At 63.4% G+C, this 57671-nt stretch carries 45 protein-coding genes (2 of these 45 only partly in view); 28 read left to right on the top strand and 17 right to left on the bottom strand.

Going from position 1 to position 57671, the window contains the following annotated elements; translation table 11 throughout:
- Nucleotides 1-1913, top strand: partial view of a TonB-dependent receptor gene (locus tag G473_RS0108370; protein WP_029012731.1) — the 3' portion only. The gene continues 376 nt to the left of window position 1, outside the view; only the last 1913 of its 2289 coding nucleotides appear in the window; its start codon lies beyond the left edge, outside the window; it ends in the stop codon at nucleotides 1911-1913.
- 167 nt (nucleotides 1914-2080) lie between these two features.
- On the top strand, nucleotides 2081-2761 hold the full coding sequence (locus G473_RS0108375; RefSeq protein ID WP_029012732.1) for a Fe2+-dependent dioxygenase: 681 nt from the start codon (nucleotides 2081-2083) through the stop codon (nucleotides 2759-2761).
- 67 nt (nucleotides 2762-2828) lie between these two features.
- Here G473_RS0108375 and G473_RS0108380 read toward each other — a convergent pair whose 3' ends face one another.
- Nucleotides 2829-4946: a TonB-dependent receptor gene (locus G473_RS0108380; protein ID WP_029012733.1), complete on the bottom strand. Its 2118-nt coding sequence runs from the start codon at nucleotides 4944-4946 to the stop codon at nucleotides 2829-2831.
- A 316-nt stretch (nucleotides 4947-5262) separates the two neighbouring features.
- Here G473_RS0108380 and G473_RS30250 point away from each other — a divergent pair, with 316 nt between their 5' ends.
- The 3 genes from G473_RS30250 to G473_RS29145 all read left to right on the top strand — a co-directional run bounded on the left by G473_RS30250 (nucleotide 5263) and on the right by G473_RS29145 (nucleotide 8952).
- Complete coding sequence (locus G473_RS30250; protein WP_154667319.1) at nucleotides 5263-5880, top strand: hypothetical protein; 618 nt, start codon at nucleotides 5263-5265, stop codon at nucleotides 5878-5880.
- Nucleotides 5881-6037: 157 nt separating this feature from the next.
- The gene (locus G473_RS25835) at nucleotides 6038-8251 is read left to right on the top strand and encodes a S9 family peptidase (RefSeq protein WP_035706058.1); all 2214 of its coding nucleotides are present in this window, start codon (nucleotides 6038-6040) and stop codon (nucleotides 8249-8251) included.
- Between the two features lie 23 nt (nucleotides 8252-8274).
- Complete coding sequence (locus tag G473_RS29145) at nucleotides 8275-8952, top strand: META domain-containing protein (RefSeq protein WP_051330036.1); 678 nt, start codon at nucleotides 8275-8277, stop codon at nucleotides 8950-8952.
- Between the two features lie 169 nt (nucleotides 8953-9121).
- On the opposite strand, the gene G473_RS29150 is transcribed toward G473_RS29145, so the two are convergent.
- The 4 genes from G473_RS29150 to G473_RS0108415 form a co-directional block, all read right to left on the bottom strand.
- Nucleotides 9122-9565 carry a YbjN domain-containing protein gene (locus G473_RS29150; protein ID WP_029012734.1) on the bottom strand — a complete coding sequence of 148 codons (444 nt, stop codon included), beginning with the start codon at nucleotides 9563-9565 and terminating at the stop codon, nucleotides 9122-9124.
- Between the two features lie 95 nt (nucleotides 9566-9660).
- A complete protein-coding gene (locus G473_RS0108405) occupies nucleotides 9661-10956 on the bottom strand; it encodes an aminotransferase class V-fold PLP-dependent enzyme (RefSeq protein ID WP_084437782.1) in 1296 nt (431 codons plus the stop codon).
- Nucleotides 10956-13364, bottom strand: coding sequence for a TonB-dependent receptor plug domain-containing protein (locus G473_RS0108410; protein WP_029012736.1), 2409 nt, complete (start codon nucleotides 13362-13364; stop codon nucleotides 10956-10958). The genes G473_RS0108405 and G473_RS0108410 overlap by 1 nt, the downstream gene beginning before the upstream one ends.
- A gap of 292 nt (nucleotides 13365-13656) precedes the next feature.
- Nucleotides 13657-14577, bottom strand: coding sequence for a Gfo/Idh/MocA family protein (locus G473_RS0108415; RefSeq protein ID WP_029012737.1), 921 nt, complete (start codon nucleotides 14575-14577; stop codon nucleotides 13657-13659).
- A 328-nt stretch (nucleotides 14578-14905) separates the two neighbouring features.
- Here G473_RS0108415 and G473_RS0108420 point away from each other — a divergent pair, with 328 nt between their 5' ends.
- Nucleotides 14906-15730: an enoyl-CoA hydratase/isomerase family protein gene (locus tag G473_RS0108420; protein WP_029012738.1), complete on the top strand. Its 825-nt coding sequence runs from the start codon at nucleotides 14906-14908 to the stop codon at nucleotides 15728-15730.
- A gap of 191 nt (nucleotides 15731-15921) precedes the next feature.
- Here the strand turns inward: G473_RS0108420 and G473_RS0108425 are convergent, their stop codons facing one another.
- The gene (locus tag G473_RS0108425; RefSeq protein ID WP_029012739.1) at nucleotides 15922-16695 is read right to left on the bottom strand and encodes a ferredoxin--NADP reductase; all 774 of its coding nucleotides are present in this window, start codon (nucleotides 16693-16695) and stop codon (nucleotides 15922-15924) included.
- A gap of 347 nt (nucleotides 16696-17042) precedes the next feature.
- On the opposite strand from G473_RS0108425, the gene cysG reads away from it, so the two are divergent.
- The 10 genes from cysG (at nucleotide 17043) to G473_RS0108480 (ending at nucleotide 27577) form a co-directional block, all read left to right on the top strand.
- On the top strand, nucleotides 17043-18449 hold the full coding sequence (gene cysG / locus G473_RS25850) for a siroheme synthase CysG (RefSeq protein ID WP_035706061.1): 1407 nt from the start codon (nucleotides 17043-17045) through the stop codon (nucleotides 18447-18449).
- Between the two features lie 29 nt (nucleotides 18450-18478).
- On the top strand, nucleotides 18479-18805 hold the full coding sequence (locus G473_RS0108440) for a DUF2849 domain-containing protein (RefSeq protein ID WP_029012741.1): 327 nt from the start codon (nucleotides 18479-18481) through the stop codon (nucleotides 18803-18805).
- 32 nt (nucleotides 18806-18837) lie between these two features.
- Nucleotides 18838-20553: a nitrite/sulfite reductase gene (locus G473_RS0108445; RefSeq protein ID WP_051330037.1), complete on the top strand. Its 1716-nt coding sequence runs from the start codon at nucleotides 18838-18840 to the stop codon at nucleotides 20551-20553.
- Complete coding sequence (locus G473_RS0108450; RefSeq protein ID WP_029012743.1) at nucleotides 20540-21049, top strand: DUF934 domain-containing protein; 510 nt, start codon at nucleotides 20540-20542, stop codon at nucleotides 21047-21049. Before G473_RS0108445 ends, G473_RS0108450 begins: the two co-directional genes overlap by 14 nt.
- Complete coding sequence (locus tag G473_RS25855; RefSeq protein ID WP_035706064.1) at nucleotides 21046-21759, top strand: phosphoadenylyl-sulfate reductase; 714 nt, start codon at nucleotides 21046-21048, stop codon at nucleotides 21757-21759. Before G473_RS0108450 ends, G473_RS25855 begins: the two co-directional genes overlap by 4 nt.
- A gap of 17 nt (nucleotides 21760-21776) precedes the next feature.
- A complete protein-coding gene (gene cysD, locus G473_RS0108460) occupies nucleotides 21777-22595 on the top strand; it encodes a sulfate adenylyltransferase subunit CysD (RefSeq protein WP_029012744.1) in 819 nt (272 codons plus the stop codon).
- 24 nt (nucleotides 22596-22619) lie between these two features.
- Entirely contained in the window at nucleotides 22620-24545 is a 1926-nt protein-coding gene (cysC, locus tag G473_RS25860; protein WP_035706067.1) for an adenylyl-sulfate kinase, read from the top strand.
- A 121-nt stretch (nucleotides 24546-24666) separates the two neighbouring features.
- Nucleotides 24667-25620: an AAA family ATPase gene (locus tag G473_RS25865; RefSeq protein WP_051330038.1), complete on the top strand. Its 954-nt coding sequence runs from the start codon at nucleotides 24667-24669 to the stop codon at nucleotides 25618-25620.
- Nucleotides 25610-26485 carry a ParB/RepB/Spo0J family partition protein gene (locus G473_RS25870; RefSeq protein WP_051330039.1) on the top strand — a complete coding sequence of 292 codons (876 nt, stop codon included), beginning with the start codon at nucleotides 25610-25612 and terminating at the stop codon, nucleotides 26483-26485. The genes G473_RS25865 and G473_RS25870 overlap by 11 nt, the downstream gene beginning before the upstream one ends.
- A 90-nt stretch (nucleotides 26486-26575) precedes the next feature.
- The gene (locus G473_RS0108480; protein WP_161630959.1) at nucleotides 26576-27577 is read left to right on the top strand and encodes a serine hydrolase domain-containing protein; all 1002 of its coding nucleotides are present in this window, start codon (nucleotides 26576-26578) and stop codon (nucleotides 27575-27577) included.
- Here G473_RS0108480 and G473_RS29860 read toward each other — a convergent pair.
- A complete protein-coding gene (locus G473_RS29860; protein ID WP_084437786.1) occupies nucleotides 27474-28451 on the bottom strand; it encodes a LysR family transcriptional regulator in 978 nt (325 codons plus the stop codon). The genes G473_RS0108480 and G473_RS29860 overlap by 104 nt on opposite strands.
- A gap of 97 nt (nucleotides 28452-28548) precedes the next feature.
- Between G473_RS29860 and G473_RS0108500 the strand changes: the two genes are divergently transcribed.
- The 6 genes from G473_RS0108500 to G473_RS25880 all read left to right on the top strand — a co-directional run bounded on the left by G473_RS0108500 (nucleotide 28549) and on the right by G473_RS25880 (nucleotide 38231).
- The gene (locus G473_RS0108500) at nucleotides 28549-29301 is read left to right on the top strand and encodes a sulfite exporter TauE/SafE family protein (protein ID WP_245580013.1); all 753 of its coding nucleotides are present in this window, start codon (nucleotides 28549-28551) and stop codon (nucleotides 29299-29301) included.
- A 170-nt stretch (nucleotides 29302-29471) separates the two neighbouring features.
- Nucleotides 29472-30623, top strand: a complete 1152-nt coding sequence (locus G473_RS25875; RefSeq protein ID WP_051330040.1) for a pyridoxal phosphate-dependent aminotransferase — start codon at nucleotides 29472-29474, stop codon at nucleotides 30621-30623.
- A 210-nt stretch (nucleotides 30624-30833) separates the two neighbouring features.
- Nucleotides 30834-33818 carry a TonB-dependent receptor domain-containing protein gene (locus tag G473_RS0108510; protein WP_029012749.1) on the top strand — a complete coding sequence of 995 codons (2985 nt, stop codon included), beginning with the start codon at nucleotides 30834-30836 and terminating at the stop codon, nucleotides 33816-33818.
- A gap of 46 nt (nucleotides 33819-33864) precedes the next feature.
- Nucleotides 33865-35145, top strand: coding sequence for an aminotransferase class V-fold PLP-dependent enzyme (locus G473_RS0108515; RefSeq protein ID WP_084437790.1), 1281 nt, complete (start codon nucleotides 33865-33867; stop codon nucleotides 35143-35145).
- A gap of 3 nt (nucleotides 35146-35148) precedes the next feature.
- Nucleotides 35149-36114: an ornithine cyclodeaminase family protein gene (locus G473_RS0108520; RefSeq protein ID WP_029012751.1), complete on the top strand. Its 966-nt coding sequence runs from the start codon at nucleotides 35149-35151 to the stop codon at nucleotides 36112-36114.
- Nucleotides 36111-38231 (top strand): amidohydrolase family protein, encoded by a 2121-nt coding sequence (locus tag G473_RS25880; protein WP_051330041.1) that lies wholly within the window; start codon nucleotides 36111-36113, stop codon nucleotides 38229-38231. The genes G473_RS0108520 and G473_RS25880 overlap by 4 nt, the downstream gene beginning before the upstream one ends.
- Before the next feature lie 27 nt (nucleotides 38232-38258).
- Here the strand turns inward: G473_RS25880 and G473_RS0108530 are convergent, their stop codons facing one another.
- Nucleotides 38259-39155, bottom strand: a complete 897-nt coding sequence (locus G473_RS0108530) for a LysR family transcriptional regulator ArgP (RefSeq protein WP_029012752.1) — start codon at nucleotides 39153-39155, stop codon at nucleotides 38259-38261.
- 74 nt (nucleotides 39156-39229) lie between these two features.
- Here G473_RS0108530 and G473_RS0108535 point away from each other — a divergent pair, with 74 nt between their 5' ends.
- A complete protein-coding gene (locus G473_RS0108535; protein ID WP_210163256.1) occupies nucleotides 39230-39865 on the top strand; it encodes a LysE/ArgO family amino acid transporter in 636 nt (211 codons plus the stop codon).
- A gap of 167 nt (nucleotides 39866-40032) precedes the next feature.
- Here G473_RS0108535 and G473_RS0108540 read toward each other — a convergent pair whose 3' ends face one another.
- Nucleotides 40033-41370, bottom strand: a complete 1338-nt coding sequence (locus tag G473_RS0108540; protein ID WP_029012754.1) for an APC family permease — start codon at nucleotides 41368-41370, stop codon at nucleotides 40033-40035.
- Nucleotides 41367-42851, bottom strand: coding sequence for a S10 family peptidase (locus tag G473_RS0108545; protein WP_210163257.1), 1485 nt, complete (start codon nucleotides 42849-42851; stop codon nucleotides 41367-41369). Before G473_RS0108545 ends, G473_RS0108540 begins: the two co-directional genes overlap by 4 nt.
- A 187-nt stretch (nucleotides 42852-43038) precedes the next feature.
- Here G473_RS0108545 and G473_RS25885 point away from each other — a divergent pair, with 187 nt between their 5' ends.
- Complete coding sequence (locus G473_RS25885; RefSeq protein ID WP_051330042.1) at nucleotides 43039-44529, top strand: S10 family peptidase; 1491 nt, start codon at nucleotides 43039-43041, stop codon at nucleotides 44527-44529.
- 15 nt (nucleotides 44530-44544) lie between these two features.
- Here the strand turns inward: G473_RS25885 and G473_RS0108555 are convergent, their stop codons facing one another.
- The 3 genes from G473_RS0108555 to G473_RS0108565 are packed head-to-tail and all read right to left on the bottom strand — an operon-like array spanning nucleotide 44545 to nucleotide 46504.
- The gene (locus tag G473_RS0108555; protein WP_029012756.1) at nucleotides 44545-44745 is read right to left on the bottom strand and encodes a YgaP family membrane protein; all 201 of its coding nucleotides are present in this window, start codon (nucleotides 44743-44745) and stop codon (nucleotides 44545-44547) included.
- A gap of 32 nt (nucleotides 44746-44777) precedes the next feature.
- Entirely contained in the window at nucleotides 44778-45233 is a 456-nt protein-coding gene (trxC, locus tag G473_RS0108560; RefSeq protein WP_029012757.1) for a thioredoxin TrxC, read from the bottom strand.
- A complete protein-coding gene (locus G473_RS0108565; protein ID WP_029012758.1) occupies nucleotides 45230-46504 on the bottom strand; it encodes an NAD(P)/FAD-dependent oxidoreductase in 1275 nt (424 codons plus the stop codon). The genes trxC and G473_RS0108565 overlap by 4 nt, the downstream gene beginning before the upstream one ends.
- 210 nt (nucleotides 46505-46714) lie before the next feature.
- Between G473_RS0108565 and G473_RS0108570 the strand changes: the two genes are divergently transcribed.
- From G473_RS0108570 to G473_RS0108585, 4 genes are read left to right on the top strand one after another with little or no spacing between them, the layout of a single operon-like run.
- A complete protein-coding gene (locus G473_RS0108570) occupies nucleotides 46715-47062 on the top strand; it encodes a rhodanese-like domain-containing protein (RefSeq protein WP_035706079.1) in 348 nt (115 codons plus the stop codon).
- Nucleotides 47063-47079: 17 nt separating this feature from the next.
- Nucleotides 47080-48081, top strand: a complete 1002-nt coding sequence (locus G473_RS0108575; RefSeq protein WP_035706082.1) for an efflux RND transporter periplasmic adaptor subunit — start codon at nucleotides 47080-47082, stop codon at nucleotides 48079-48081.
- Nucleotides 48078-51287 (top strand): efflux RND transporter permease subunit, encoded by a 3210-nt coding sequence (locus G473_RS0108580; protein ID WP_029012761.1) that lies wholly within the window; start codon nucleotides 48078-48080, stop codon nucleotides 51285-51287. The genes G473_RS0108575 and G473_RS0108580 overlap by 4 nt, the downstream gene beginning before the upstream one ends.
- 9 nt (nucleotides 51288-51296) lie before the next feature.
- Nucleotides 51297-51680, top strand: a complete 384-nt coding sequence (locus G473_RS0108585) for an ArsR/SmtB family transcription factor (protein WP_245580014.1) — start codon at nucleotides 51297-51299, stop codon at nucleotides 51678-51680.
- Nucleotides 51681-51867: 187 nt separating this feature from the next.
- Here the strand turns inward: G473_RS0108585 and G473_RS0108590 are convergent, their stop codons facing one another.
- From G473_RS0108590 to rfbD, 4 genes are all read right to left on the bottom strand, one after another.
- Complete coding sequence (locus G473_RS0108590) at nucleotides 51868-53586, bottom strand: M61 family metallopeptidase (RefSeq protein ID WP_029012763.1); 1719 nt, start codon at nucleotides 53584-53586, stop codon at nucleotides 51868-51870.
- Between the two features lie 132 nt (nucleotides 53587-53718).
- Nucleotides 53719-55197, bottom strand: a complete 1479-nt coding sequence (gene rfaE1, locus G473_RS0108595; RefSeq protein ID WP_051330043.1) for a D-glycero-beta-D-manno-heptose-7-phosphate kinase — start codon at nucleotides 55195-55197, stop codon at nucleotides 53719-53721.
- Between the two features lie 304 nt (nucleotides 55198-55501).
- Nucleotides 55502-56659 carry an aldose epimerase family protein gene (locus tag G473_RS0108600; RefSeq protein ID WP_035706085.1) on the bottom strand — a complete coding sequence of 386 codons (1158 nt, stop codon included), beginning with the start codon at nucleotides 56657-56659 and terminating at the stop codon, nucleotides 55502-55504.
- A gap of 473 nt (nucleotides 56660-57132) precedes the next feature.
- On the bottom strand, nucleotides 57133-57671 hold the 3' portion of the coding sequence (gene rfbD, locus G473_RS0108605) for a dTDP-4-dehydrorhamnose reductase (protein WP_029012766.1). 328 nt of this gene lie beyond the right edge of the window; only the last 539 of its 867 coding nucleotides appear in the window; its start codon lies beyond the right edge, outside the window; its stop codon occupies nucleotides 57133-57135.

Here is a 57671-nt window from a genome sequence, read left to right on the forward strand (position 1 = left end):
CCGACATCGCCGTCGATGGCATCCGTGACAGCGCGCAATATGTTCGTTCCGATCCGTTCAATCTGGAGCAGCTTGAGGTCACCAACGGCGCGAACTCCGTCTATGCCGGTTCCGGCTCCGTCGGTGGTAGCATCAATCTGGTCAGCAAGACGGCCAAGGATGATGTCTTCACCACCGCCAGCGCCGGTATCGGCACGGACAGCTATTACCGCGCCACGGTCGATACCAACCAGAAGATTGACGATAACACCGCCGTCCGCCTGAACGGGATGTGGCATCGCAATGACGTGCCGGGTCGTGACGTTGAGAAGTATAAGCGCTGGGGTGTTGCGCCGTCGGTGACGCTGGGGCTGGCGACCGACACGCAGTTCACGCTGAGCTACTTCCACCAGGAGGACAAGAACGTCCCCCAATATGGTGTGCCGTACTTCAAGAACGCTTTCCATGACGGCATGCTGCCGGGTGTTGATAGCGAGAATTATTACGGCTACGCCAACGTGGACAAGCAGGACAGCGAAGCCGATATGGTCACGGCCAAGCTGGTGCATGCCTTTACCGACCGCCTGTCGGTAGAGAACATGACCCGCTGGCAGCGTGTCACCCAGTTCGCGGTGGTGAACCCGCCGCAGGGCACCTGGTGTCTGGCTGATGGCACCAACGCTTCCACCGGCGCTGCCTGCGCCGCCCGTGGCACCTATACCCCCAGCGGCCCGCGCGGCAATACGCGCGATACCCGCAACACGATGCTGTTCAATCAGACCGACGTGAAGGCGAAGCTGGATACCGGCAGCATCAGCCATAACATCACGTTGGGCGCGGCCGTGTTCAGCGAGAAATTCCACCTGGATACCGGCAATTCGCTGCGTAATCCCGGTGGCGCCACGCCGAACCCGACCCTGCCGGTGATGACGATCGAGAATCCGAACAATACATGGTCGGGCCCGGTCAATTTCATCCGTACCGCGACCCAGGACGGCACCCTGGAAAACCAAGCTGTCTATCTGTTCGACACGATGAACGTGACCGATCAGTTCGACATCAATGCCGGTGTCCGCTGGGAACATAATAAGGGCGATTACACGTCCGGCACCTATAGCGCCCAGGGCGTGTTCCAGTCCCAGACCGAGAAGTTCGAGAACACGGATAGCCTGTTCTCCTACCGCGTTGGCGCTGTTTACAAGCCCCTGCCCAATGGCAGCGTCTATATCGCCTATGGCAACTCCAAGACCCCGTCCAAGAGTGCTGTGAATGGGACCTGCACCACCGGCACCGGTGCGGCGCTGATCAATAATTGTAATGTCGACCCGGAAACGGCGAAGAATTACGAGATCGGCACCAAGTGGGATCTGCTGGACAACCAGCTTTCCGTCACGGCCTCGATCTTCCGTAATGAGCGTACCAATTACAAGGTGCCCTCGGCCGATCCGCTGGTGCCGGAATACCAGTTGGATGGCAAGAGCCGGGTCGATGGCGTCTCGCTGGGCGTTGCCGGTACGGTGACGGAAGAATGGCGGATTTTCGCCAACTACACCTATCTGGACAGCGAAGTGCTGCAGAGCGTTGCCGACGGTCTGGCCACCGATGCCCAGAAGGGCAACCCGCTGACCAGCACGCCCAAACATTCCGGCAGCCTGTGGACCACCTATGACCTGCCCTTCAATGTGCAGCTTGGCTATGGTGCCACCTATACCGGTGCGGCTTACTTCAACAATAGCGGCACCACGCTGTACAAGTCGGACAGCTATTGGGTCCATCGCGCTTCCGCCGCCTATTTCGTGAATGAGGAAGTGGAAGTCCGGTTGAACGTGAACAACCTGTTCGACAAGCTGTACTTTACCCGCGCCCGTAACAATGGCTGGGCGACCCCGGGTGATGCCCGCTCGGCCACGTTGACGGTCAATTACACGTTCTGATCCTGAAATCCCGGCCCGGTGACGGGCTGGGAGGCAGGTTCAGGGCCAGGGAAGGGGGCGGGCCTGTGTCCGCCCCCTTTCGCATCTGGATTGATGCAAATCAGAGTGGCTATCAATATTACATGCGATAGGGTTGCATCTGTCCGGCCCCGTTTTCAGGATATGCGATGCTGATCGAAATTCCCGCGCTTTTGACCAAGGAACAGGTCCATGAATGCCGCGCCCTGCTGGATGGTGCGCAATGGGCCGATGGTAAGGTGACCGCCGGATTCCAGTCCGGCAAGGTCAAGGAAAACAGCCAGTTGCCAGAGGGCCATCCGGTGGCGCGGGAGGTTGGGGATGTGATCCTGCAGGCGCTGTCGCGCAATCTGCTGTTCATGTCGGCGGCCCTGCCGGGTCGGATTTTCCCACCCTTGTTCAATCGCTATGCTGGCGGCCAGCATTTCGGGGCGCATGTCGATAATGCGGTGCGCCAGATTACCGGCACCAACCAGCGCATCCGTACCGACTTGTCCTGTACCGTCTTTTTCAGCGAGCCGGATGAGTATGATGGCGGCGAACTGGTGATCGAGGATCTGTTCGGCACGCATCAGGTGAAACTGCCGGCGGGGCACATGGTGCTGTATCCCAGTTCCAGCCTGCATCAGGTGCGGGCAGTCACACGCGGCGCGCGCGTCTCATCCTTCTTCTGGCTGCAGAGCATGATCCGCGATGATGCGCAGCGCCGCATCCTGTTCGACATGGACATGGCGATTGTCCGGCTGAACCAGGATGTGCCCGACCATCCGGGTGTGCTGTCGCTGACCAACAGCTATCATAATCTCCTGCGCATGTGGGCCGATGTCTGACGGACCTGGGCTGGAGTGAAGGAGTGAAAAAGGCCCCGGTGGTGATCCGCCGGGGCCTTTTTTGACGTTAGAAGCTGTAATCCCAGCCCAGCGTCAAGGTACGTCCCCGCCCGGCATAGAAGCGGAGATTATCCGTCGGCCGCGTGGTGTCGCTGTTGTAGCTGATATAGTCCTTGTCGAAGAGGTTGGTCACCGACAAGGTGATGCCGCCCATGTCGATGGCGTGGCGGATGGTCACGTCCGTCAGGTTATAGCCACCGAAATTGTTGCGGACATCGCCGCCATCGAAATCTCGGGACAGGTAGAACTGGGTCTGCAACCGCGCCGTCACCGGGCCATAGACGTACGCCGCGGCGACATTCACCCGGTCGGGGGAGATGTTGGCGCCATCCAGGTCGATATCGACCTTGCCGTCGCCATTGCTGTCCGTGCGGCCATCCAGATGGGCATAACCGCCGGACAGGGTCAGACCCGGCAGGGGCGTTTCCCAGGCCAGATTCAGCTCCAGCCCTTCGATCTCCACCCGCTGGCGCTGTACCTCATAAACCCCGGCGACCAGAACCAGATTCTGGCCCTTCTTGGAGGTGGACCAGAAATAGGTGGCGCTGGCGGTGATCGGCCCCTTCGTCAGTTCCACCCCCAACTCGCGATTGTCGGAGATGATGGGGTCGATATCCAGGAAATCATCAATCCGCACGCCATCCCGGTTAACGGCACGGGTGATACGGCCGACATCGGGCACGGTATAGCCCTGGGCGTAGGAGCCATAAAGGCGCACACCCTGCCAGGGCTCGGCGACGATACCGGCATTGAACAGCGTGTCGCTGAATTCCGGTGAACCGCCCGTGACGCGGCGGGAACCGGAAGAGGCCAGCGTCGTGTAATCATCCACCTTGATCTGCACATTTTCATGCCGCACGCCGGCGGCAAGGCGCAGCTTCTCGTCCAGCAGGGCAAGGTTGAACTGGGCGAACGGGGCCAGGCTGCGGAAATCCGTGGGCGGCACCCAGGTGCGGTTGGTGACAATCAGGCGCTGTTCGGTCTTGTCGAACAGAGCGTCGAAACCGACCGTCGCCGTCAGATCCTCAAACCCTGGCATGGCGCGTTCGTAGTTGAACTTGCCCCCCAGTTTGCGCGACCGGTTCTGCGACTGGTCGAACAGGGTGCCGATGGGGGCGATGCGGGCATCCTGGAAGCTTTCAACGGGGCTGGGATCGCCGCCGAACGTGTCCCGTGACCGGTTGAAGAAAAGCTGGCTGGTGAAGGCGCCACCGGCCAGATCGTCGGCGGTGAGGGTCAGGGCCGCACTTTCAGTGCGGTTGCGCGCCGGGTCGCCCGGTGTGGTGCCGTGAGTGGCGCTGGTCGGCAGGTTGGTGGCGCGGTTGCCGGCAACAACCACGTAATCGCCATTCCCTTCCAACTGGAAGCGGCTCAGCATCAGGTCCAGGCGAACCCCTTCATCCAGCTCATAGCCGAACCGGCCGAAGGCGGACCAGCTTTCTGAATCCTGGGTTTCGCCCTGGGTGCTGTCCACGCCGATGCGGCGGCCCTTGGCATCATAGAAAGCGCCGCGCGTTTCATAAGTGCCGCCGACCGTGGCATCCCAGCGGCCTTCGCGATAGCCGACCAGCCCGGCGATCTTGCCGCCCCGCCCATCGCCGCTGAAGCCGTCATCGGTGCTGCCCTGCAGCAGCATCCGCCCCGACACGCCATCCTGCTTCGGCGGGCCGACCGTGACCTGATTGACGATGCCGCCCGTGCCGCCAATGCCCTGCAAGGCGTTGGAGCCATAGATCAGTTCCACCCGGTCAACGAAGAACGGGTCGATGGTGAAACCGTCGCGGCTGCCATCACGCAGCGGGGTCGATTGCGGGATGCCATTGATGGCGTAAAGCGGCGACCGGCCACGCAACGTCTCCCCGGCGCCGGACAATTTCTGCCGTGTGGGGGAGAAGGAGGGCACCAGGGTGGAGACGGCATCGATCACCGACCCACCGATGGCGGCCTGCTGGGCCAGGGCGTCGCTGTCGATCACATCCACGGTCAGGGGCAGGGCGTTGGCCGGCAGCTTTGTGCGGGCGGCGCTGACAATGATCTCCTCCACCGCCGCCTGTTGCTGCGCCAACGCGGGCATGGCGGAGAGGCTGGCACCGGCCAGCAGCAGGAAGGTGAGGGAGGAACGCATGAGGGGCCCCTTGGGAGAAAATGGAATGCAAGGGGCAATAGTGAAAATAATTCTCGAAATCAAACCTATTTGCACAGACACATAGATGCTATTCCAAAAACTATCGATACTGGGCCATGGGCTTTATCCACGCACAGCGGATGTTCGCTGTTTGGATATGGTTGTAAATTTAACGCAAATTTGTTATATAAAGTTGCGTAGCCTACGTTCCAGTGACATTGTAGCGGCTAGTTTCCAAAGTTCTCCACCTTTGGCGAAGTGATCGTGCTCGCTTCACTGGTTGAATTTATGAACAAAAACGAGAAAGGTATAATTTATGGAATATGTTGAATTCAAAAAATGTGCAGAAAAATACCTAAATAATAGGTGGGTTGGCATTGAGAAATCATTTATAGAAAAGATGAATTCGAGCATTAATGAATCTATTTTGAATGAAATCGCGGCAAGCTTTATAATATCTAGGCAATTTCCGCGTCGCTCTTCGAGTGATAGAAATTCTGATTTTTCACCTGTAATAGCCCCCCTTTCTCAGGCTATTGATGGTGTAAGCCATATTAATATCATTGCGCGAGTCGAAAAAATGGCTGATGACTTGCGTGCAATTCCAGGCCTTGTAAAACATAACGCTGCAGGAAATCCTGATAGACCTATCAGTGCTTGTTCAAAATTTATATGGTGTGGACGGCCAGATGTTGGTGTCATTTATGACAGGCGAGCGCGTACATTTTTGAGAAAGCTTGGTCACAGTGTCCCGGATGGGGACTATGGGGCTTACGTAAGGGCGTTCCGGGCCGAACTATCCAAAAGGTCTGAGGCAATTTCTGCGGTTTCCAGTACGTATGAGCCGTTACTGGTCGTGTCAGGGCCGTTATCTGCCGCTGACTGGTTTCCATCGAAACTTCTGGACTTGTGGTTGTATTCAAACGGTTCTTGATTTTGTATTCATTGGATCGAGGCGCGCTTCAAACGCCCGGAAAAGCCCAAGAAGAAATAGGGGCCTCTGGCCGATCAACCAGACGCGGGACTGGAAAAGCCGCGCCGGGTGGGGCATTGCTGCGGGTCAACATCCCTTTGCTGGTTGATCCTGCCCCATGCGCCTGCTGCCTTTCGCCCTTGTGTCCCTGCTTCTCACCACCCCCGCCCAGGCGGAAACGCTGACCATCGACCGGCTGGTTGCCAGCCCGTCCCTGTCTGGCGCCGCGCCGCGCGGGGTGCATTTTTCTCCCGATGGGCGGATGGTGGCCTATCTGGAACGGGCGGAAAGCGATGCCAGCCGGCGCGACCTGTGGGCCTATGATCTGGCGACGGGCAAGGCGGTCATGCTGCTGGACAGCGCCGAATTTGCCGCCGCACCGGAAAGCGAGGCCGAGCGCGCCCGGCGGGAGCGTCAGCGCATCGCCGAAACCGGGGTGACGGAATATGTCTGGGATCAGCAGGGCAAGGCCGTGCTGGTGCCGAAATCGGGTGATATCTGGCTGAAGCCGCTGGATGGCCCCGTCCGCCGTATGACCAGCACGGAAGCGCCGGAAACCGATCCGAAATTCTCCCCCGATGGCCGCCGCATCGCCTATGTCCGCGATGGCAATCTCTATGTGATGGATGTTGCCAGCGGCGTGGAAAAGCCCATTACCCGCGATGGCGGCGGCACTGTCCGCAATGGCGAGGCGGAGTTTGTGGCGCAGGAGGAGATGGGCCGCCAGACCGGCTATTGGTGGTCGCGCGATGGAAGCCACATCGCCTTTGCCCGTATTGATGAGCGGGCCGTGCCCCTGGTCAACCGCTATGATTACGGCCCCGACGGGGTGATGGTGGTGCCGCAGCGCTATCCCTTTGCCGGCGGGGCCAATGTGGCGGTGCGGCTGCTGGTGGCAGCCGTGGAAGGCGACAGCGCGCCCGTGGAAATCGACCTGGGTACGGAGCCGGATATCTATCTGGCCCGCGTTGCCTGGAAACCCGATGGCGGGCTGGCCGTGCAGCGGATGAGCCGTGACCAGAAGCGCCTGGACCTGCTGTTCGCCGATGCCACCACGGGCCGGACGCAGGTGGCGTTGAGCGAGACGGCGGCCACCTGGGTCGATCTGCATGATGACCTGCGCTTCCTGAAGGATGGGCGCTTCATCTGGTCGTCGGAGGCCAGCGGCTACCGCCATCTCTATCTGCATGATGCGGATGGCAAGCGGCTTTATCCGCTGACCCGTGGCGAATGGCCGGTGGATGATCTGGCCGGGCTGGACGAGGAAGCTGGCTTCATCCTGTTCAATGGTTTCCGCGAGGGGCCGACGGAACGCCATGTCTATCGCGCCCGGCTGGATGGCAGCGATGCCGCCGCACCAGAACGGATCAGCCGGGAAGAGGGCTGGCACGGGGCCGTGGTGGCGGAGAAGGGCGGGGCGTGGCTGGACAATTTCTCCAGCGCCACCCAGCCGCCGCAGCTTTCCCTGCGCGCCGCCGATGGCGCGCTGCGCCATTGGCTGCAGGAAAACCGGCTGGATAAGGATCACCCTTATTTTCCCTATCTGGCCGACCATATCGCGCCGCAATTCGGCACTTTAAAGGCTGAAGATGGCACCGATCTGCATTGGGCGATGCTGAAGCCGAAGGGTGTGGACGCGGCGCAGAAGGCGCCGGCCATCCTCTACACCTATGGTGGGCCGACGGCGCAGGTGGTGAAAAAACAGTGGGGCGGACGCACCCAGCTTTTCCTCCAGGCGCTGGCCCAGAGCGGCTATGTCGTCTTCATGGTCGATAATCGCGGCACCCCGGCGCGCGGCAAGGCGTTTCTGGACAAGATCCATAATGCCTTCGGCACGGTGGAGAATGACGATCAGGCGGCAGGTGCCGCTTATCTGAAGCGGCTGGATTTTGTGGATGGGGAACGGATCGGCATCTATGGCCATTCCTATGGCGGCTACAACACGCTGATGGCACTGATACGCCATCCGGAAATGTTCGCGGCCGGCGTGTCTGCCGCCCCGGTGACCGATTGGCACCTGTACGACACCCATTATACCGAGCGTTTCATCGGCAAGCCCGATGGGGCCGGGGGTATCTATGAGCGGGCGGACGCGACCAAGCTGGCCGCACGCCTGACACGGCCGCTGCTGCTGATCCATGGCATGGCGGATGATAATGTGTTCCTCGACAATTCCGTTCGCATGGCGGCGGCGTTACAGCATGAGCGTAAATTGTTCGACATGATGTTCTATCCGGGGGAGCGTCACGGTTTTTACGACCCTGATCTGGCCGCCCATTATCTTTTGCAGGCCAAGGACTTTTTCGACCGCACCCTGAAAGGGGGGCGATAAACCGAGATTACAGGAGGATAGCGATGCGCGTCTGGATATCGGGATTGCCGCTTTTGCTGCTGGGGCTGGGCACGGCCCCGTCCATATCGGCGGCTGAGGCCCCGTTGACCGGGGCGCCCACCCTTTTCCAGTGCGGGCCGGATGTGCGGCTGGAAACGCGCTTTGCCCCCGATGTGATGGAAGTGACGCTGCGGGGCGGCATCTTCCGCCTGCAACAGGCCATGTCGGCATCGGGTGCGCGCTATACTGGCACCATTGCCGGCCTGCCGACGGAGTTCTGGAACAAGGGGCAGGAGGCGACGGTTCGCATCGGTCAGGCGGAATTGCCGCACTGTGTGGAGGTGGGCGCATCACCTGCCGCCGCAGCAGCAGCGGGGTTGGAAGGCGGGCGCTGGCGCATCATCGATCTGGCAGGGCAGCAGCCGGCGCCGGATACGATGGATATGCAGTTTGAGGATGGCCGTATCGCCGGTCGTGGCGGCTGCAACCGCTATAGCGGGGCCTACCGGCTGGAAGAGGGGCGGATCATGCTGGAGGACAGCATGATCTCCACCCGCATGGCCTGCCTGGGCCCGCAGATGGAGCAGGAGAACCTGTTCTTCCGCCTGATGCGTGGCGCTGTCGCCTACCGTATCCTGCCGGATGGGCAGTTGGAACTGACGGCGGCCGATGGCAGCCGCCTGCTGGCCCGGCGGGACTGATCCCGACCTGATCTCCGATCCCGCTGAACCGGACGCATCGGGGATCGGGTTCGGCGGCGACTGCCGCCGCGCGGCATGTGCTGCGTAGCCAAGCTGCCTATGGCAGCGATGGCGATTGAGGCCGGTGATCGGTTACGATCACCGGGACTTGGTACAAACCGGGGGCGGGTCAGTTCGGCCCGCTCTCCGGGGCGTGGGCCGCGCGCAGGAAGTTCAGCACTTCCACCACCAGCCGGCCCCACAGTTCCATGCTGGCCAGGATCTGGTCGCCGCTGATACCGACGGCAAGCTGATCCATCTCCATCACCAGAAAACCATCGCGCTGGAACAGGCGCGCGAAACGCTTCTGCCGGTTCCATTCATTCAGGATAACCGGGTCCAGGGGGCGTTCGGCCTGGATCATCAGGTTGAAGCTGTAATCGCCATGGCGGGCGCCATCCTCGGTGCCTTCCATCAGGCCGCCGGGGCGGACATTGAAGGTCAAGCCGCCAATGGCACTGCGCAGGACCGGTGCGCCGGAGGTCAGCGTATCCAACTGTGCCGGCAGGCCCAGCCTCTCCATCGCCATTTCCAGATCGGCGATGGCCACGCCGCGCAACATCTTGTCCAACATTCTCTTCCCATCCTTCGGGTCCATGGCCGGACCATGCACCGCCTGCCCCCGGCGATGCAATGGACAAGGGGGCATGACGGTGGGAATGGGGACTATCAGCCTGCCATATGGCGCAGGGCGGCCAGCAGCTTTTCCACATCCGCTTCCTGGTTGAACAAAGCCGGCGTCACCCGCACGCAGGCGCCCCGCGACAGGCCACTGCGATGGACGGTGAAGATGCCGTAGCGCTCCAGCAGGGTCTGGGCGATGGCGGCATTCTCCTTGTCATCTGTCACGCCCCGGCGGCGGAAACTGGTCAGCCCCCCGGTCAGGCGCGGGTCGGTGGGGGTCAGGATTTCATAGGCCGGGTGGTCGCGCAGCGGCTCCGCCCACAGATCACGCAGATGGCGCAGCCGGGCGGCAATGCGGGCTGTGCCGATGGATTGGTGGAAATCAATCGCATCCGGCACGGCCAGCATGGCCGCCAGATCGCGGGTGCCGGTATGGACGCGGGCGCGGATATTCTCGGGTGCGGCCTCCATCTCCCCCGGACTAGGGTCGATATCGGGCACACGGCCCCGCCTGATATAAAGTACACCGACCCCGACCGGCGCACCGATCCATTTATGCAGATTATAGCCGACGAAATCGGCGCCCAGTGTATCGGCGGTAAAATCAACCAGCCCGATGGAATGGGCGGCATCGACAATCACATCCACGCCCCGCTGCCGCGCCATGGCGGTGATTTCCGCCACCGGCAGGATCAGGCCGGTACGGTGGGTCAGGTGGGTGAGCAGCAGCAGCCTTGTCTTGGGATGGGCTTTCAATGCCTGTTCATAGGCGTCAATCAGGCCCTGATGGCTGGCGGGTTCCGGCAGGTCGATGCGGATGACATCCACGCCCCGGCGCTGGCGCAGCGACACCATGCCGGCCTGCATGGCATCATAATCCAGATCGGAATAGATCACCGTGTCGCCCGGCCGCAGCCGGTTATAGCCGGTGATCAGGGCCAGCAGCGCCTCCGTGGCATTGCGGGTCAGGGTAATCTCATCCAGCCCGCAGCCGATCAGCCCCGCCACCCGCGCCATCACGGCGCGGGCATCCTTGCCAAAGCCGCGCCGGCTGTAGAAGGAGGTTTCGGCATTCACCCGCTGCTGGTGGCGCTGATAGGCCGCCAGCACGGGCCGGGCCATCATCACCCAATTGCCATTTTCAAGCTGGGTGATGTCACGGGTCACGTCATACTGGCCGGCGATGGCCTGCCAATAGGCATTGTCGGTGGGCGCGCCGCCGCCCGTTGCTGCTGCCAGGGTACCGGCCCTGGCGGGCGGGGGTGTCAGCCCCACGCCCGCTGTCAAGGTCAGGCCCAGGCTGCCGGTACGCAGCAGGTGACGGCGCGTCCAGCTTTGCATCAGAAACGAACCTCCACACGGGCGTAATATTGCCCGCCATCGGTATCGTAAGGCGCGTTGCGGGAATAGATCAGCCCGCGATTGGCCTGGTTGGTCGCCTCGTCCGGATAGGTGTCGAAGATATTCTCCGCACCGACCCGCAGCGACACCATGTCAGTCACGTTCCAGGTCGCGGCGAGGTCGACGAAGCTTTCGGCGCCGAAGCGCTGGAAAATATCGCCGGTGGCATTGCCGGAACTGTCAGTCCATTTGCCGTAATAGCGCATTTTGGCCAGCAGGGCGTAATCACCCCAGCGATATTCCGCCGACAGGGCGGCATTATGCTGCGGCTTGCCTTCTTCAAACAGGATGCGCTGGGTGGCGCTGGCTTCCAGGGAGCCGCCGGTCACCTTGGTCTGGTTGTAATTATAGGCGGCGGAGAGGTGCAGGTTGCCTTCACCCATCGGCAGGGCATAGGCCGCCACCAGATCGATACCGCGGGTGCGGGTATCAAAATCATTGGTGAAGAAGCTGACGGAGGTGAAGGTGTTGGCCCCCGGCACGCCAAGCGCGATCAACTGGTTGCGGATGGCCGGTGTAACGGCGAAGCTGGCGGACTGGCTGAACCGGTCGGTCAGCTTGATCTGGTAGACATCGGCGCTGGCGGTGAAGCCGGTGCCGCTCTGATAGGCCATGCCGGCAGACAGGTTGGTCGATTCTTCCGGCTTCAGCGGTTGGGCGCCGAAATATTGCGCCACCGGGTTGGAGGGGGAGAGACGACCAGACGTGAAGGTATTCAGCGTCACCGTATCCAGCCCCTGCGAGGTGCGGGTGCTGTTGGCTTGCCCTGGCGTGGGCGCGCGGAAGCCGGTGGAGGCGGAACCACGCAGCGCGAATTCCGGCGTCACTTCCAGGCGGGTGGAGATTTTACCGTCGGCAGTATGGCCGAATTCGGAGAAATCCTCGTACCGGCCGGCCAGCCCGATGGTCCAGATATCCGTCACCGGCGCTTCGATATCGATATAGCCGGCATAGGAGGTCTGGTCGTAAGAGCCCGCCTGATCCGCCCCATAGCCGGGGAAGCCGTTGGAACCGGTCGCCAGCCCGGCGGCAGCACCGGGGCCGACAGCGTAGGAGGCTTCGTCACCGGCCACGATCTTGTAGGTCTCATTCCGGCGCTCACCACCGAAGGCGACATTGACCGGCTTGTTGAACAGGCCGCTGTGCCAGAGATAGGTGAAGTCCAGATTGATGTTGGTTTCTTCCTGGATCAGGGAACCATCATCGAAGCTGGTCGGGCTTGCCGGGCCGAGGGAAGCGTTGATGCTTTCCTTCATCCGGTAATCAATCCGGTTGCGGCCGTAAGAGGTGGAAAGATCGCCCCGCAGGTCGCTGGTGATGTCCCCGCGAATGCCGCCGACCAGGCTGTAATCCTGATCCTTCTGGCCAAAGCGCGGCGTGAAGCCAGCCGGATAAAGCTGGCTGGCGTTCCAGCCGGGGAAAATGGCGGTGTTTTTATAAACGTTGCTGGTGCTGTCCGGGTTGCGCCAGTTGAAATCGGTCCAGCCCTTGCCTTCGCCATAGGTGCCGAAGAGATAGGCTTCCGCCGTCTCGCTCACCGGCAGGGCGGCATCCAGGGCCAGACGGATGGTTTCCTGGTCCGGCTGGCCCCAGCGCTGAACCGGGTTGGGCACGGACAGGCCCGGATTGGCCTGCTGGAACTGGATTGCGTCGGGGCGCTGGCGGGTGCGCGACGTGGCGTCGGACTTGGCCCATTCCACCGTGCCGGTGATGTGACCGCCCTGGCCGATTTCCCAGGCGCCCTGCGCGCCGGCCTGATATTCAGTGCCATCGCCTTCATAATATTGGGAAACCTGGCTGAAGGCCTGGAAGCCCGGATCATTGTCCAGGATGATGTTGATCACGCCGGCAATGGCATCGGAGCCATATTGCGCCGCCGCACCATCGCGCAGAACCTCAATCCGCTTGATGGCGAAGGAGGGGATCTGGGCCAGATCCACCGCCTGCGCCCCGCGGGAGCCGAGCAGCGCGGAACGATGGCGGCGCTTGCCATTGACCAGCACCAGCGTCTGGTCAGCGGACAGGCCGCGCAGGGTGGCCGGGCGCACGAAAGCCTGACCATCGGCGGCCGGCAGGCGCTGAACGTTGAAGCTGGGGATCGACTGGGCCAGCGCATCCACCAATTCGCTGGAAACCGTGCTGTCCAGCGTGCTGCCGCTGATCACATCAATCGGGGCCAGCGTATCGAAAGCGGTGCGCTGCGTACCGCGCGTACCGGTGACAATGATCTCTTCCAGCACAAGGCTGTCATTGGCGGCCACCTGATCGGGGACGTTCTGCGCCATGGCGGGGGTGAGGCCAGCGGCCAGCATCACCGCGATCATCGCGGTGCCGGTACGCATTTTCATTTTCGCTCTCGCTTCATCAAAGTACGCGCTCTGATGCCGACAGGCGGCGCGCTTGGTGTCAAAGGCGAGGCGGATATAGCGGTAAAGGATGATCGCTGGGTGACGGATAGGTTACGTCTGTATGATAAAATATTGACGGAGATAGATTATATTTTATTTTGTTTTATACAAAATAGATCTTCATCATTTATTTAACGTATTGCCTGGATATATTTTATCCATGCCTTAATATCTGAAGGGCGCTGGAGCCGGTGGAAACCGGTCCAGCATCCCTTTTCGAGCGACACCCAGCTTACCAGTGGAATTCATCCACCAAGACCCGGTGCCCGCGCAGGAAGGCATCTGCCGCCAGCCGCAGCGGGGCGACATCCACATCCAGGGCCCGTGCGGCCACCAGTTCGGCGAAGCGGGCATAGAGGCTGGGATATTCCTCGTTCTTCGGCATGGGCACATTCTCCCCATCCAGCAGCAGGGTGGCGCCGCCATCGCGCAGGGTCAGGGAGCCGGTCTCGGTTTCCACCTCGATATCCCAGGTCTGGGGACCGGTCTGCAGCCAGTCGAAGCTGGCGGTGACCGCTGTGCCAGCGCTATCGAACCGCAGCTCAGCGGCGACGGGGGACTGGCGGTTGGCTGGCACGTTCAGCGTGGCTTCCTGCAGCACCAGGGCACTGGGCAGAATATGGGTGGCGATGGACAAGGCGTTGATACCGGGGTCGAACACGCCCAGCCCGCCCGGTTCCCACACCCAGTCCTGACCCGGATGCCAGCGGCGCACATCTTCCCGCCAATTAATATGGGCGCGGGTGATGCGACGGCTGGAAAGCCACTCGCGCGCCGGCTCCACCGCCACGGCGTGGCGGGAATGCCAGGTGGTCATCAGGGTCAGGCCGCTTGCGCGGGCCAGATCTTCCAGATCATGCACTTCCGTCAGGGTCGCACCCGGCGGCTTTTCCAGCATGACATGGCGACCTGATTCCAGCACATGGCGGGCGATGGCATCGCGCCCCTGCGGCGGGGTGCAGATCGACACCGCCTGGATATCGGGCCGTGCGGCCAGCATGGCGGCCACATCGTGGAAATTATCCACGCCATCGACGCGGGCATTGCGGCTGGCCACGGCCACCAGTTCAAACGCCGGATCGGCGGCGATGGCGGGCAAATGCTGATCGCGGGCGATCTTGCCAACACCGACAAGGCCAAGTTTGATGGTCATAGGCGCTTCCTCAAGCGGTATTTATCACATAATTCAGCCTTATCGGAGCGACCGCCGGGCGTCAATTGGTCGGTTGGCTGAAAGGGGGCGCTTGTCGCTTTTCTTCTCTGGGCAGGTTGAAATTTACCCCTGTCCACCAGGCGGACAGGGGTGGCGATATTTTACGGGTCGCGGCGCGATATATCCGGAAATGGTCCACTCGACGCTAGCACCCCTCCCTATCCATAGTGTTAAGCTTGGATGATCAAGCGGCACCGCCCTGCGGCGGAAGAATCGCAATTCCGGTTTTGCGTATGATGTTTTGCGCATCAGATTGTGGGAGGTGAACATGGGTTCGGATTGCGTGATCTACACCCGTCATCCCGCCGAAGGGGTGGCTGAAATCATCTTCAACCGCCCGGCGGTGATGAACGCCATGAATGTGGATATGGCGACCACCCTGGCCGATATGGCGATGGAAGCAGCCAGTGACCGGAATGTCCGCGTTCTGGTGCTGACCGGCCGGGGCACCAGCTTCATGTCCGGGGGCGATATCCATGCCTTTCACAAGATGCTGTCGGCCCCGGCGGCGGAACGGCGCGATTATTTCACCCGGCTGATGGACAATACCCATCGGGCGGTGACGGCCCTGCGCCGGATGGAAAAGCCGGTGATTGCCGGTATCCATGGCACGGCGGCCGGTCCCGGCTTCGGCATCGCGCTGGCCTGTGATCTGGTGGTGGCGTCTGACAAGGCTGTGTTCCAGATGGCTTATGGCCCGCTGGGGACGACGCCGGATGGCGGCTCCACCCATGCGCTGCCGCGTCTGGTCGGCTCCCGCCGGGCATCGGAACTGGCGCTGCTGGACCGGCGTCTGACGGCGCTGGAAGCGCTGGAACTGGGACTGGTCAACCGCGTCTGCCCGGCCCCGCGTCTGGCGGAGGAAACCCGGTGCACTGCCCGCCAACTGGCCTTCGGTGCGGCCACCGCGTCGGGCCGGACCAAGCGGCTGCTTTATCTATCGCTGGAACATAATTTTGAGCAGCAACTGGCGGCAGAACGGGACACGTTCCTGGCCGCCATCGACAGCGAGGAATTTGCCGAGGGCATCACCGCGTTTGTTGAACGCCGCCGGCCGCAATTCGGCCGCTGCGCCATGCAGGCCTGCGCCTGACCCGTAAAAAGCAAAGGCGCGGAATCGGTGATGGTTCCGCGCCTTATGGCTGCCTGCTGAGAAGCAGACTTATACAAATCTCCCTCAGGCGCCGGGCGGGCGCATCCGCGCCCTTGGCTACGCGCCACGTGGCGCGGGTCGGCGGTCGCCGACCTCCAATCCGCCAAGGGGCAAACCCTCGGCGGATTGGGTTACTTCTCCACAAACGCCTTTTCGATCACATAATCGCCGGGCGTATGGGCGCTGCCTTCCTTGAAGCCGCGCTCCTTCAGCAGTTCCACCGTCTCGGCCAGCACGGCCGGGCCGCCGCAGATCATCACCCGGTCAACTTCCGGGTCCAAGGGCGCGGCCTTGATATCTTCAAACAGCTTGTGATTCCGGATCAGGTCGGTGATGCGGCCCTGGTTGCGGAATTCCTCACGGGTGACCGTGGGATAGTAGGTGAGCTTTTCCTTGAGCTGTTCACCGAAGAACTCGTTCCCCGGCAGCTCATTGGTGATCAGGTCGTGATAGGCCAGCTCCCCCACCTCGCGGCAGGTGTGGGTCAGGATCAGCCGGTCATATTGTTCGTAGAGTTCCGGATCGCGGATCAGGCTCATGAACGGGGCGAGACCGGTGCCGGTGGAGAACATGTAAAGGTTCTTGCCCGGACGCAGGCTGCTGGTGACCAGCGTGCCGACCGACTTGCGGCCATAGATCACCGTGTCACCGACCTGGATATGCTGCAGGCGGCTGGTCAGCGGGCCGTTCGGCACCTTGATCGACAGGAACTCCAGATGTTCCTCATAATTCGGGCTGACGATGGAATAGGCGCGGGTCAGCGGCTTGCCATCGACCATCAGCCCGATCATCACGAAATGACCATTCTCGAACCGGAAGGCCGGGTCGCGCGTACAGGTGAAGCTGAACAGGGTATCCGTCCAATGGTGAACGGAAAGCACCTTGCCTTCGATGAACGCGCTCATGACGACTTCCTTAATCTTTCTGCGTCAGGATGGGTCCGGACAGAGTCCACCCAGCCCCTTGATGCGATGCACTACCAGCTAAAGTACATGAGCCCGGCGTTCAACCGTCTATTTCACATACAAACGTGCAGGGGGTGCATGGCTGCGATGTTGGGTGACGCAAAGCATATTGATGTTGATTTTCGTTCGCAACTATTAATCCTTGATTTTCCTAGGGAATGGGTGAGGATTATAAATCCTATATTTAACGTAGGAATAATGGAGAAATAATATTTCACCTCGACAATGGCGGTTCGGGGTTCCAAACCTCTAGTCATTCCGCAGTTGCGGGCGAATGGGAGCGACCGATGGCGTTGCGCGGTTTTCCGGTGACCCTGCCCTTGGAGGGGCAGAGGGTTTTGGTGGTAGGGGGAGGCGAGCTGGCGCTGCGCAAGGCGCGGCTGGTTGCCAAGTCCCTGTGCCACCTGACCATTGTCGCCGCTGACCCCCTGCCGGCATTGGAAGCGCTGGCAGCCTCTGTCCATCGCCGGGATTTCACACCATCCGATCTGCAGGACCATCGTCTGGTCTTTGCCGCCACTGATATCGAGGCGGTGGATATTTCGGTCGCCGAAGCAGCGCATGCAGCCGGCGTGCTGGTGAATGTGCCGGACAAGCCGCATCTGTGCAGTTTCATCATGCCGGCGATCATTGACCGGGAGCCGATCAGCGTCGCCATCAGCAGCGGCGGGGCCAGCCCTGTACTGGTCCGCCGCCTGCGGGAACGGCTGGAAGCGGCATTGGAGCCGCGCCTGGGCCTGTTCGCCCGGTTCCTGGATGGGTTCCGCGGGGCGGTGAAAGCCACCCGTGGCGACGAGACGGCGCGCCGCCGCTTCTGGGAAGCGGTGATTGACGGGCCGGTGGCCCGTTCCTTCCTGGGCGGGGATGAACGCGCGGCCCGCGACGGGCTGATGCTGGCGCTGAACGATCCCGATCATGGCCAGCAGGGCAGCGGCAGCGTCGCCCTGGTTGGTGCCGGGCCGGGTGATCCTGACCTGCTCACCCTTCGGGCACTGCGCGTACTGCAGAATGCCGATGTCGTGGTGCATGACAAGCTGGTGGACGAGCGGATCATGGATTATGTCCGCCGCGACGCCCGCCGCCATTATGTCGGCAAATCCAAGTCCCACCATACGATGAGCCAGGATGCCATCAACCGCCTGCTGGTGGCAGAAGCCCAGGCTGGCCACCGCGTGGTGCGGCTGAAAGGCGGCGACCCGTTCCTGTTTGGCCGGGGCGGTGAGGAACTGGAAGTCTTGCGGGCCGAAGGCATCCCGGTGGAAGTGGTGCCCGGCATCACGGCGGCGCTTGGTTGCGGCGCCTCCACCACCATTCCCGTCACCCATCGCGATCATGGCGCCGGGGTCACGTTCGTGACCGGTCATGGCAAGGATGGGGAGCCGGATCTGGATTGGGCGGCGCTGGCCCGGCTGGACCATACGCTGGTTTTCTATATGGGCCTGAGCGCTGCGGACAGCATCGCCCGCCGGCTGGTTGAAGCCGGGATGGCACCGGATATGCCGGCCGCCCTGGTGGAAAAGGGAACGCGGCCTGACCAGAAGCTGGTCACGGGCCCCCTTTCCGGTCTGGGTGATCTTGCCCGTGCCCATGGCATGGCCGGTCCCGCCATCATCATTATCGGTCATGTCGTCAGGCTGGCCGATCCCGCCCTTATCACCGAGCTTGTTCCGGCGCATCTGCGCGAAGCTGTCTGACGTCAGAAGAAGAAGGAAGGTCGCCTGGTATGTTGGTTAAAGCCAAAGGTCCGCAGCAATCCGTTACCGCCAACCGTCTGATTGACGGTGTGGGCGTGTGGCTGGGCGCGGGCAATCAGTGGGTGGAACGGGTCGCCGATGCCGCCATCTTCGAAGGTGAAGCCATCGCTGAAGCGCTGGCCTTCGCCAAGGAAGAGGAAAAGCGGCAGCTTGTTGTGGATGTCTATCCGCTGGATGTGGAAGCCACGCCTGAGGGCACCCGTCCGCTGCATATCCGCGAACGTATGAAGGCCATCGGCCCCAGCGTGCGCCGCGACCTGGGCAAGCAGGCCGCCGGCCCCACGCCCGCCCTTTGATCTCTGACCGGTAATTCAAGGCTCATACCCCCATGCCTGACACGACCGTGCCCAACGCGCATTCCAACCAGCCGGCTGACGCCCATGCCGGTGTTTACCGCTATGATGAATTCGACAAGACGTTCATCTTCGAGCGGGTGGAGCAGTTCCGCGCCCAGGTGGAACGCCGCCTCAAGGGCGAGATCACGGAGGAGGAGTTCAAGCCGATCCGGCTGATGAACGGGCTCTACCTTCAGCTTCATGCCTATATGCTGCGCGTCGCCGTGCCCTATGGCATGCTGGACAGCACCAAGATGCGCCGTCTGGCCCGCATCGCGCGGGTTTATGACAAGGGCTATGGCCATTTCACCACCCGGCAGAACATCCAGTTCAACTGGCCGGAACTGAAGGACATTCCCGCCATTCTGCATGAGCTGGCGGAAGTGGACATGCACGCCATCCAGACCAGTGGCAACTGCATCCGCAACGTCACCACCGACCAGTTCTGCGGGGCGGCGGCGGATGAACTGGTGGACCCGCGCGTCTATGCCGAAATCCTGCGGCAATGGTCCACGCTGCACCCGGAATTCACCTATCTGCCGCGTAAGTTCAAGATCGCCATTTCCGGCGCGCCGCATGACCGTGCGGCGGTGCAGATCCATGATGTGGGCCTGATCGCCAAGAAGAATGGGGCGGGTGAGGTTGGCTTTACCGTCTATGTCGGCGGCGGTCTGGGGCGTACCCCTTACCTTGGGACCAAGGCGCGGGACTTCGTGCCGGTGGCCGAGATCATCGGTTATCTGGAAGCGGTGCTGCGCACCTATAACCAGTTGGGCCGGCGCGATAATATCTATAAGGCGCGCATCAAGATCACCGTCAATGAGATGGGGCCGGAAAAGTTTATCGGCCTGATCGAAGAGGAATATGCCCGCCTGCCGCGGCAGAAATACTATATCGATCCCGCCATCGTGGAGGCGATTGAGCAGCATTTTGCCCCGCCGCCCTGGGAAAACCTGCCGGCTGTATCGGCGAAGTTCGAGGCGGCCAAGGCCGCCGATCCCGCCTTTGCCCGCTGGACCCGCAGCAACCTGAGCGCCCATCGCGCACCGGGCTATGCCATCGCCACCATCAGCGTGAAGCCCATCGGCGGTATCCCCGGCGATATCGAGGCCGAGCAGATGGAAGCGGTGGCTGATCTGGCCGAGCGCTACAGCTTTGGCGAGATGCGCGTCACCCACGAGCAGAATCTGGTTCTGGCCCATGTCAAACAGGATGATCTGTATGATCTCTGGCTGGCACTGGACAAGATCGGCCTTGGCACGGCCAATGCCGGCTTGATCTCCGACATCATCGCCTGCCCGGGGCTGGATTATTGCGCCTTGGCCAATACCCGCTCCATCCCCATCGCGCAGCAGATTTCCGAGCGCTTTGCCGATCTGGACCGCCAGCATGATCTGGGTGAGCTGAAGATCAAGATCAGCGGCTGCATTAATGCCTGCGGCCATCACCATGTCGGCCATATCGGCATTCTGGGCGTGGACAAGAAGGGCGAGGAATTTTTCCAGATCCTGCTGGGCGGCGATGCCACCCAGACCGCCGCCCTGGCGGAAATTGTCGGCCCCGGCTTCTCCTATGACGAGATCGTCAATGCCGTGGAAACCGTAGTGACCACCTTCGTTGGCCTGCGCCAGCCGGGCGAACGCTTTATCGACACTTTGGCCCGTACCGGCCACGCCCCGTTCAAGGAGGCCCTCTATGCCCGTGCTTGATCATGGTCGTGAGATCGAAGACCGCTGGACCGATCTGGCCGATGATGCGGCCCTGCCGGCCGAAGGCGGGGTCATCGTATCCCTGGAGCGTTGGCGGGCAGAGCGTGACGCGCTGATCGCCCGTGGACAGCCGGTTGGCGTGCGGTTGAAGTCCAACCAGCTTGCCACCGAACTGGTGGACGATCTGGCCCATCTGGGTGTGGTGGCGCTGGAATTCCCCAAATTCCGCGATGGCCGGGCCTTTTCCGCCGCGCGGGAGCTGCGGGAGCGGTTTGGCTATAAGGGCGAAATCCGCGCCTTCGGCCATATCATCCCCGACCAGTACCAGTTCCTGACCCGGCTGGGCGTGGATACGGTGGTGGTGCCGGCCGATCGTGTCGGCCCCGCCTGGGCCCATGCGCTGAATGAGATTTCCATCGCCTATCAGCCGGCTTTGCAGGATCACGGCACCGTCTCCTTGCTGCGCCGTCATGTGAAAGCGGAGATAAAGGGATGAGCGACAAGGCGCTGGCCGCGAAGGCGCGCGATCTGACCGCAGCCTATGGCCATCTGGAAGGCGAGGCACTGCTGCGCCCGCTGATCGAGGAGGTGTTCAAGGGCAAGCTGGCGCTGGTTTCCTCCTTCGGGACGGAATCGGCGGTGCTGCTGCACCAGATTGCGCAGATCGACCCGTCGCTGCCGGTGCTGTTCGTCAATACCCGCAAGCTGTTCGGGGAAACGCTGCGCTATCGCCGCACCCTGGAACAGCGGTTGGGCCTGACCGGCATCCGTGAATTGTCACCGACCCCGGAAGCAGAGACGGAACATGACAAGGATGGTCTGCTCTGGCGTACCAACAACACGGCCTGCTGCGATTTCCGCAAGGTGAAGGTGCTGGATGCGGGCCTGGCCCCGTTCGATGCCTGGATCACCGGGCGCAAGCGCTATCAGGCCACCACCCGCATCGAACTGCCTTTGTTTGAGGCGGCGGATGGAAGGATCAAGGTGAACCCGCTGGCCGGCTGGGGCCGGTCGGAATTGGAAGCCTACATGGACCGGTACGACCTGCCGCGGCATCCGCTGGAGGAGGATGGTTATCCTTCCATCGGCTGTATGCCCTGTACCGACCGGGTCGCCCCCGGTGAAGACATTCGAGCCGGCCGCTGGCGCGGTCAAGAAAAGACGGAATGCGGAATCCACCTGCCGCTTTCGCCGATTAACAGCTAAGGGGTGGGAGCCTCCAAATGAGCAGCCTCGACCAACAGCATCTCGACCATCTCGACCAACTGGAAGCCCAGAGCATCTATATCCTGCGCGAGGCGCGCGTGCGCCTGAAGCGGCTGGGTCTGCTCTGGTCGCTGGGCAAGGACAGCAATGTCCTGATCTGGCTGTGCCGCAAGGCCTTCTTAGGGGAGCTTCCCTTCCCGGTGGCGCACCTGGATACCGGCCTGGAATTCCCGGAATCGTACGAATTCCGTGACCGGTACACCAAGGAATGGGGCCTGAACCTGATCAAGGATGAGTGCCCGCCGATTGAGATGACGGACCCGACCCTGCCGCCCGGTACCCGTGTCGCCGCGCGCAAGTCGCTGGGTCTGGCCGCTGCGTTGGAAAAGTACCAGTTTGACGGGCTGATCACCGGCATCCGCCGCGATGAACAGGCCACCCGCGCCAAGGAACGCATTTTCAGCCCGCGCGGGCTGGATGGTTCCTGGCAGGCGGCCAATCAGCCGCCGGAATTCTGGGACCAGTTCACCATTGAACGGGCACCCGGCACCCATATGCGCGTGCATCCGCTGCTGGCCTGGACCGAGTTGGACGTTTGGCGCTACATCCAGCGGGAGGAAATCCCCCTGGTGCCGCTCTATTTCGCCAAGGATGGCAAGCGCTTCCGCTCCCTGGGCGAAATCGGCATCACCTTCCCGGTGGACAGCAACGCCAGCACCATCGAGGAAATCATCGAGGAGCTGGAGAATACCCGCACGCCCGAACGCGCCGGCCGGTCCATGGACCATGAGGCCGAAGACGCCTTCGAACGCCTGCGCACCACCGGTTATCTCTAAGCCTTCGCGGAAAAGAGCAAGATCATGGCACCCGCCGCTACCCTGGCCGCCCCGCGCGCCGAAGCCCCGGTCCTGGCCCCTCGCAAGGCTCAGGCCCCCTATCCGATCGTGATTGTCGGCCATGTCGACCATGGCAAATCCACCCTGATCGGTCGCCTGCTGCACGATACGGACAGCCTGCCGGAAGGCCGTCTGGCCGAATTGCAGAAGGTTTCCAGCCAGCGCGGGCTGGAACTGGAATGGTCGTTCCTGCTGGACGCTTTGCAGATCGAACGTGACCAGGGCATCACCCTGGACACCACGCGCATCTGGTTCAAGACGGCCAAGCGCCCCTATGTGATCATTGATGCGCCGGGCCACCGCGAATTCCTGCGCAACATGGTGACCGGCGCCTCGGGCGCTGATGCCGCCGTGCTGGTGACGGATGCCGAGCGCGGCGTGTCGGAACAGACCCGTCGCCATGCTTATCTGCTGTCGCTGCTGGGCGTCACCAAGGTGATCGTCGCCGTCAACAAGATGGACCTGATGGGCCATGCGGAGGCGGCGTGGCAGGCGGTGAAGGATGAGGTTTCAGCCTATCTCGCCAAGCTGGGGATGCAGCCGCTGTACGTCATCCCGCTGTCGGCGCGCCATGGCGACAATATCACCGCGCGCAGCCAGCAGATGGGCTGGTATCAGGGGCCGACCCTGTTGGAAGCGCTGGATCTGCTGACCCCGCCGGCGGGCCGGGCCGATGCCACCTTCCGCATGCCGATCCAGGACGTGTATCGTCGTGGTGATCGCCGCATGGCCGTCGGCCGGATCGAGACGGGCCGCATCCGCCTGGGCGACAAGGTGGAAATCGCCCCCACCGGCCAGCCGGCCACGGTGGCCAGCATCGATACCGGTCGCGGTGACGGCGAACAGTTCGCCCGCGCCGGCCAGTCCGCTGCCATCTCCTTCATTGAAGATGCGGCCCTGGCGCGTGGCCAGATCATTGCACCCGCCGGCCATATGCCGCATCTGGCGCTGGCGCTGCGGGTGCGCGCCTTCTGGCTGGACAGCGAGCCGCTGCTGGTCGGTTCCCGCCTGACCCTGCGCCTGACCACGGCGGAACATGCCGTGGTGGTGGAGAAGTTTGAACGCATCGTCGATGTGGAGAACCTCAACGATGCCGACACCCAGGAACTGGGCCAGGGCGGCATCGCGGAGATTGTGCTGCGCAGCGCCGCCCCCATCGCCTTCGATCCCCATACCGATCTGCCGATCACCGGTCGCGCCGGTCTGGCCCGTGGCACCCGCATCGTCGGTGGTGCCGTGGTGCTGGGGGCGGCGGAGAATGCCGCCAGCGTCAAGGGCCCGGTGACGGCGGTTGACAGCTCCGTTGATCGTGACGCGTTTGAGGCGCGCAACGGCCATCGTGGCGGTGTGCTGTGGCTGTCCGGCCTGTCCGGTGCCGGCAAGTCCACCCTGGCCATGGGCGCACAGCGTCGTCTGTTTGATGATGGCTGGCGCGTGCTTGTGCTGGATGGCGATAATCTGCGCAAGGGCCTGAACAAGGATCTGGGCTTCAGCCCCGCCGAACGGCTGGAAAATGTCCGCCGCGTGGCCGAGGTGGCCAAGCTGATGGCGGAAAATGGCAGCGTCGTGCTGGTCAGCCTGATCTCCCCCACCGCGGAGCTGCGGGAGTTGGCGCGGTCCATCGTGGGTGACGGGTTCCATGAAGTGTGGGTGAAGGCCGACGTCAATACCTGCGCCAAGCGCGACCCCAAGGGCCTGTACGCCGCCGCCCGCGACGGCAAGATCGCCCAGTTCACTGGCGTGTCCGCCCCGTTTGAAGCCCCCGCCAGCCCCGATCTGGTGCTGGATACCGGGGAATTCGACGTGGCGACCACGACCGAACTGCTGATCGCCCATATCCGCCGCAACCTGGCCCTGGACCAGGCCGACGGGCATGCCGTCGGCATCTGATCGGGCCCGAACCCTAATGTTGATGGAAAACCATCAACATTAGGGTCAAGTTTGATTGACAAATATCCATTCCCTGGCGCAACCCTTACTGCAACGGGGTAGACGAGCCCAGGGGGTGGATATGGATGGCGAATTGCTGAAAGCCTATCGGCGCAAGCGCGACCTGTCGCAGGAAGCCTTTGCCGATATGCTGAACCAGAAATTGGGCCGGTCTTATGACAAGGCCAAGGTCAGCCGGTGGGAGAATGGCAAGGAAGCCGTGCCCGAGCCGGTGGCCATCTTCATGCGGCGCGGCACCCGCACGCGCGCCCGCATCATCGCCACTGCCAACCAGAAGGGCGGGCAGACCAAAAGCTCCACGGCGCTGAACCTCGCCCATGCCTTCGCCATGATGGGCAAGCGGGTGTTGCTGGTCGATGCCGATCCGCAGGCTTCCGTCAGTCTGGCGGCGGGGGTTGACCTGGAAGCCTGCATGGCGGCGGGCAAGGTGCTGGGCGCGGTGCTGGAAGAAAAACTGACCTTGCGCGAGATCATCGTGCAGGCCAACGGGATTGATGTGGTGCCCAGCGATATCACGCTGGCGGAATTTGAGGTTGCGGCCCTGTCCAAGCCGGGGCCGGAAAAGCGGCTGGCCCGCGCGCTGTCTGACGTCCGTCAGGATTATGATGAAATCATCATTGATACGCCGCCCCATCTGGGCGTGCTGACGCGCAACGCCCTGGTGGCGGCCACCGATGTGCTGATCCCGGTGGTGCCGGTGCCGCTGGATGTGCCGGGCGTGCCGCTGCTGCTGCGCACGATTGAGCAGATCCGTATCTATGAAAATCCGGAACTGAACATATTGGGCATCCTGCCCAACCGGTTTGAGGCGAAGATGCTGGTGCAGCAGGCCACCTTGCAGCAGCTTCTGTCCACCTATGCCGGGACGATCCGCGTGTTTGAGCCGATCCGCAAAACCACGGCGATGGATCAGGCCATCTATAATGGTGTCATCGCCGTGCGGGCACTGCCCAAGGACAGTCCGGCGGTTCAAGGTTATCTGCGTTTGGCGGAGGAGATCGGCCATGAAGCTTAAAGCCAACCCGAAAAACCCGCTCTCCCAGGCGGTGAAGATGGCGGCCCCGACCCTGACCGCCCAGGGGGCGAGCGGCCATTTTCAGCGCAGCCCGGATTTCCGCCAGATGTTCGAGGTGGACCTCGACCGCGTTCATCCGCGCCCCGACCAGCCCCGCCGCCATTTTGATGATGGGGAATTGCAGGCGCTGGCCGCCTCCATCATCGCGCGCGGCGTGTTGCAGCCCATCCTGGTGCGCAAGCGGGATGGCGACGTGGAGGAGGGGCATTATGAACTGATCGCCGGGGAACGCCGCTGGCGGGCCAGCCGGCTGGCGGGCCGCGACCGTATCCGCGCCCTGGTGGTGGATGGCGACCCGGCGGAAATCGCCCTGATCGAGAATATCCAGCGCGTTGACCTGACCTCGCTGGAAGAAGCGCGGGCGATGCAGGCGCTGATGCAATCCCATGGTTACAGCCAGGGACAGGTGGCGGACCTGCTGGGCCGCAGCCGGGTGCGGGTGAATGAGACGCTGCGCATCCTGACCCTGCCGGCCGATATGCTGGCGGCCCTGGAAGGGACGGAAAGCCTGCCCCGCACCCTGCTGTTGCAGATCGCGCGGGAGGAAGACCCCGCCTTGCAGCGCCGCCTGTGGGATCAGGCCCGCGCCGGTGCTGGGGAAAAGGCCCTGCGCGCCGCCCGACCCAACCGGGATGGTTCGCCCAATCGCAGTGAACAAGCCCAGGTCCGCGATTATCTGACGCGGTTGACCAAGGTCAGCCAGTCGCTGCCGCCGGTCGGGTCGCTGCGCGCCGCCCTGTCCGATGCCCATCGCGACCGGCTGCGGGAATTGCGCGACCATCTGAACGCCCTTTTGGGGGATTGATCAGGCCGAAGGGGGAAGTGGCTCTTTGCCCGCCCCCGTAGCGCTCCCCATATCCTGCGCTGGTGAATGCCATGGAAGGAGAAGGGGTTGATGCTGTCCCGTCGATCCGTCACCGCGTCGCTGCTGGCTGGAATGGCTTTGTCCCGGCCAGCGCGCGCGCAGGTGCAGGCCGGTGATGTGGCGGATGTACGGGCGGCCATTGCCGGCCTGTCGCAACTGCACACGCTGCTGATCCAGCAGGGCGATGATGTGGTCTTTGCCGCGTCCCCGCGTGGTGCGGGGCCGGACCGGGCTGCCAACATCAAATCCTGTTCCAAAAGCGTGCTGGCTTTGGTGCTGGGCGGCGTGATCGGCGAGGGCAAGGTTACGCTCGATAGCCGGTTGGGCGATATCGCCCCCCGCCTGATCCCGGCGGATGCCACAAAGGGTGTGGCCGATGTGACGATGGCCGATCTTGTCACCCTGCGGGCCGGTCTGGCCGGCACATCAGGGCCGGATTACGGCGCCTGGGTGGGGTCCGGCAACTGGGTGGCCCATGCCCTGCGCCGGCCCATGGTGGACCAACCCGGCGGGCGGATGATCTATTCCACCGGCACCACCCATGTGCTGGGGGCAGCATTAGCGGTGGCGACGGGGGATAGCCTGCTGGCCCTGGCCCGGCGCCATCTGGGCGGCCCGCTGGATATCGACATTCCCGCCTGGACCCGCGATCCGCAGGGCTATTATCTGGGCGGGAACGAGATGGCGATGACGCCGCGCGCCATGCTGCGCATCGCGATGCTGATGCGTGACCAGGGCCGTTATGGTGGTCGGCAGGTGATGGATGCCGACTGGGTCAAGGCATCGCTGGTGCCCCGCACCATCTCCCCCTATTCCGGCCTGCACTATGGCTATGGCTGGTTCCTCAGCGATAGCGGCTATGTCATCGCGCGCGGCTATGGCGGGCAGGTGATCGCCGCCCATCCGCAACGGGGGCTGGCGGTGGCGATCACGTCCGATCCCCGCCAGCCGGCTTATTCGCACGGCTATTTCGGCGATCTGATGCGTTTGCTGGAGGGGCCGATCCTGGCCCTGGGGACGGCACCGGCATAAGGGCCAGATGCGCTAACAAACTGCGGGCCGGTGGTGAAAGGTCCGGCAGATTGCGGACACAGAGCGAAAGCTGGCGGCTGGTCCAGCCATCGGACAGGCGGCGCAGCGCCAGCCGGTGCCCCCGTGCCTGCCGGCGGGCGGATTGTTCGGGCAGGATGGCGATGCCGACCCCGGCGGCTACCATGCGGCGGATGCCATCGAAACCGCGCATTACGGTGCGCACCCGCAGCCGTGCGCCCAGACGGTGTGCCTGGAACTGAAGGTGATCCTGCAAGGCCCCGCCGGACAGGCCGACAAAGGGTTCGTGCAGCAGATCGGCGAAGGCGACGCGCCGCTGCCCCGCCAGCGGGTGGTCGGGCGGCAGCAGCAGGACCAGACGATCCGTCGCAAAGGGAAACAGCGTCAGATCACCGCAATCCACCGCATCGGACAGGATGCCGATTTCCACCAGCCCGGCGGCAACGGCACGGGCGATTTCGCTGCTCTGCCGTTCCTTCAGGTCCAGGTCGACCCTGGGATTGGCAGCCAGCCAGGGGGCCAGCCGGTCAGGCAGAAATTCCGTCAGCGCGGCGGTGTTGGCGGCAAGGCGGATGGTCGCGCGTAAACCCTGCGCGTGCTCGCCCAATTCCCCCTGCATCCGGGCCATCTGGCGCAGGATCAGCCGGGCATGGTGGGCCAGCGCTTCCCCCGCTGCTGTTGCCATCACCCCGCGCCGACCGCGTTCCAGCAGGGTAACGGCGCCCAACCGCTCCATATCGCGCAGCCTTTCACTGGCGGCGGGCAGGGACAGGCCGGCCTGGGCGGCGCCATGGGTGATGCTGCCGGCATCCAGTACGGCCAGGAACAGGCGAAGGTCGGTCAGATCAAAGCGCATGGGCGATGATAGCGCGGGTTCAGCCTCTGGGCCAGCCGAAGCCAGCCTGCGGATCATCCGCATTGTGTCGGCACCTGCCAAGATGGATGGATAGGGGATGATGAATGACAATCCGATCCTCACCCTTCTGATCATCACCGCCACCTTCCTGGCCGCCGGCATCGTCAAGGGGGTGACTGGCATGGGCCTGCCCACCCTGGCCATGGGTGTGCTGGGGGCGCTGTTGTCGCCGCTGGCGGCGGCGGGCCTGCTGCTGGTGCCGTCCTTTGTCACCAATGTCTGGCAGTTGCTGGCGGGACCGCGTTTTGCCGGGCTGGTGCGAAGGCTGTGGGCTATGATGCTGGCGATCCTGCTGGGCACGCTGATCGGTACGGCCTTCCTGGCGCAGGGGCGTGGCGATGTCTCCACCCTGGCATTGGGTGCCTTGTTGATCGCCTATGCCGCTTACACGCTTCTGGGTCGGCCCCTGCGGGTGCCAAGCGGGATGGAGCCGGTTCTGTCCCCCCTGGTCGGGCTGGTGACGGGATTGTTGGCCGGGGCCACGGGTGTGTTTGTCATCCCCGCCGTGCCTTATCTTCAGGCTTTGGGCTTGGAGAAGGATGATCTGGTGCAGGCCCTGGGTCTGTCCTTCACCGTCTCCACCCTGGCATTGGCGGCGGGACTTGGCCTGCATGGGGCATTTCCGGCCAGTGATTTGCTCCTGTCGGGTCTGGCGGTGCTACCGGCATTGGCGGGTATGGCCTTGGGCCAACTTATCCGCCGCCGGATCAGCCCGGCCCGGTTCCGCCGCTGGTTCCTGGTTTGCCTGTTGCTGCTGGGGGCGGAAATGCTGTCCCGTTCCCTTTGGTGACGGGAACAGGCGGCGTGGTTATGCCGCCAGAAGGGCGATTGCCGGTTTTTCCATTCCCCAAGGGCCTGCTGCGGACGCAAGAGAGACAACACTAATTCCGCCCCAAGCCCTAGCCTGAAAACAATCAGGCGGGGTGGCGCAGAAAGATGCCCCGATCGTCATTGGAGGGCATGGTTTTGCGATCTTGTGGGGCATCCGTCGCCGGCTTGTCCGATCTTGGCACCTATACGGACTGGTCCGTTGCCGCGATCCGCCGGTTGCGGGGGCGGGCCGATGCGGTGGCCCTGTTCGACAGTTCCATTGCCGAGCCGACGCGGCTTTTGTCCGGCCTGCTGGAAGGTGGGCTGGAAGGGCCGCTGGGCAGCAGCTTCGTTTCCGTCTTCGGGTCGGGCAACCCGCTGCTGATTGAAGCGCTGGCCGCCCGTTATCGCTTGTCCCCGGACATGCTGCTGACGACGACCGGTGCCATCAATGGGCTGGAACTGCTGCTGAATGTGCTGGTGGCGCCGGGCCAGACGGTACTGGTGGAACGGCCTTGCTTCGACGTGCTGCCAATCCTGGCGGCCAAGGCCGGGGCGGAGATCCGTTTTGTCGAACGGGTCTATCCTGATTATGACCTCGATCTGGCGGAACTGGAGCAGGGCTTTGCCGCCGGCGCCCGGCTGTTGCTGCTGACCAACCTGCACAACCCTTCCGGCCATCTGCTGCCGGATGCGCGGCTGCGTCAGATTGCCGATCTGGCTGCCCGCTATCAGGCTACCGTCATTATTGACGAGGTCTATCGCGGTTTTGCCGATCCCCAGGCCTGTGCGGCGACGCTGGCGCCCAACATCGTCACCGTCAACAGCCTGACCAAGATTTACGGCCTGTTTGGCCTGAAATGCGGTTGGATCGCGGGCAACCCCGCGCTTGTGGAGCAGGTGCGCCGCCACCATGCCCATCGTGACCCCGGGGTGGCCAAGCTGACCCATGCGGTCGCCGCCTTGATCCTGCAGAATAGCGGGGATTTTGATGCCCATTGGCAGGCCATCCTGGCCCGCACCCGCCCCGTGCTGCTGTCCCATGTGGAAGCGATGCGTGCGGATGGGTTGATGGAGGGCGATGTCCCGCCGGAAGGCTGCATCTATTTCCCCCGTCTGACCGCACCGCTGAGCGGGACGCGGCTGGTGGAACGGCTGTGGCAGGCGGAAGCTGTGCTGGCCGTACCGGGCGCGCTGTTTGGCGATGAGCGCCATCTGCGTATCGGCTTCGGGGCGGATCCGGTGGCGTTGGCGCGCGGGCTGATGCGGCTGCATATGGTGCTGCGCCAGGAACGATCCTGACCCACCCTGCCATGTGGGACGCATAAAATTTCCGCCGGGGCCCCCGTCCCGGCATCAAAACGAACCAACGGGGCCGGAAGCGGGCGCAAAGAAACCGTAAAATTTCTCCGGCCCCATGACAGCCTTACGGGAATGGAATCCTGACCGGCAAAAGCCGGCGCCGAGGCTTTTGCACAAAAGCAGGAAGAGCTTGTGAAGGGGGACTTGAGGATGATGAAGCGTACCTATCGTTTGGCCTTGATGGCCGGCATATCAACCTTGGCGCTGAACGGCGCCGCATCGGTTGGCGCCTTGGCGCAGGCCAATGACGAGGTTGTGGAACTGGAAGCCATTGTCGTTACCGGTTCGCGTCTGGCGCGTCCGGAACTGACGACATCGCAGCCGGTGGTGACCCTGGATGGTGCCATCCTGGACCAGCGCGGTTTCCAGAATGTGGCGGAAGCCATCAATGAAATGCCGGCTATCGGTATTTCCGACACGCCGCGCGGCGATCAGGGCGATAACAGCGTCGGTCGCAACTATATCAACATGTTCAACCTGGGTTCCCAGCGCACGCTGACCCTGGTGAACGGGCGGCGCTTCGTCTCCTCCAACCCGCTTTCCACCAGCGCCGCCTCTCCGGGCGCGCAGGTGGACCTGAACAATATCCCCGCCGCGATGATCCAGCGGATCGAGACGGTGCAGGCAACCGGTGCCTCCGTCTATGGTTCCGACGCCATTGCCGGCGTGGTCAACCTGATCCTCAAGGACAATTTCGAGGGTCTGGATGTGGACGCCCAGTATGGCGTCACCGGTCGGGGCGACCGCCAGACCTACCGGGTCAGCGCCATCGGCGGCAGCAACTTTGCCAATGGTCGCGGCAACCTGACCGTCGCTTTTGAGCGGTCGGAGGAAAAGGGGCTGGTCTATAATGATCGCCCGTCGACCCGGCGTGGTATTGCCACGGCTTCCAATCCGGCCAATACCGGCCCCAGTGACGGCATTCCGGCATCCATCACCATCGAAGATCACCGTCTCAGCGAGTTCAACCGCAATGGCGTGATTTTCACGGCACCGGCACCGCTGCCGCGTTTCGGCCTGACCATTCCCGATCCGGCCAATCCCGGCCAGATGGTGCGCGCCCAGTTCGACGGCGCCGGCAATATCGTTCCCTACAATACAGGCACTTACTATGCGCCGGCCTTCGCCTCGGGCGGGGACGGTTATGCCATCCGCAATGTGACCTCGCTGATCTCCCCGGTGGAGCGCAACGTCCTTTACGCCAATGGTCATTATGACCTGACGGAGCGGGTGAAGCTGAGCTTTGAAGGTTCGGCCGCCTGGGTTGATGCGACGGAACCGGCCAACCAGGGTGAGTTCAACACCACCTTGCAGACCGGCTCTTCCGCGGCCCTGCTGGTGACGACGGAAAATGCCTTCCTGACCAATCAGGCACGCAGCGTACTGGCGGCGGCCGGTCGTAACAGCTTCTTCCTGTCGCGCGCGCTGGATGATGTGCTGCCCGATGATGCCCAGACGGTTTCCAAGACCCGCACCCAGCGCGCGGTTGTCGGGCTGGATGGCACGTTCGATGTTGGCGACCGGGAATTCTTCTGGAATGCCAGCGGCGTCTATGGTCATACCGGCGGCCATTACAGCACGGTGAAGGTGAACCAGACCCGTTTCGCCAACGCGGTTGATGCCGTGCGCGACGGTTCCGGCAACATCGTTTGCCGGGTGACGCGCGCCAATCCGGGTTCCACCAACCCCGACATCGCTGGCTGTAAGCCGCTGAACCTGTTCGGCTATGGTGCGCCCAGCGATGAGGCGCGCGATTATGTGAACACGATCTTCCGCCAGGATTACGATCTGGATCAGGCCGTGGGCACGCTGAATGTCGGCGGCGACCTGTTCTCCCTGCCGGGCGGTGCGGTTCGCGCGGCGATCGGGTTCGAGCATCGTTACGAGAAGTCCGACTTCCGCCCCAACGAGGCATCGCTGCTGGGTGTAGGCCGTGACGTGCCGGTGATCCCGGCCAAGGGTTCCTACAACACGGATGAATTCTATGGCGAGCTGCTGGTCCCTGTGGTCAGCCGCGACATGGAAATCCCGCTGGTCCGCAGCTTCGAGGTTGAAGGCTCCGTCCGTTATGTCGATCACTCGCTGACCGGCAAGGACAATGCCTGGAATATCGGTGAGCGCTGGCAGGTCACGTCCGATCTGATGGTCCGCGGCTCCAACAGCCGTACCTTCCGTTCGCCCTCGCTGCTGGAACTGTTCCTGCCGCGCTCCACCATCAGCGCGTCGGGCCTGGACCCGTGCGACAGCCGCTATGTCAATGGTGGCAACAACCCGTCCGCCCGTGGCGCCAACTGCGCCGCGCTCTATCAGCAGATCGGTCTGGCCAGCGGGCAGAGTTTCACCTCGCTGATCTCCAACGTGCCGCGCGCCGTGACCAATGGTGGCGATCCGGAACTGAAGCCGGAAGTGGCCGATAGCTGGACCGTCGGCACCGTCATCACGCCGGGCTTTGTGCCCAATCTGACGCTGACGGCTGACTGGGTGGATATCAAGATCAAGGACGCCATCACGACCTTCGATCTGGATGCCATCTTCTCCACCTGCTATGACGCGCCCAACCCGGATTCGCTGATCTGCGGTCGCATCACCCGCGATGCCACGGGCCAGGTGGTGGATGCGCAGTTGGGTTACGTCAATGCCGGCTTCACCAATTTCGAAGCACTGACCCTGACGGGCGATTACTTCTTCGATCTGGAAGATGTCGGCGTGGAGGCCATTCCCGGCACGATCCGTCTGAACGCCATGGTCCAGTACACCAACAAGCTGGAAACCTCGGTGTCCGGTCTGGGCTATGACCTGGATGTGGAGAATGGGGAATATACCAACCCCAAATGGAAGGGCCGCTTCAGCGTTGGTTACGATAATGGTGATCTCAGCCTGGTCTGGACCACCAACTATCTCAGCAGCGCGGTCAACAATGTGACCTACACCTACGAGGATCGCGACATCCTGGGCGTGGGCCGCTATTTCCGCCATGACGTGTCGGGCAGCTACCGGATCAACGAGATGGTGTCGCTGCGCGCAGGTATCAACAACGTGTTTGATACGAACCCGCCTTATCCCATCGCCTATCAGGGCCTGTATGATGTGGTGGGCCGCAGCTTCTTCTTCGGCGCCAAGGTCAGCATGTGGTGATGTTAGGGTGAGGGGCCGGTGGTGCGGTTGTAGGCGGAGACGCCTGATGGCCGCCCTGCCGGCCCCGCATCATTTGTTCCAAGGATTGAGGAGAGCCGCCATTTCCGCCCCCCTTCTTTCCCGTCGCGGTATCCTGGCCACGGCCCTGGCATTGCCGGCGGCGGCTGACTTGATCCCTTCCGCCCGCGCAGCCGGGGCCGGGCTGCCGGCGCGTGACGAATTTGCGGTTGGTGACCTGCACCATCTGGATGCGGGCACCATGCATCCGATGTCCAAAGGGGCCAAGGCGGCCATCGGACGCTATCTGGACAGCCGGTCGCTGGATGGCACCAATCCCTATGACCGCAAGCTGGATGAGGATGTTCAGGCCCTGTTCGCCCGGCTGATCAATGCCGATCCGGCGGAAGTGGCCTATGTGCAAAGCACGACGACGGGTGAAAATCTGGTCGTCCAGGCTCTGGACCTTGCCAACCGCAAGGGGCGTATCGTGGTCGATACGCTGCATTTCTTCGGTTCTTTCTATCTTTATCAGGAACTGGCCCGCAAAGGGCTGGACATAGTGTGGCTGAAGGACCGGGACGGGCGCATCCCGTTATCGGACTATAAGGCGGCGATCACGCCGGGCACCTTGTTCGTGGCGGTGTCATCCACCTCCACCATCAACGGCTATCAGGCGGACCTGAAGCGGATCTGTGAGATGGCGCACGCCGTCGGCGCCTATGTTTATGCCGACATCATCCATAGCGCCGGCTGCACGCCCTTTGATGTGAAGGCCAGCGGCGTCGATTTCGCCGCCACCGCCAGCTACAAATGGCTGATGGGGGATTTCGGCCTGGGCTTCCTCTATGTCGCTAAGGATGTGCAGCCTAAACTGACCCGTTCTGTCTTCGGCTATTACCAGTTGGACCAGTTCCAGACCCATCTCTACCCGTTCGATCCGCCGGGGGAGAGCATTGCCGATTATGCGCCCAGCGATGATGCCGGCGGGCTGTTCGCCATCGGCACCCATGCCCATACGGTGGGCGCGCAGCTTAAACATTCCCTGCAGTATCTGCTGGATCTGGGCATCGACCGGATCGAAGCGGCGCGTCAGCCGCTGATTGAAAAGCTGAAGGGGGAACTGCCCAAGCGCGGTTACCAGATGCTGACCCCGCCGGACAGCACGTCGCCGCTTGTCGCCTGCGCCTATCAGGATGCGCGCGCATTGTCGGACCGGCTGGCGGCGCGCAAGGTCAAAATATCGCTGTCGCGCAACCGGTTCCGCCTGTCGGTGGCGGCCTATAACAGCATGGATGATATCGACGCCTTTCTCGATGCTTTGGGGTGAGGGATGGAACGCAGCGACCTGATCGTCATTGATGCCGCCGCCGTAAAGGCGGGGCTGGATTATCCCGGCTGCATCGACATGGTGCGTGAGGCCATGAAGGCCCTGTCGGCGGGCACCACCCGTCAGCTCAACCGCACCATGATCCATATGGGCGAGGGGCGGACCTTCGCGCAGATGCCGGGGTCGCTGGGCGATGAGGATATGTTCGGCGCCAAGCTGATCTCCGTCTTTGCCGATCCGGCCCAGCCGGGACGGCGACGCCATCGCGGCCTTGTCGTGCTGTTTGAACCGGAGCAGGGCCGCCCCGTCTGTGTCGCGGATGCCGAAGAAATCACCCATATCCGCACCGCCGCCGCCACGGCGGTGGCAACCGATGCACTGGCCCGGCCCGATGCGCGGACGCTGCTGCTGATGGGCACGGGCGGGCAGGCGCGTACCCATCTGCGCGCCCTGCCGCTGGTGCGCGCCTTCGACCGGGTGATGATCTGGGGCCGCGATCCGGCCAAGGCGCAGGCCTTGGCGACAGAGGCGAAGGCTGATCTGGGGCTGGCGGCGGAAAGCGTGGATGATCTGCCTGCCGCCGTCGCCGCATCGGATGTGATCTGCACCCTCACCGGGTCGGCCCAGCCGATCCTGTTTGGTGACTGGCTGCGGCCGGGGGTGCATGTGAACATCGTTGGATCATCGGCCCCCGGCCCGGTGGAGGTGGATGCAGCCCTGGTGCAGCGCTGCCGCTACATCGCCGATAGCCGCGCGTCCGTGCTGGTGGCAGGGGCGGAATTCCTGCTTGCCAAGGAACAGGGGCTGGTCGGCGATGACCATATCGCCGCCGAGATCGGGGAGGTGCTGTTGGGCCGGGTGCCGGGCCGCCGCTCCCCCGAGGATATCACCGCCTACAAATCGCTGGGCCATGCCGTGCAGGATCTGGCCGCCGCGTCCCATCTTTACCAAAGGGCTTCCCGCCGATGACATTCTCCCTGCTGCGCGCCGGCCTGATGGCCGGCACCATGATCGCCGGTCTGGTGCTGGCCTCTCCCGCCCTTGCCAAGACAGAGCGGATGAGCGTGATTTCCGGCGGGGAGAAGGTCGGCTTCGTGGAGGCGGAAATTGACGGCGCCAAGGTCGCCATCCGCTATGATGTGAAGAATAATGGTCGCGGGCCCACCATGGCGGAAACGCTGGAACTGGGCCGCGACGGGCTGCCGAAAAGCTGGGCGCTGGATGGCACCGCCACCTTCGGCAGTGCGGTGGAAGAACGGTTCCGCCTGGATGGCAACACCGCCACCTGGAAAGATTCCATGGGGGCCGGCACGGCGGCGTTGAAGGAACCGCATCTCTATATCGGGCAGGCGGCCAGCCCGTGGGCGCTGGGCCTATATGCCCGTGCCTTGTTGAAGGACAAGGATGGCCGCATCCCGGCCTTGCCATCGGGGGAACTGGCGCTGGAAAAGGCCGGCACGGTGGACGTGCCGCAGAAGGGCGGCAAGGCGAAGCCCTATGATGCCTATCTGATCAAGGGCATCGACCTGGAGCCGGCGATCATCCTGCTGGATAAGGATGGCAGCCTGTTTGCCGAAATTTCCGCCACCGGCGTCACGGTGCGCGAAGGGTTTGAAGAGGCGGCAGAAACGCTGCGCCAGGCGGCGGAACGGATCGAGGCGCACCGCTATGTCGATCTGCAGAAGAAGCTGGCCCACCGCTATGATCAGCCGGTGCGCATCCGCAATGTCCGCCTGTATCAGCCGGAAAGCGGTACCCTGTCGGCCCCGGTTTCTGTCGTCAATTTCCGTAACCGCATTGCCTCCATCCAGCCGGCGGACAGCCCGGCGACGGAAGGGGAGGTGATTGTTGATGGCGGTGGCGGCACGCTGATGCCCGGCCTGCATGACATGCACGCCCATGTCAGCCTGCAATCCTCCCTGCTTTATATCGCTGCCGGTGTCACCAGCGTCCGTGACATGGGCAACAGCAACGACTTCCTGCTGAACCTGACGGAACGGATCGAACATGGCGAGGTGGTCGGCCCGCGCATTGTCCGCAACGGTTTCCTGGAAGGGCGCAGCCCTTATTCCGCCCGCAACGGCATTGTCGCGGATAGCGAGGCGGCTGCTGTGGATGCCGTGCGCTGGTACGCCGCCCACGGCTATTGGCAGATCAAGATCTATAATTCCATGAACCCGGCCTGGGTGCCCGCTATTTCCCGGGAAGCGAAGGCGCTGGGGCTGGGTGTGACCGGCCATATCCCGGCCTTCACCAATGCCGATGCCATGATTGCCGCCGGCTATGATGAGGTCACCCATATCAATCAGGTGATGCTGGGCTGGGTGCTGTCACCGGAGGAAGATACGCGCACGCCGCTGCGCCTGACGGCCATGACCCGCACGGCGGGCTTGGACCTTGGCAGCGAGAAGGTGCAGCGGACCCTGAAGGCGATGAAGGAAAAGGGCATCGCCCATGACCCGACCGCCGTGACGCTGGAACTGTTGATGCTGAGCCGCAATGGCGTGGCCTGCCCCTGCGTGGCCGATTATATCGACCATCTGCCCATCGGCATGAAGCGCCGCCGCATGCAGTTGATTGCCCCGGTAAAGGGACCGGAGGATGATGCCGCCTATCAGGGCGGTTTCGCCAAGGTGCTGGAAGTGTTGAAGCTGTTCCACGACAATGGCATCCGGCTGCTGCCCGGCACAGATGATGGCACCGGCCTTTCCGTCCATCGGGAGTTGGAGCTGTACGCCAAGGCCGGCATCCCCACGGCGGATGTGCTGCGGCTGGCCACCCTGGGGCCGGCGGAATATATGCACCAGGACCAGCAGCTTGGCTCCATTGCCAAGGACAAGCTGGCCGATTTCTTCCTGGTGGATGGCAATCCGCTGGAAGAACTGGGTAGCATCCGCCGCATCCGGATGGTGGTGAAGGATGGGGCGATCTATTACCCGTCTGAAATCCTGGACGCGGTTGGCATCAAGCCCTTTGCCGAACCGCCCGCTGTGCAGGTGCCGGCCAACCCTGTCCGCCGCGCCGATGCGGAGCCGCCGGCCCCGCATGACCATTCCCATGAATATGGGGTGCATACGGCCTATTGAGGAAGCTGTCCGCCTGGGGTGGCGCGGTCAGGCGGGTATCAGCCCGTCGCGCGCGGCCCTGCGCACGGCATCTGTCAAGGCATGCAGGGCGCCTGCATGCAGGCGGGTGGCGGTCCAATAGAGTTTGACACCTATGGTCTGGCCGGGCGGCAGTTCCACCAGCCGGCCATCCTGGATATGGGAATGGGCCATGGATACAGGCTGCATGCCCCAGCCCAGACCCGCCAGGGCCAGGTCGAGAAAGCCTTGGGTGGAGGGCACCCAATGGGCGGGTGCTGTCAAGGCGATGCCATACGCGGCCATCGCCCAGCGCGCCTGCAGCCCGTCGCGCCGGTCAAACCGCAGACAGGGGGCAGTGGCCAGCGTGTCGGCGCTGACCCCATTGCTGAAATACCGCGCCATGAAAGCCGGGCTGGCGCAGGCGGCATAGCGCAATTCCCCCAGCAGCATGGTTTTGCAGCCTTGCACCGGCTCCGGGTCCGCCGTTACGGCGGCCAGCACTTCCCCGGCGCGCAACCGGTCGGCTGTATGGCCTTCATCATCCAGGGTCAAATCCAGCAACAGGCCGGTGGCTTCCGCGAAACGGGCGGCGGCGGCGGGAAACCACGTCGCCAGACTATCGGCATTGACGGCGATTTTCAGCGTGGGGATGGCGCTGGCCCCTAGCCCCTGGGGTGACAGGATGGGCGCCAGATCGGCTTCCAGCAATTCCACCTTATCGACATGGGTGCAGAGCGCGCGACCGGTATCGGTGGGGGCGCAGGGCTGGCCGCGCACAACCAGGATTGTGCCCAGCCGTTCCTCCAGCCCGCGCACCCGTTGGGAAATGGCGGACGGGGTGATGCCCAGCCGGGCAGCGGCACGGTCAAAACTGCCCTCCCGGATCACGGCGGCAAGGGCGGAGAGGGAAGCGTAATCCAGCATGGATTAAGCATTGCTTCACCAGCCTTAGAAAAACAAGTTTTACTGAAGTTGGGGCGGACGCTACGCCTGCACCCATGATGATCTTCGACCCCACCCCCTTCCTCACCGGTTTTGCCCTGTCCGCCGCCCTGATCATCGCCATCGGGGCGCAGAACCTGTTCGTGCTGCGCCAGGGGCTGCGGCGGGAACATGTGGGGCCGATTGTCCTGTTCTGTGCGGCGGCTGATGCGCTGTTGATCAGTGCCGGCGTGGCTGGCATCGGCACGATGCTGGGGGCGTTGCCGGTGCTGACCCTGGCCTTGACCCTGGGCGGGGCGGCCTTTCTGGGCTGGTATGGGGTAAAGGCGCTGCGCCGTGTCACCGTCAGTGATGCGATGATCGTCCAGGCGGGCGAGGGCCTGACCCTGGGCCGCGCCCTGGCGGCGGCCGTGGGTTTCACCTTGCTGAACCCGCATGTCTATCTGGACACGGTGCTGTTGATGGGCACGGCGGGGGCGGCGCAGCCGGCAGATGTCCGGCCCTTCTTTGTGGCCGGTGCCATCGCGGCCAGTTTTCTGTGGTTCACATCCCTGGGATATGGCGCCCGGATCTTGGCGCCACTGTTCGCCCGGCCTGTCGCGTGGCGGGTGCTGGATGGGCTGGTGGGGGTGACCATGCTGGTGCTGGCCGGTTCCCTGCTGCTGCGCGCATTTTTACAGGAACCGGCCTGACGGTTTGGTAACGTATTTGATTTTAAGTAGAATCGAAAATGGTTCGCACTCCCGTCACCCCGGCGCAGGCCGGGGTCCAGGGTCACAAGCGCGTTGCTCTACGAAGCTGGACCCCGGCCTGCGCCGGGGTGACGGTGTAGGTTGATTCAACCTAACCCTGGCAAACTCTATGGGGTGATGGCTGCCCGTGTGCGCATCCGCTTCACGATGTAATAGACGGCCCCTACAGCCCCCCAGCAGACCAGCAGGCCATAGGGCCGCCAGTCCGCCTCGAACCCGGCGATGATCAGCACCAGGGCCGAGGCCGCGCCGGTAAAGGCGATGGCAATCTGATGTTTCTTGGCCAGTTTGAAGCCGGCGCGGTCATACAGGTCGGGGTGATGGCGGGTTACCCGTGCCGCCGCGATGCAGATGCAGCCATATTTGCACAGGTTGGGGATGTTCACGGCCAGGAACAGGAAGGTCAGTTCCATCGGCAGCAGCAGGCCGACACAGCCCATGGCAAAGACGGTCAGCAGCGCCATATAGGGCGTCTTCCATTGCGGATGCACCTTGGCCAGCGCCGAGGGCAGCACGCCCGCCCGCGCCATGGCGAAAAGGGAGCGGCTGAACAGGGTGAACAGCGCATTCAGCGACTTGCCGCAGGCGGCCACCGCCGCCACCACGATCAACGGCTTGGCGACCGGACCCATGAATTGGGTTGCGGCATCCAGGATCGGCGCATCGCTGCCCGCCAGCCCGTCACCGCCCAGTACACCCAAAGCCACAATGGCGACGGCCAGATACAGGATGGTGGCGGACCCGATGGACAGGGCAATGCCCAGCGGGATGGTGCGCCGGCTGTTCGACACCTCGTCCCCGGCCTCCGTCGCCGCCTCGATCCCGAAGAACAGGCCGGCCAGCAGGGGGGCTGCCGTCACCACGGCCAGCCAGCCATGGGGGGCGATGGGGGCAATGCGCGACAGGTCCATTTCCGTCGTCGCGCCCCAGCCGATAAAGACCAGGAACAGCAGGACCAGCAGCGTCATCAGCACCTTCTGCACCCGCGACGCGATATGCACGCCGAACAGGTTGGACAGCAGGGCCAGCGCGAACAGCACGAACATGGTCGGCTTGGTCGGCAGCGGGATGATCATGGAAGCATAGCGCACCAGCACCAGCGCCAGCACGACCATGGCCCCCATATTGGCGACGATGCGCAGCCAGGTGATGAAAAAGCCCAGCGTGGGATGGATGAAGCGTGCCGGCCATTCATAAGACGCGCCCGACACCGCCACGGTGGAGCCAAGGAAGGCGTAGGAAATGGCGATCAGAAACATCGGCACGCCGGCGATCAGCACCGATATCAGCATGCCGGGGCCGGCCAGGGCCGAGGCCGGGGCCAGGGCGGAGAAGATGGAAACGCCAACCGCACTGCCCAGGCCCAGCGCCACGACGCCGCCAAGGTCCAGGCTTTTGCGCAGGCCGGCATCGGCCGCCTCCGGGGTGGGGCTTGGGCTGGTCATGGTTTGTCCTTGGGCGCGGTCAGGAAATGGCGGACATCCGCCAGGAATTGACGCCAACTGGCATCATCGGAATAGGCGACATGGCCCGCCGCATAGCGGGTGAACATCATGCGGTCGGCAGGGCCTGTGGATTGGGCGCGCAGATAATCGGCAGCGCCGATGGTGGTGGTCAGGTCATAAAGGCCGGTGCCGACAAACAGGCGGAACTCCGGGTCATCGCGCATCGCCGCCTCCACCGGTGCCATGAAGGGCCAGTCGGTGAAGGGGGAGGGGGCGCCGCCATAATCCCATTCCCCCGTGGGCCGGACCAGCACGCGGTAATCCGCGGCATCGGGCACTTTCAGCCTGTCGGCCAGATAGGTTTGGATGGCCTTGCCATAGAGGTTGGAAACGGGCGTGAAGGCATCCGGTCCCACCGTCGGCCCGGCATCGGCGGGACGCGGCGCGGTATAGCGCGCATCGTAACGGCCGATCACCTTGCCTTCCGCCCGCAGCAACTCCACCCGGAACCGCTCCTTGCTGATGCGCAGGTCATGGGCGCGGTAGAAATCAGCGGAAATGCCGGTAAGGGCCTCCAGCCGATCGGCGATGCGGGCTTTTTCCGCCTCGCCCAGGTCACGGCCTTGAACCAGGGCGGCCAGATAGTCGGTCTTGGCGAAACTTGCCGCTTCATCCGCGATCCTGTCCGGGTCGCAAGCGCGGGGTGTTGCCTTGCCGTGATAGCAGGCGATGGCGGCCAGCGTCGGCAGGGAGACGGTGTATGAGAGGATATTGTCCGGTCGCTGCGCGGTTTCCACCATGTTCAGTGCCTGACCCAGCAGCATCACACCCTTCAGGCGGATGGCGGGCTGGCCCTGGCGCAGCGGGTCCACCATGGCGGCAGCGCGGATGGTGCCATAGCTCTCACCCAGCAGATAGGCCGGTGCATCGGCCCGGCCATTATTCACCAGCCAGGCCCGCACCAATTGGGCATTGGCTTCTGCGTCACCAGCAGCGGAACTATAAAATGCCGGATCGGCCCCGTCCTGGATGCGGGAAAAACCGGTGCCCGGCGGGTCGATGAAGACCAGATCGGCAATATCCAGCAGCAGCGCGTCATTCGCCACCAGAGCGCCGGCATCCGGCACCGGGGCCGTGGGGTCTTGCGGCACGGTCACCCGCATCGGGCCGAACGCGCCCATATGCAGCAGGGAGGAAGCAGAACCCGGCCCGCCATTGAAGATGAACAGGACCGGCCTGTCCTTGGGCGCCTTCGCCCGCAGACGGTAGGCGATATAGCCCGCCGTGGCATCCGGCTTCCCCGGCTGGTGGCCGACGGGTACGGTGCCCACCTCTGCCATGATCGACAAGCTTTTGCCGCCGGCCGTCAGGTGATGTGTGCTGGTGACGGGTTGGGAAAGTTCCGCCCCGGCGGGGGCCGTCAGGGCAAGGGCGATCCCTGTGGCGATCCCCGCCAGCATGCCTTGCATCCGCCTTGCCACCGCCACCCTCCATCCCGATCCAGCAGGCGGCACCATAGGGCAGTTCGCAGGGATAATTGTTGCCGCTTTCCGGCAGTTCGTGAAGTTTTTATGCCAGTTCGCCGGTCAGGCCCGACAGGAAGGGAAAGAATGTCCAACGGTCTCATTCTATCCTTATCGAGATCGGACAGAGCAGGGGCATTGGAACATGCGGGCAAGGATCGCGGGTCTGGCGTTACTGACGGGTCTGGCCTTTGTGCTGCCGGCAGGGGCCGCGGAGCCGACCATGGCGCCCGTGCCAGAGGTGGCAGGCCCCCTCCTGGGGCCGGTGATCAGCCAACATCGGCTGGAATTACCCGGCGCGCCCCTTGCCTATGAGGCACGCTTTGCCGAACGGGAATTGGCAGATGCGGCGGGCAAGCCGCTGGCCACCCTGTCGGCCACCGCCTATCTGCGCCAGCCGCTGGACCTGGCGCGACCCGTTCTGTTCGCTTTCAATGGGGGTCCGGGTGCCTCTTCCTCCCCCCTGCATTTTGGCGCGTTCGGCCCCCGGCTGATTGAACGGGCCGCCGATGGCAGCCGCACCCTGGTGGATAATCCCCACACCCCCCTGGTGGATGCCGATTTGGTCTTTATCGACCCGGTGGGCACGGGTTTCAGCCGCGTGCTGCCCGGTGGCGACGGCCAACCCTTCTGGTCGGTGGATGGCGATGCGCGGGCGGTGTTGGACCTGATCCGCGACTGGCTGCGGGAGAATGGCCGCACCGCGTCCCCGGTCTATATCGCCGGGGAGAGCTATGGCGGCTTCCGGCTGGCGACCCTGGCCAAGGATGCGGGGGATTTGAACCTTGCCGGGCTGATCCTGATCTCCCCCCTGCTGGATGCCAGCGCGTCGGAAGAGGCGGTGGGCAATGACCTGCCGCATATTTTCCGCCTGCCCAGTTACGCGGTGGCCGCGTGGCGGCATGGCAAGGGGAAGGCCAGAAGCGGTGATGTAGTGGCTGTGTTCAACGAGGCCGCCGCCTTCGCTCAGTCCGATTATGCGCTGGCTTTGTTGCAGGGAACGCGCCTGCCGGCGGCGGATCGGCAACGCATTGCCCGCCGGGTGGCGGATTTGACCGGGCTGGATGTGGCAACGGTGCTTGAACAGAATCTGCGTGTGCCAACCGACCTGTTCGTGGATCGGCTGCTGGCCGACAAGGGTTTGCGCGTGGGCCGGCTGGATGCACGGGTGACGGCACCGCTGCCCAAGCAGGAGGTTGCGGGCCGCCCGGCGGCTGCCAATGACCCGTCGCTGGGCTTGGGGCGCAGCAATGTCATCATCTCCGCTCCGGCGACCCGCTATTTCCAGCAGGAACTGGGGCTGCCGGCGGGCCGGGATTATGTATCGCTGACCCTGGATGTGAATTTCCGCTGGGATTTCCGCCCCGCCGGTCAGGGTACGCAATATTACGTCAACCCCACGGCCAATATCGCGGCCTTGCTGCGCGACAAGCCGGGGCTGCGGCTGTTGCTGGTGGGCGGCTATTATGATCTGGCGGTGCCGGTGTTGGCGGCGCGCTATGCCATTGACCATGCTGGCATCCCGCCCGATCGCTTCACGGAAGCGCTGTTCGATGCCGGGCACAGCCCGTTCGAGGGGGAAAGCAACCGCGCCCGGATGAAGGCCATGCTGCAGGGCTTCATCCGGGGGCAGTGAGGCGGCATATCCGGTTCAGAACGCGGTGCCGCGCGGCAGGCCCAGCCGCCGCAGGATCATGGCGGCAGGGCAAAAGCCGGTGATCCCGGCCTGAAGCATATTCACGCCGACAAACAGGGTGAGCAGCAGCCACATATCGCTGACCAGCCAGGCCAGCGCGATGCTGAGCAGCACCATGAAACCGGCAAACGACAGAACGGCCTTATCGACATTCATTTCTCAAGACTCCTTCGATCGCAGGAAGCCTGTCACCGGGCGGGTGACAGGTGGGACAGGACCCAGGCGGCGATGTGTTCTGCCGCCATCAGGCCGGACTGGCGGGCCAGGATTTGCCCGGCTTGGAACAGGATGAGGGTGGGGATTCCCTGTACGCCCAGGCGGGCGGACATTTCCGGCTCCCCATCCACATTCAGCTTCAGCAGCCGGACCTGGGGTTCCAGCAAAGCGGCGGCGCGGTCAAACTGCGGTGCCATCTGGCGGCAGGGGCCGCACCAGGGCGCCCACAGGTCCAGCAGGACGGGCAGGTCACCCCGCGTCAGGTGCTTTTCCAGGGCTGCCGCCGTCACCTCCACCGGCTTTCCGGTGAACAGGGGCTTGTGGCAGGCGCCGCAATTGGCGCCCTTGGCCGGCCGGTCCACTGGGACGCGGTTGATCGCCAGACAGGCGGGACAGACCAGATGGCGGGTGGCGGGATTATCCATCATCCCTCCTTCACCTTTTTGATGTTGAGCCGTTCCATCAGGAAATGTTCGTAGAAAGGTTCCGCCGTGCCGCGCCGGACCTTGTGCAGGAAATATTTCTCGAACCCGATCTTGGCGTAATGCACCCAGCCGCCCTTGGCCGACCAGTTGACATTACGCGGCGGAATTTGCGGCTTCGCGACGAAGGCGACACCGCCATCGCCGAAATCAGCCAGACAGACGGCGTTCAGTGTGGGCACATGCTTGGGCTGCCCGTCGCGCAGCAGGGCGCCGATATTCAGCGCTGTCGCCGTGGCCATGGATTCGATCATGAACCCGGTTTTGGGCACACCCACCGGCACCGGCGTCGGCCCGATGGGCGGCAGGGCCACACAGACACCGATGGCGAAGATATTGGGGAAGGCGGGGTTCTGCTGATATTTGTTGGTCAGGACAAAGCCGCGCGGATTGGTCAGCCCCTCAATCCCCCGGATGGCCGGCACGCCCCGGAAGGCGGGCAGCAGCATGGAAAAGGCAAAGGGAAGATCGTGCGTGCGGGCGATCTGGCCGCCCTCGGCCATTTCCTCCACCAGCATCTGGTCGGGCCGCACCTCCTTCACCCGGGCATTGGTGACCCATTTGATGTGGCGCTGGCGCAGCTCACTTTCCATCATGCCCTTGGTGTCGCCCACCCCATCCAGCCCCAGATGGCCGATATAGGGTTCAGGGGTGACCAGGGTCATCGGCACCCGGTCGCGGATGCCGCGCTTGCGCAGTTCCGTATCCAGCACGAAAGCGAATTCATAGGCCGGGCCAAAGCAGGACGCGCCTTGGGCGGCGCCGATGATCACCGGGCCGGGATCGGCGCACAGTTTCTCAAACGCCGTGAAGGCGTGGGCGGCATGGGCCGTCTGGCAGATGGATTGGGTATGGGCATCGGGGCCAAGGCCCGGCACCTCGTCAAAGGCCAGGTCCGGCCCGGTGGCGATGACCAGATAATCATAGGCAAGGTCGGTTCCGTCGCCCAATGTGATCCGGTTTTCCGTGGGATATACCCGCTCGGCCCCGGCATCAATGAAACGGATATCTTTGCGCGCCATGATGGGGGCCAGATCCACCTCCACATCCGCCTTTTCCCGCCACCCTACGGCCAGCCAGGGGTTGGAAGGGACAAACTGGAAGATCCGGCCCTGGCCGATAACGGTCAGCCGGTCACCGGGGCGGAGTTGGGGCAGCAGTTCATAAGCCATCATGGTCCCGCCAAGCCCGGCACCCAGAACGACAATCTCGGCCATTTCTCAAAACCTCCCTTTTGATCCGGGAACGCGCGTCCCGATGCCATTTCTTCCCTATGATATGCACATAATGATATCTTCTAAAATATGAAGATATATCGCAACTGAGCCGAGAGACATGCGGTCGCTTCATGCCTCATTCGGTTGACGGCGGAAGGGTTCCCGATATACCTTCATATATCTGAATATTTGTTTTTAAGGGATCGGCTCATGATCAAGGAACATTCCCCCGCCACGGTCCAGCAATTGCTGCAAGCGCGCGAGATCCTGCTGGTGGATGTGCGGGAGCCGCAGGAATTTGCGTCTGCGCGCATCCATGGGGCGGTGCTGTTCCCGCTTTCCAGTTTCGATCCTGGCGCCCTGCCGCCGCCGGACAAGGTGCGGGTGATCTTCCATTGCGGGTCGGGCAAACGGTCGGCCATGGCGGTGGCGAAATGCCAGCAGGCCGGCATCAATCATCATGAGCATATGACGGGCGGCATCCAGGGCTGGATGGCAGCGCGCCTGCCCACCATCACGCTGGACCCGGCCAGCGGCGGCGTCATCGACCGCCGGTAAGATCAAGGAAAGCCGCCATGCGCAAGCGCCTGCTGTTCCCGTTTTTGCTCCTCACCCTTGTGGCCGGCCCTGCGCTGGCGGCGGGGGAGAATTTCACCGTCGCGGTGCAGAACCTGCCGGACGAGAAATCCGTCTATGCCACGGTGGAAAGTGTGAATGTCGTGCCAGCGCGTGTGCGCACCGGCGGCACCATCACCGGCCTGTCGGTGCGGGAAGGGGACGCCGTGACGGCAGGTCAGGTGATCGCCACCATCGGGGATGAGAAGCTGGCCTTACAGCAAGGCGCGCTGCAAGCCCAGATCGCCGCCGCCACTGCACAACTGGATCAGGCCCAGGCCGACCTGAAGCGGGGGGAGGAACTGTCCAAAAATGGCTTTATCACCCGCCAGCGCCTGGAGGAATTGCGCACCGCCGCCAATGTGGCCGCCAACAACCTGAAGGCCCGCACGGCGGAGCGCGCCGTTATCGGCCAGCAGATGAATGAAGGCGCGGTGCTGGCCCCCACAGGTGGCCGGGTGTTGAGCGTGCCGGTGACGCTGGGCACGGTGGTGATGCCGGGGGAGGCGGTGGCAACCATCGCGGAGCGCGATTATGTGCTGCGCCTGTCCCTGCCGGAACGCCATGCTACCAGCCTGAAACAGGGTGACCCCGTGCGGCTGGATGCCGGTGACAAGGCCCAGGCCGATGGCAAGGACGGGGCGGGCACCATCACCCTGGTCTATCCCCGCATCAGTGATGGTCGGGTGGAAGCCGATGCCCGGATGGAAGGGCTGGGCGATTATCATGTCGGCCAGCGGGTGCGTGTCTGGGTGCCGACCGGCGCCCGCCCGACGATCATCGTGCCGGCCCGCTATCTGACCACCCGCTTCGGGATGGACTATGCCCATCTGCGGCAAGCTGATGGCAGCGTAGCGGACGTGCCGGTGCAGCGGGGCCAGAAGCGGCCACTGCCCGGCCTGCCGGAAGGGATCGAAATCCTGTCCGGCCTCACCCAAGGCGATATCATGGTGCAGCCATGAAGTTGGGACTTTCCGGTCATCTGACGCGGGCCACCATCCGGTCGCCGCTGACGCCTTTGTTCCTGCTGGCCTCCCTGGTTGCCGGCCTGATTGCCCTGGCCGTGATCCCGCGGGAGGAGGAGCCGCAGATCAGCGTGCCCATGGTCGATATCATGGTCGCCGCCGATGGGCTGAAGGCGCCGGACGCGGTGGAACTGGTGACCAAGCCGCTGGAAGCCATCGTCAAGGGTATCAATGGCGTGGATCACGTCTATAGCCAGACGGAGGATGACCGCGTCATGGTGACGGCGCGGTTCAAGGTCGGTACGAATGAGGATGATGCCATCCTGCGCGTGCATGCCAAGATCCGTGCCCATATGGGGGAAATTCCCGTCGGCATTCCGGAGCCCTCCATTATCGGGCGCGGCATCAATGATGTTGCCATCGTCACGCTGACCTTGTCGGCGGAACCGGGGATGCAGGACCGCTGGCATGACCGCGACCTGGGCAAGCTGGCGGAGAAGCTGCGCACGGAGCTGATCAAGGTACCCGATATTGGCCCGACATATCTTTCAGGCCGGGTGAATGAACAGGTGCGGGTGGAGCCCGACCCGGAAAAGCTGGCCCTTTACGGCATTACGCTGGAGCAGTTGACCGCCAAGCTGACGGGCGCCAACCGGTCTTTCCTGGCTGGGCGGCTGCTGGATAGTGGGCAGAGTGTGACGATTGCGGCGGGGCAGACGCTGGAAGGCGTGCCCGATATCGGCCTGCTGCTGCTGACCAGCCGTGACAACCGCCCGGTCTATGTGCGGGATGTCGCCAAGGTCGTGCTGGATAGCGCCCCGCTGGATCAGTCCGCCTGGACCCAGGTGCGCGATGACAAGGGCGCCTGGACGCGCAGCCCCGCCGTCACCATCGCCCTGGCCAAACGTGCCGGGGCCAATGCCGTGGTGGTGGCCGATGCCATCCTGGAGCGGGTGGACAGTCTGCGCGGACGGTTGATCCCCGACGGGGTGCGGGTGGAGGTGACGCGCAATTACGGCCAGACCGCATCGGAAAAGGCCGATGAACTGCTGTTCCATCTGGGGCTGGCCACCTTGTCCATCGTGGCGCTGATCTGGTTTGCCATTGGCCGGCGGGAGGCGCTGGTGACGCTGGTCGTCATCCCCGTCACCATCCTGATGACCCTCTTCGCCGCCCATCTGATGGGCTATACGATCAACCGGGTCAGCCTGTTCGCCCTGATCTTCGCCATCGGCATCCTGGTCGATGATGCCATTGTGGTGGTGGAGAATATCGCCCGCCATTGGGCCATGAAGGATGGGCGCGACCGGTTGACCGCCGCCGTGGAGGCGGTGGCGGAGGTGGGCAACCCCACCATCGTTGCCACTCTGACCGTGATTGCGGCCTTGCTGCCCATGCTGTTCGTGTCGGGCATGATGGGCCCCTATATGGCCCCCATCCCGGTCAACGCGTCGGCGGCCATGCTGTTCAGCTTCTTCGCCGCCATGGTGCTGGCCCCCTGGCTGATGCTGAAACTGACGGGCAAGGGCGGGGCTGGCGCTGGGCATGGGGAGGCGCATGATGGCGGGCCGCTGGGCCGGCTTTACCGCCGGGTGGCGACACAGCTGCTCTCTTCCCGCCGTCATGCCGGGCGCTTCCTGGCGGTTGTGGGGCTGGCGACGGTCGCAGCATTGGGGCTGTTTGCCAGCAAAAGCGTGACCGTGAAGCTGCTGCCTTTCGACAATAAATCTGAATTGTCGATCCAGGTGAACCTGCCGCGCGGGTCCAGCCTGGAACAGACACAGCGCCTGCTGTTCCAGGCCGCGGATATTGCCGGCACACTGCCGGAACTGCACTCCGCCCAGATTTATGCCGGCACGGCGGCCCCGTTCAATTTCAACGGGCTGGTGCGACACAGCTTCCTGCGTGCCAGCCCGGAACTGGGCGAGGTGCAGATCAATCTGGCACCCAAGGAGGAGCGCGACCGCGCCAGCCACGATATCGCCCTGGATTTGCGCGCCCGGCTGCTGGCGGGCCTGGCGCTGCCGGAAGGCACCAGCCTGAAGGTGGTGGAGGTGCCGCCCGGCCCGCCGGTGATGGCAACCCTGCTGGCGGAAATCTACGGTCCCGATGCCGCCACACGGCGTGCCGTGGCGGGGGAGGTGCGCAAGCTGTTCGCCACCATTCCCTTCATCACCGATATTGATGACAGCTATGGCACGCCCCAGCCGCGCCTGCGCATCGCCATCGACCAGGAACGCTTGGAATATTACGGGGTGGAGCAGGCGGCTGTTTATGATGCGCTGGCTGGCATCCTGGGCACCAGCCGGCTAGGCTATTCCCATCGCGGGGAGGAACGCTATCCGCTGGATATCGCCATCGCCCTGCCCAAGGAAGACCGGGCCTGGACAGCGCGGCTGGCCGCCACGCCGGTGCCGGCCAACGCCATCCCCGGATCAAACCGGGTGGTGGAGTTGGGTGAACTTGTCCACGTGACGCGGGAGGAGGGCACCCCCGTCCTGTTCCGCCGCGACGGCTATTTCGCCGACATGGTGACGGCGGAACTGGCGGGCCGGTATGAGGCGCCGATCTATGGCATGGGGGCGGTGGCCGATGCCATCGACGCCCATGATTGGGGTGGGTTGCCCAAACCCACCATCGCGCTGGCCGGCCAGCCGGCGGATGAAAGCACGCCCACCCTGTTGTGGGACGGGGAATGGGAGGTCACCTATGTCACGTTCCGCGACATGGGGGCCGCCTTCGGCGTGGCGATCTTGGGCATCTATGTGCTGGTGGTGGCGCAGTTCCGCAGTTTCAAGCTGCCACTGGTGATCCTGACCCCCATTCCGCTGACGCTGCTGGGCATCATGCTGGGCCATTGGCTGATGGGGGCGGCCTTCACCGCCACTTCCATGATCGGCTTCATCGCGCTGGCCGGCATCATCGTGCGCAATTCCATCCTGCTGGTGGATTTCATCCGCCACGGGGCGGGCAAGGGCCATACGCTGCGGGAAGTTCTGCTGGAAGCCGGGGCGGTACGCTTCAAGCCGATCCTGCTGACGGCGCTGGCCGCCATGATCGGGGCCGCGACCATCCTGACCGATCCGATCTTCCAGGGGCTGGCCGTGTCCCTGCTGTTCGGGCTGGCATCTTCCACCCTGCTGACGGTGCTGGTGATCCCGGCCCTTTACGTGGTGCTGCGTGATGCGGATACGGTGGTATGATTTTGCGCCATGGCGGGGTCAGCGGGCCCCGCCATTGACGTTGCCCCCTCCGGCTTTTATCTCAAGGGCATGAATATGGAAGAGATGCAGGCCAACGCCGACCGTGCCGTGGATCTGTTAAAGTCGCTGGGAAACCGCAGCCGGCTGATGATCCTGTGCCAGTTGCTGGAAGGCGAACGTTCCGTCGGCGACCTGGCCCAGCGCATCGCCCTGCGCGACACCGCCGTATCCCAGCAACTGGCCTTGCTGCGCAAGGACGGGCTGGTAAGGGCCCGCCGCGATGGCCAGACCATCTATTACGCCCTTTCCAGCCCGGAAGCGGAAAAGGTGATCATGACGCTCTACGGCATTTACTGTGCCGATCCGGGGGCGGGGGATTGCGCTACTGCATGAAGACAGGTGGGTGGGCTTAGAGTTTGTCAGGTTTAACTGGAATCGGACATTGTCCTCACTTCCGTCACCCCGGCGAAGGCCGGGGTCCAGTTTCGTAAAGCAAAGAGCTTGTGATTCTGGACCCCGGCCTTCGCCGGGGTGACGGTGGAGGTTGATCCAACCTAAGCCTGACAAACACCAGCCCCCCTTACAGCTTGCAGGCTGCATCCTTCGTGCCCGCTACCCTTTCCCAGCGATAGGCCGGGGCTTCTTCTCCGCGCGGCAGATAGGTTATGGTCTGTTCCTGGCCGTTGCGGCGGACACGCAGCACCATGGGTAAGGACGGGTCGGCGCGCAGCAGTTTCAGGGCCGTCATGGACAGGATCGTATCATCCTCCTGCACGCCGGCCTTGGCGGCGGCTGTGCCGGGGCGCAGGTTCTTCACCACGCCCAGGCGCATCTCGTCAAACCCCAGCTCAAACGCTTGGGTGACGGTGGGAACGGCTTGATAGCAGGGCGCGAAGCTGGCCTTCGGCATCACCAGAGGCTGTCCTGCCACCATGGCATCGAAGGCGGCCTTGGCATCGGGGCCTAGCTCCCGCACCACCATTTCCACCCATTGCGCGTTGCCAATCTTCTCACCCGCGCGCTGGCGGCGCAGCACTTCCAGCACCAGATCATCCAGGGAGCGTTTGCCGCCGGATGCGGCGCGCATCTGCGTGTCCACCTGGATCAGATAGAGAAAGCCGCGCCCATAGGGGATTTTCTGGGCGCGCGCATCGCTCCAGTATTTTTCCCCTGCCGCCTTGTTGGACAGGGTGCGATAGGGATTGCCATAATAGGACAGGGCATGGGCATTGATCACCGACAGGAACTTGTCATGGTCGATGATGCCGGCGCGCAGGGCCAGGATGGCGGCGTAATATTCCGCCGTGCCTTCGGTGTACCAGGAGGTTTCGGCATGATCCTCCTCCCCATTCAGCTTCGGCCAATTATGCGCCATCTCGTGCGCCAGCAGCATGTCCGGCCCTTCGGCGATGGTGTTGCCATCGCTGCCATAGCCGAACATGAAGGATTTGGCCAAGGCGGTGCCGCCGCCCGCCGGATAGGGGTTGGCGCGCATGAAGATGCGGTAGGGCGCACCCTCATCCTCAAAAAAGCGCGACATGTAATGATAAAGTTTCTCTGTCTTGACGGCCAGCGCCTCCGGGTCAAAGGGCGGCTGGCTTAACCAGTAGAAACCGTAATCGCCCTTGCCATCCGCGGGCAGGCTTTTCACCGGCCCGGCGGCATAGAAGGAGAAGGCCAGCATATCGGCCGGACCCACGGTTTCCTGCGCCCCTTCGCCCAGGCTCCAGATCCCGCGCGATCCGGCGGGCATGCTGGACAAATCCCATTTCAGGGCGATGCGGTAGGGTTCCTTGCGGGTCGGCAAGGCGTAGAAATAAACACCAGCCCCGATCACGCCGCCAGCCTCGGCGCGCAGGTCGAACAGGGGGCCGTTGCGGGTTTCCGCATTCACGGGCCGGGGCGGCCCGGCATAGCGGACGGTGACATCCCCCACCGTATCCCGCTCTACGGTCCATTGCCGGTAGACACCGGTCGGCGTCGGCTCCTCCTCCACTGCCGTCAGGATCAAGGCGCCCTTGTCGTCCTGCGCGGTGATGGCGGCGGTGTCATAGCGGGCGGTGGGGGTGGAAACCAGGGTCAGCGGCATGCGCAGCAATGCCTCTCCTGCCTTCACCGCCGGCTGGCCGATGCGCAGGGTCACACCCATCCGGTCCACAATGCCGCCGCTGGCGTGCGGGGCCAGCACCACATCCAGGGGCGGCAGGCTGTCAGGACCGGACGCCCTGGCTGCGATGGTGGCCGTTCCCGCCAGCAGGGCTGCAAGCAGGGTGGTTCGGGCAAGGCGTGTGACTGACATCCGGTCCTCCGTATCCGACGGTGACGACCAGTCTAAGGTGCAGGCGGGGGATAATTCTTGCCGTTCCTTCCGCTGCCAAGGCCCTGGATCGGGAAACTTATGCGCCGCGTCGCGATATGGCGGGTGGTCGCATCAGCGACCAGTAATGCGTGCCACGGTGCGGGTGGTGCTGAACCCTTCCTTCAGTTCCGCCAGCAGCACCCGGCCGCCATAGGATTGCACCAGATCAGCACCCACCACCTGATCAATGCGGTAATCCGCCCCCTTCACCAGCACATCCGGGCGCACGGTTTCAATCAGGCTCAGGGGCGTGTCCTCGGTGAAAGGTACGACCAGATCAACCAGTTGCAGCGAGGCCAGCACGGCGGCGCGGGCGCCTTCTGTCTGCACGGGCCGGGCATCGCCCTTCAGGCGGCGGACGGAGGCATCATCGTTCATGCCAACGATCAACCGGTCGCACCCCGCCCGTGCCTGACGCAGCAGTGAGAGGTGGCCCGGATGCAGCAGGTCGAAACAGCCATTGGTGAAGCCCACCTTCAATCCGCGTTCCCGCCATTGGTTGGCCAGGATGCGGGCTTCCCGCGCGTCGGCGATCTTGGCGTCGATATCGCCCGCCTCCTGCTGGCGCAGCGCCAGCGCCACCTCTGCCGCGGTCACCTGGGCCGTGCCCAGCTTGCCGACCACGATGCCGGCGGCGGCGTTGGCCAACCGTGCCGCATCGGCCAAGCCGGCCCCCCGCGCCAGGGCACAGGCCAGCATGGCAGCGGCGGTGTCGCCAGCGCCCGACACGTCGAACACTTCGCGCGCCATGGTCGGCAGATGCACCGCCTCTGTCGCGGTGACAACCGACATGCCCTGTTCGCTCCGGGTCACGATAATGGCGCCAAAGCCAAACTTGCTCAGCAGCAGGCGTGCGGCATCCACCACCTGCGCGTCATCCTCACACGGATTGTCGCTGACCTGACGCAGTTCCCCCAGATTGGGGGTCAGTATGTCGGCACTGCGGTAGCGGCCATAATCGCGGCCCTTGGGGTCCACGATCACCCGTCGCCCGGCGGCATGGGCGGCCTGGATCATCCGGGCGGGCATGTCGCCGGCCAACACACCCTTGGCATAATCGGACAGCAGCAGGATATCGGCATCGGGCAGGGCGGCTGCCAGGGCCGCCAGCAGGTCGGCCTGCTCCGTCGCTGTCGGCGGGCTGGTGATCTCCTCATCCAGGCGCAGCATCTGCTGCTGCCGGGCAACGATGCGGGTTTTCACCGTGGTCGGGCCTGCCGCGCGGGTGAAAAGATGCCCCTGGCCACCCGGCAGGCTGGCTACAAGCTCCCGTACCCGTTCCCCGGCTGCGTCCTTTCCCACCAGCCCCAGCAGGGTGATGCCCGCCCCCAGCGCCGTTGCATTGGCGGCGACATTGCCGGCCCCGCCCAGCATTTCCCGCCGATGGTCATATTTCAGCACGGGCACCGGCGCTTCCGGCGAAATCCGGTCAATATCGCCATAGATAAACCGATCCAGCATGATATCGCCGACAATGACCAGCCGGGCGCCGGCCAGGGTGGCGATGATATCGACCAAGGACACATCAGACTGGGGAAGGGGTCCGGTCATGCGCGCAACGGGCCTTTCAGCGATAGGAGGCAGGGGAGAGATCATTCGGCACGGAAAAGGCCAAATCACCCTCCAGGCTGGTCATGGTGCTGGTATAGCTGGCAGCACACAGGCGTGAAAGACCGGCATGTATCGGAATACTGATGCTGAGCCCGATAAAGCGGCACCGTCTGTAACAATCATAAAGCCCGCCCCTTTACATCCAATATCCCCCTGATGGTACCAGGGGGTAGTGACCGGACGGAAGAGGGCGGGCGAGGGCACTATCTTCTATTTTGGGTGCTGCGGGGCGACCCTCAGTGGATCATTTCGCATCCGCCGGCAGGTTGGTCAGCAGGCGATAGGTCATGACATTGCGATAAGTCTGTCCCGGTTCAAGACGGGCGCTGGGGAAACCCTTCTGGTTAGGGGCATCGGGAAAGTTCTGCGGCTCCAGCACGATGGCGTCGCCCATGCGATAGATTTTCTTTGCCTTGCCGTGGGTGGTGGCATCCATGAAATTGCCGGAATAGAACTGAAGGCCGGGCTGGTTGGACCACAGCTCAAACCCGCGGCCCGAACCGGGCGCCACAACCCGCACCATTAATTGCATGTCCTTGGGCGGGGTCCGGGTGATGACCCAGTTATGATCGTACCCCCGGCCAAAACGGATCTGTTCGTCCGACGCATTGCGCACGCGCGCGCCAATCGGCTGCGGCGTGCGGAAATCAAATACCGTGCCGGCAACGGAGCGGAACTCGCCCGTGGGGATGGAGCCGGCATCGGTAGGCAGATAGGTTTCAGCCGGGATGGTCAGCACATGGCCCATCGCACCTTCGACCGCGCCCTCACCCATCAGGTTCCAGTAAGCATGGTTGGTGATATTGACGATGGTCGCTTTATCCGTGACAGCGCGGTAATCAATGGTCAGTTCGTTGGTTTCGCTCAGCGAATAGGTGGCATCGACTGTCATGGTGCCGGGATAGCCCTGGTCGCCATCGCGGCTGACATAGCGCAGCGTAACGGAGGCGGTATCGCCTTCTTTCACTGACTGTACATCCCACAGCACCGTATCAAAGCCCACGGTGCCACCATGCAGGGCGTTCTTCCCATCGTTGATCGTCGTCTGGTAGGTCTGCCCATCCAGGGTGAAGCGGCCGGCGGCGATACGGTTGGCAAAGCGGCCCACCGTGCTGCCCATGAACTGCCGCTTATCGAGATAGCCCTGAAGATTGTCATAGCCCAGCGCAACATCGGCGGCTTTGCCGTCGCGATCCGGCATGATCAGGGATTGCAGGCCCGCGCCATAGGCAATGACAGTCGCCGAAACCCCCTTTCCGTTGCTCAAGGTGACGGCGGTCACCTCGCGCCCGTCGGGCAGCTTCCCGAAGGTCGATTTACGCGCGGTTGCCGCGTCAGCGCTGCCGGCCATCAGGCAGGCTGTAATTGCGGTGGATAAAAGCAGGGCGTATTTTTTGAACATGGTTTTCCTCCCAATCAGCCGCGATTTATCTTGGTCTACCGGCGACGGCAGCCGGGATTGACCACTGAAAGAACCCCGCATCACGCCATGCCGGACCAAATGGTGACGGTGGGCGGGCGTTTAGATAGGCAGATTTCGGTGTCGGGATGGTTCGTGGGGAAAGTGGTGGGAAACCGCAACTTCCAACCCATAGAGGCTGAATTGTCATAGCTCCGGTGCGATGACCTTGTGCGATCCGACCACTTGGAATTATCACCCACGCTGATGATCCCTTTGATCAGGCAGACCCCTGCCAATCCAACGATGGGTAGAGATAAGGCCGATATCCGAGAAAGGGAAGCCTATTTGTAAGACAAATAAGATCAAGCCAGCCGGCATAATAGGCGGGCCGGTTGAGCCTCTGGGGGCTAGGGGCGGGGAGAAGAACCGCTTAGGGGCAGTCTGGGGCTGCGGCTGCCGCAGCCCCAGTCGTTTTATGCTGTCAGCGTTGCGACAACGGTCTTCAGCGAGGCGCGCCAATCCGGGAGCGAAGCGCCCGGCAGTGCCAGGAAACGCCCGCAATCCAGCACGGAATAAGCCGGTCGTTTAGCGGGTGTGGGATAGTCGGCGGTTGTGATCGGCTCCACCTGGGGACGGGGGCGGCCATGGGCAGCGGCCTCGTCAAAGATGGCCTCAGCGAAGCCGTGCCAGCTTGTCGCTTCCGATCCGCCAAAATGCATCACGCCAGTGGCGCTGCCATTGGCGATGAAAGGCTCCAGAAAGGCAATGGCGGCGGCGATATCGGCTGCTGCCGTGGGGCGCCCCACCTGATCGGCCACCACGCGGAGCTGGGGGCGGTCGGCCCCCAGACGCAGCATGGTTTTGACGAAATTGGCCCCATCGGCGCTGAATACCCAGGAGGTGCGTAGCGTGACATGCTTGCCGCCAGCGGCAGCAACCGCCTTTTCCCCCGCCAGTTTGGACGCGCCATAGACGCCCTGCGGCGCTGTAGGCTGGTCTTCCCGATAAGGGC

This window comes from Niveispirillum irakense DSM 11586 (genome assembly GCF_000429645.1).
Classification (GTDB): Bacteria; Pseudomonadota; Alphaproteobacteria; order Azospirillales; family Azospirillaceae; genus Niveispirillum; species Niveispirillum irakense.

Coding starts and splice junctions, on each gene's coding strand:
- G473_RS0108375 (WP_029012732.1), top strand. CDS start 2,081: ATGCTGATCGAAATTCCCGCGCTTTTGACCAAGGAACAGGTCCATGAA.
- G473_RS0108380 (WP_029012733.1), bottom strand. CDS start 4,946: ATGCGTTCCTCCCTCACCTTCCTGCTGCTGGCCGGTGCCAGCCTCTCC.
- G473_RS30250 (WP_154667319.1), top strand. CDS start 5,263: ATGGAATATGTTGAATTCAAAAAATGTGCAGAAAAATACCTAAATAAT.
- G473_RS25835 (WP_035706058.1), top strand. CDS start 6,038: ATGCGCCTGCTGCCTTTCGCCCTTGTGTCCCTGCTTCTCACCACCCCC.
- G473_RS29145 (WP_051330036.1), top strand. CDS start 8,275: ATGCGCGTCTGGATATCGGGATTGCCGCTTTTGCTGCTGGGGCTGGGC.
- G473_RS29150 (WP_029012734.1), bottom strand. CDS start 9,565: ATGTTGGACAAGATGTTGCGCGGCGTGGCCATCGCCGATCTGGAAATG.
- G473_RS0108405 (WP_084437782.1), bottom strand. CDS start 10,956: ATGCAAAGCTGGACGCGCCGTCACCTGCTGCGTACCGGCAGCCTGGGC.
- G473_RS0108410 (WP_029012736.1), bottom strand. CDS start 13,364: ATGAAAATGCGTACCGGCACCGCGATGATCGCGGTGATGCTGGCCGCT.
- G473_RS0108415 (WP_029012737.1), bottom strand. CDS start 14,577: ATGACCATCAAACTTGGCCTTGTCGGTGTTGGCAAGATCGCCCGCGAT.
- G473_RS0108420 (WP_029012738.1), top strand. CDS start 14,906: ATGGGTTCGGATTGCGTGATCTACACCCGTCATCCCGCCGAAGGGGTG.
- G473_RS0108425 (WP_029012739.1), bottom strand. CDS start 16,695: ATGAGCGCGTTCATCGAAGGCAAGGTGCTTTCCGTTCACCATTGGACG.
- cysG (WP_035706061.1), top strand. CDS start 17,043: ATGGCGTTGCGCGGTTTTCCGGTGACCCTGCCCTTGGAGGGGCAGAGG.
- G473_RS0108440 (WP_029012741.1), top strand. CDS start 18,479: ATGTTGGTTAAAGCCAAAGGTCCGCAGCAATCCGTTACCGCCAACCGT.
- G473_RS0108445 (WP_051330037.1), top strand. CDS start 18,838: ATGCCTGACACGACCGTGCCCAACGCGCATTCCAACCAGCCGGCTGAC.
- G473_RS0108450 (WP_029012743.1), top strand. CDS start 20,540: ATGCCCGTGCTTGATCATGGTCGTGAGATCGAAGACCGCTGGACCGAT.
- G473_RS25855 (WP_035706064.1), top strand. CDS start 21,046: ATGAGCGACAAGGCGCTGGCCGCGAAGGCGCGCGATCTGACCGCAGCC.
- cysD (WP_029012744.1), top strand. CDS start 21,777: ATGAGCAGCCTCGACCAACAGCATCTCGACCATCTCGACCAACTGGAA.
- cysC (WP_035706067.1), top strand. CDS start 22,620: ATGGCACCCGCCGCTACCCTGGCCGCCCCGCGCGCCGAAGCCCCGGTC.
- G473_RS25865 (WP_051330038.1), top strand. CDS start 24,667: ATGGATGGCGAATTGCTGAAAGCCTATCGGCGCAAGCGCGACCTGTCG.
- G473_RS25870 (WP_051330039.1), top strand. CDS start 25,610: ATGAAGCTTAAAGCCAACCCGAAAAACCCGCTCTCCCAGGCGGTGAAG.
- G473_RS0108480 (WP_161630959.1), top strand. CDS start 26,576: ATGCTGTCCCGTCGATCCGTCACCGCGTCGCTGCTGGCTGGAATGGCT.
- G473_RS29860 (WP_084437786.1), bottom strand. CDS start 28,451: ATGCGCTTTGATCTGACCGACCTTCGCCTGTTCCTGGCCGTACTGGAT.
- G473_RS0108500 (WP_245580013.1), top strand. CDS start 28,549: ATGATGAATGACAATCCGATCCTCACCCTTCTGATCATCACCGCCACC.
- G473_RS25875 (WP_051330040.1), top strand. CDS start 29,472: ATGGTTTTGCGATCTTGTGGGGCATCCGTCGCCGGCTTGTCCGATCTT.
- G473_RS0108510 (WP_029012749.1), top strand. CDS start 30,834: ATGATGAAGCGTACCTATCGTTTGGCCTTGATGGCCGGCATATCAACC.
- G473_RS0108515 (WP_084437790.1), top strand. CDS start 33,865: ATGGCCGCCCTGCCGGCCCCGCATCATTTGTTCCAAGGATTGAGGAGA.
- G473_RS0108520 (WP_029012751.1), top strand. CDS start 35,149: ATGGAACGCAGCGACCTGATCGTCATTGATGCCGCCGCCGTAAAGGCG.
- G473_RS25880 (WP_051330041.1), top strand. CDS start 36,111: ATGACATTCTCCCTGCTGCGCGCCGGCCTGATGGCCGGCACCATGATC.
- G473_RS0108530 (WP_029012752.1), bottom strand. CDS start 39,155: ATGCTGGATTACGCTTCCCTCTCCGCCCTTGCCGCCGTGATCCGGGAG.
- G473_RS0108535 (WP_210163256.1), top strand. CDS start 39,230: ATGATGATCTTCGACCCCACCCCCTTCCTCACCGGTTTTGCCCTGTCC.
- G473_RS0108540 (WP_029012754.1), bottom strand. CDS start 41,370: ATGACCAGCCCAAGCCCCACCCCGGAGGCGGCCGATGCCGGCCTGCGC.
- G473_RS25885 (WP_051330042.1), top strand. CDS start 43,039: ATGCGGGCAAGGATCGCGGGTCTGGCGTTACTGACGGGTCTGGCCTTT.
- G473_RS0108555 (WP_029012756.1), bottom strand. CDS start 44,745: ATGAATGTCGATAAGGCCGTTCTGTCGTTTGCCGGTTTCATGGTGCTG.
- trxC (WP_029012757.1), bottom strand. CDS start 45,233: ATGATGGATAATCCCGCCACCCGCCATCTGGTCTGTCCCGCCTGTCTG.
- G473_RS0108565 (WP_029012758.1), bottom strand. CDS start 46,504: ATGGCCGAGATTGTCGTTCTGGGTGCCGGGCTTGGCGGGACCATGATG.
- G473_RS0108570 (WP_035706079.1), top strand. CDS start 46,715: ATGATCAAGGAACATTCCCCCGCCACGGTCCAGCAATTGCTGCAAGCG.
- G473_RS0108575 (WP_035706082.1), top strand. CDS start 47,080: ATGCGCAAGCGCCTGCTGTTCCCGTTTTTGCTCCTCACCCTTGTGGCC.
- G473_RS0108580 (WP_029012761.1), top strand. CDS start 48,078: ATGAAGTTGGGACTTTCCGGTCATCTGACGCGGGCCACCATCCGGTCG.
- G473_RS0108585 (WP_245580014.1), top strand. CDS start 51,297: ATGGCGGGGTCAGCGGGCCCCGCCATTGACGTTGCCCCCTCCGGCTTT.
- G473_RS0108590 (WP_029012763.1), bottom strand. CDS start 53,586: ATGTCAGTCACACGCCTTGCCCGAACCACCCTGCTTGCAGCCCTGCTG.
- rfaE1 (WP_051330043.1), bottom strand. CDS start 55,197: ATGACCGGACCCCTTCCCCAGTCTGATGTGTCCTTGGTCGATATCATC.
- G473_RS0108600 (WP_035706085.1), bottom strand. CDS start 56,659: ATGTTCAAAAAATACGCCCTGCTTTTATCCACCGCAATTACAGCCTGC.